This window comes from Monashia sp. HAY1-2A (assembly GCF_056755315.1).
Genome location: NZ_JBNDHY010000007.1, coordinates 1 through 56,520, shown reverse-complemented (window position 1 = coordinate 56,520; position 56,520 = coordinate 1). Strand labels below are relative to the sequence as shown.

At 72.6% G+C, this 56,520-nt stretch carries 50 protein-coding genes; 29 read left to right on the top strand and 21 right to left on the bottom strand.

What is annotated here, in order from left to right; translation table 11 throughout:
• From ACPYOM_RS02195 to ACPYOM_RS02185, 3 genes are all read left to right on the top strand, one after another.
• On the top strand, positions 1–628 hold a 628-nt coding region (locus ACPYOM_RS02195; protein WP_481344719.1), incomplete at its 5' end, for an ATP synthase beta subunit C-terminal domain-containing protein.
• Positions 629–649: 21 nt separating this feature from the next.
• Positions 650–2,368: a hypothetical protein gene (locus ACPYOM_RS02190; protein ID WP_481344718.1), complete on the top strand. Its 1,719-nt coding sequence runs from the start codon at positions 650–652 to the stop codon at positions 2,366–2,368.
• 101 nt (positions 2,369–2,469) lie between these two features.
• Positions 2,470–3,879 carry an NAD(P)/FAD-dependent oxidoreductase gene (locus tag ACPYOM_RS02185; protein WP_481339316.1) on the top strand — a complete coding sequence of 470 codons (1,410 nt, stop codon included), beginning with the start codon at positions 2,470–2,472 and terminating at the stop codon, positions 3,877–3,879.
• Between the two features lie 139 nt (positions 3,880–4,018).
• On the opposite strand, the gene ACPYOM_RS02180 is transcribed toward ACPYOM_RS02185, so the two are convergent.
• Complete coding sequence (locus ACPYOM_RS02180; RefSeq protein WP_481344717.1) at positions 4,019–4,456, bottom strand: DUF6918 family protein; 438 nt, start codon at positions 4,454–4,456, stop codon at positions 4,019–4,021.
• Positions 4,457–4,614: 158 nt separating this feature from the next.
• Between ACPYOM_RS02180 and ACPYOM_RS02175 the strand changes: the two genes are divergently transcribed.
• Together ACPYOM_RS02175 and ACPYOM_RS02170 are read left to right on the top strand one after the other, a co-directional pair.
• Positions 4,615–4,896: a F0F1 ATP synthase subunit epsilon gene (locus tag ACPYOM_RS02175; RefSeq protein WP_481339320.1), complete on the top strand. Its 282-nt coding sequence runs from the start codon at positions 4,615–4,617 to the stop codon at positions 4,894–4,896.
• A gap of 9 nt (positions 4,897–4,905) precedes the next feature.
• The gene (locus ACPYOM_RS02170; protein WP_481339322.1) at positions 4,906–5,343 is read left to right on the top strand and encodes a DUF2550 domain-containing protein; all 438 of its coding nucleotides are present in this window, start codon (positions 4,906–4,908) and stop codon (positions 5,341–5,343) included.
• Positions 5,344–5,351: 8 nt separating this feature from the next.
• On the opposite strand, the gene ACPYOM_RS02165 is transcribed toward ACPYOM_RS02170, so the two are convergent.
• The gene (locus ACPYOM_RS02165) at positions 5,352–5,993 is read right to left on the bottom strand and encodes a cob(I)yrinic acid a,c-diamide adenosyltransferase (RefSeq protein WP_481344716.1); all 642 of its coding nucleotides are present in this window, start codon (positions 5,991–5,993) and stop codon (positions 5,352–5,354) included.
• A 51-nt stretch (positions 5,994–6,044) separates the two neighbouring features.
• Between ACPYOM_RS02165 and murA the strand changes: the two genes are divergently transcribed.
• The 4 genes from murA to ACPYOM_RS02145 all read left to right on the top strand — a co-directional run bounded on the left by murA (position 6,045) and on the right by ACPYOM_RS02145 (position 10,372).
• Positions 6,045–7,328 (top strand): UDP-N-acetylglucosamine 1-carboxyvinyltransferase, encoded by a 1,284-nt coding sequence (gene murA, locus ACPYOM_RS02160; RefSeq protein WP_481344715.1) that lies wholly within the window; start codon positions 6,045–6,047, stop codon positions 7,326–7,328.
• 175 nt (positions 7,329–7,503) lie between these two features.
• A complete protein-coding gene (locus ACPYOM_RS02155; RefSeq protein WP_481339329.1) occupies positions 7,504–7,863 on the top strand; it encodes an STAS domain-containing protein in 360 nt (119 codons plus the stop codon).
• Between the two features lie 103 nt (positions 7,864–7,966).
• The gene (locus ACPYOM_RS02150; protein ID WP_481344721.1) at positions 7,967–9,985 is read left to right on the top strand and encodes a protein meaA; all 2,019 of its coding nucleotides are present in this window, start codon (positions 7,967–7,969) and stop codon (positions 9,983–9,985) included.
• A gap of 39 nt (positions 9,986–10,024) precedes the next feature.
• Positions 10,025–10,372: a hypothetical protein gene (locus ACPYOM_RS02145; protein ID WP_481339331.1), complete on the top strand. Its 348-nt coding sequence runs from the start codon at positions 10,025–10,027 to the stop codon at positions 10,370–10,372.
• 59 nt (positions 10,373–10,431) lie between these two features.
• Here the strand turns inward: ACPYOM_RS02145 and nucS are convergent, their stop codons facing one another.
• Positions 10,432–11,127, bottom strand: a complete 696-nt coding sequence (gene nucS, locus ACPYOM_RS02140; RefSeq protein ID WP_481344714.1) for an endonuclease NucS — start codon at positions 11,125–11,127, stop codon at positions 10,432–10,434.
• 90 nt (positions 11,128–11,217) lie between these two features.
• On the opposite strand from nucS, the gene ACPYOM_RS02135 reads away from it, so the two are divergent.
• Positions 11,218–12,996: a 3-hydroxyacyl-CoA dehydrogenase family protein gene (locus tag ACPYOM_RS02135; RefSeq protein ID WP_481344713.1), complete on the top strand. Its 1,779-nt coding sequence runs from the start codon at positions 11,218–11,220 to the stop codon at positions 12,994–12,996.
• Positions 12,997–13,012: 16 nt separating this feature from the next.
• Positions 13,013–13,321, top strand: coding sequence for a hypothetical protein (locus tag ACPYOM_RS02130; protein ID WP_481339337.1), 309 nt, complete (start codon positions 13,013–13,015; stop codon positions 13,319–13,321).
• Between the two features lie 57 nt (positions 13,322–13,378).
• Here the strand turns inward: ACPYOM_RS02130 and ACPYOM_RS02125 are convergent, their stop codons facing one another.
• Positions 13,379–13,951 carry a TetR/AcrR family transcriptional regulator gene (locus ACPYOM_RS02125; RefSeq protein ID WP_481344712.1) on the bottom strand — a complete coding sequence of 191 codons (573 nt, stop codon included), beginning with the start codon at positions 13,949–13,951 and terminating at the stop codon, positions 13,379–13,381.
• Positions 13,952–14,032: 81 nt separating this feature from the next.
• Between ACPYOM_RS02125 and ACPYOM_RS02120 the strand changes: the two genes are divergently transcribed.
• Positions 14,033–14,965: an NAD(P)-dependent oxidoreductase gene (locus ACPYOM_RS02120; RefSeq protein WP_481344711.1), complete on the top strand. Its 933-nt coding sequence runs from the start codon at positions 14,033–14,035 to the stop codon at positions 14,963–14,965.
• Positions 14,966–14,978: 13 nt separating this feature from the next.
• On the opposite strand, the gene ACPYOM_RS02115 is transcribed toward ACPYOM_RS02120, so the two are convergent.
• From ACPYOM_RS02115 to ACPYOM_RS02105, 3 genes are all read right to left on the bottom strand, one after another.
• Positions 14,979–15,485: a DinB family protein gene (locus ACPYOM_RS02115; RefSeq protein WP_481339343.1), complete on the bottom strand. Its 507-nt coding sequence runs from the start codon at positions 15,483–15,485 to the stop codon at positions 14,979–14,981.
• Positions 15,486–15,571: 86 nt separating this feature from the next.
• Positions 15,572–16,912 (bottom strand): crotonyl-CoA carboxylase/reductase, encoded by a 1,341-nt coding sequence (gene ccrA / locus ACPYOM_RS02110; protein ID WP_481344710.1) that lies wholly within the window; start codon positions 16,910–16,912, stop codon positions 15,572–15,574.
• Between the two features lie 160 nt (positions 16,913–17,072).
• On the bottom strand, positions 17,073–17,864 hold the full coding sequence (locus tag ACPYOM_RS02105; protein WP_481344709.1) for a polysaccharide deacetylase family protein: 792 nt from the start codon (positions 17,862–17,864) through the stop codon (positions 17,073–17,075).
• Between the two features lie 87 nt (positions 17,865–17,951).
• Here ACPYOM_RS02105 and ACPYOM_RS02100 point away from each other — a divergent pair, with 87 nt between their 5' ends.
• The gene (locus ACPYOM_RS02100) at positions 17,952–19,196 is read left to right on the top strand and encodes a glycoside hydrolase family 15 protein (protein ID WP_481344708.1); all 1,245 of its coding nucleotides are present in this window, start codon (positions 17,952–17,954) and stop codon (positions 19,194–19,196) included.
• Between the two features lie 3 nt (positions 19,197–19,199).
• Here ACPYOM_RS02100 and mce read toward each other — a convergent pair whose 3' ends face one another.
• Positions 19,200–19,637, bottom strand: a complete 438-nt coding sequence (gene mce / locus ACPYOM_RS02095) for a methylmalonyl-CoA epimerase (protein WP_481339355.1) — start codon at positions 19,635–19,637, stop codon at positions 19,200–19,202.
• A gap of 136 nt (positions 19,638–19,773) precedes the next feature.
• Between mce and ACPYOM_RS02090 the strand changes: the two genes are divergently transcribed.
• The 6 genes from ACPYOM_RS02090 (at position 19,774) to ACPYOM_RS02065 (ending at position 25,599) form a co-directional block, all read left to right on the top strand.
• On the top strand, positions 19,774–20,979 hold the full coding sequence (locus ACPYOM_RS02090) for an acetyl-CoA C-acetyltransferase (RefSeq protein WP_481339357.1): 1,206 nt from the start codon (positions 19,774–19,776) through the stop codon (positions 20,977–20,979).
• Positions 20,980–21,015: 36 nt separating this feature from the next.
• Positions 21,016–21,984: a methylmalonyl Co-A mutase-associated GTPase MeaB gene (gene meaB, locus ACPYOM_RS02085; protein ID WP_481344707.1), complete on the top strand. Its 969-nt coding sequence runs from the start codon at positions 21,016–21,018 to the stop codon at positions 21,982–21,984.
• Positions 21,985–22,066: 82 nt separating this feature from the next.
• Positions 22,067–23,071 carry an N-acetyltransferase family protein gene (locus ACPYOM_RS02080; protein WP_481344706.1) on the top strand — a complete coding sequence of 335 codons (1,005 nt, stop codon included), beginning with the start codon at positions 22,067–22,069 and terminating at the stop codon, positions 23,069–23,071.
• 35 nt (positions 23,072–23,106) lie between these two features.
• Positions 23,107–23,418 (top strand): thiamine-binding protein, encoded by a 312-nt coding sequence (locus ACPYOM_RS02075; protein ID WP_481339367.1) that lies wholly within the window; start codon positions 23,107–23,109, stop codon positions 23,416–23,418.
• Positions 23,419–23,647: 229 nt separating this feature from the next.
• The gene (locus ACPYOM_RS02070; RefSeq protein WP_481339369.1) at positions 23,648–24,640 is read left to right on the top strand and encodes a DUF8094 domain-containing protein; all 993 of its coding nucleotides are present in this window, start codon (positions 23,648–23,650) and stop codon (positions 24,638–24,640) included.
• Positions 24,641–24,654: 14 nt separating this feature from the next.
• Entirely contained in the window at positions 24,655–25,599 is a 945-nt protein-coding gene (locus tag ACPYOM_RS02065; RefSeq protein ID WP_481344705.1) for a co-chaperone YbbN, read from the top strand.
• Positions 25,600–25,608: 9 nt separating this feature from the next.
• On the opposite strand, the gene ACPYOM_RS02060 is transcribed toward ACPYOM_RS02065, so the two are convergent.
• Genes ACPYOM_RS02060 through ACPYOM_RS02035 form a run of 6 tightly spaced genes read right to left on the bottom strand, consistent with a single transcriptional unit; the run spans position 25,609 to position 35,439 of the window.
• A complete protein-coding gene (locus ACPYOM_RS02060) occupies positions 25,609–26,151 on the bottom strand; it encodes a hypothetical protein (protein WP_481339376.1) in 543 nt (180 codons plus the stop codon).
• Entirely contained in the window at positions 26,148–27,794 is a 1,647-nt protein-coding gene (pgm, locus tag ACPYOM_RS02055) for a phosphoglucomutase (alpha-D-glucose-1,6-bisphosphate-dependent) (RefSeq protein WP_481339379.1), read from the bottom strand. The genes ACPYOM_RS02060 and pgm overlap by 4 nt, the downstream gene beginning before the upstream one ends.
• Positions 27,791–30,109 (bottom strand): 1,4-alpha-glucan branching protein GlgB, encoded by a 2,319-nt coding sequence (gene glgB / locus ACPYOM_RS02050; RefSeq protein ID WP_481339383.1) that lies wholly within the window; start codon positions 30,107–30,109, stop codon positions 27,791–27,793. The genes pgm and glgB overlap by 4 nt, the downstream gene beginning before the upstream one ends.
• Positions 30,106–31,533: a maltokinase N-terminal cap-like domain-containing protein gene (locus tag ACPYOM_RS02045; protein ID WP_481344704.1), complete on the bottom strand. Its 1,428-nt coding sequence runs from the start codon at positions 31,531–31,533 to the stop codon at positions 30,106–30,108. The genes glgB and ACPYOM_RS02045 overlap by 4 nt, the downstream gene beginning before the upstream one ends.
• Entirely contained in the window at positions 31,533–33,239 is a 1,707-nt protein-coding gene (gene treS / locus ACPYOM_RS02040) for a maltose alpha-D-glucosyltransferase (RefSeq protein ID WP_481339390.1), read from the bottom strand. The genes ACPYOM_RS02045 and treS overlap by 1 nt, the downstream gene beginning before the upstream one ends.
• 4 nt (positions 33,240–33,243) lie before the next feature.
• On the bottom strand, positions 33,244–35,439 hold the full coding sequence (locus tag ACPYOM_RS02035) for an alpha-1,4-glucan--maltose-1-phosphate maltosyltransferase (protein WP_481344703.1): 2,196 nt from the start codon (positions 35,437–35,439) through the stop codon (positions 33,244–33,246).
• Positions 35,440–35,672: 233 nt separating this feature from the next.
• Between ACPYOM_RS02035 and glgP the strand changes: the two genes are divergently transcribed.
• On the top strand, positions 35,673–38,261 hold the full coding sequence (gene glgP / locus ACPYOM_RS02030) for an alpha-glucan family phosphorylase (protein ID WP_481339395.1): 2,589 nt from the start codon (positions 35,673–35,675) through the stop codon (positions 38,259–38,261).
• Positions 38,262–38,427: 166 nt separating this feature from the next.
• Here the strand turns inward: glgP and glgX are convergent, their stop codons facing one another.
• Entirely contained in the window at positions 38,428–40,569 is a 2,142-nt protein-coding gene (gene glgX, locus ACPYOM_RS02025) for a glycogen debranching protein GlgX (protein WP_481344702.1), read from the bottom strand.
• 92 nt (positions 40,570–40,661) lie between these two features.
• On the opposite strand from glgX, the gene ACPYOM_RS02020 reads away from it, so the two are divergent.
• The 5 genes from ACPYOM_RS02020 to ACPYOM_RS02000 all read left to right on the top strand — a co-directional run bounded on the left by ACPYOM_RS02020 (position 40,662) and on the right by ACPYOM_RS02000 (position 44,241).
• Entirely contained in the window at positions 40,662–41,165 is a 504-nt protein-coding gene (locus ACPYOM_RS02020; protein ID WP_481339399.1) for a type III secretion system chaperone family protein, read from the top strand.
• Positions 41,165–41,944 (top strand): enoyl-CoA hydratase/isomerase family protein, encoded by a 780-nt coding sequence (locus ACPYOM_RS02015; protein ID WP_481339401.1) that lies wholly within the window; start codon positions 41,165–41,167, stop codon positions 41,942–41,944. Before ACPYOM_RS02020 ends, ACPYOM_RS02015 begins: the two co-directional genes overlap by 1 nt.
• A gap of 7 nt (positions 41,945–41,951) precedes the next feature.
• The gene (locus tag ACPYOM_RS02010; protein ID WP_481344701.1) at positions 41,952–42,275 is read left to right on the top strand and encodes a hypothetical protein; all 324 of its coding nucleotides are present in this window, start codon (positions 41,952–41,954) and stop codon (positions 42,273–42,275) included.
• A gap of 168 nt (positions 42,276–42,443) precedes the next feature.
• Positions 42,444–43,247 carry an electron transfer flavoprotein subunit beta/FixA family protein gene (locus tag ACPYOM_RS02005; protein ID WP_481344700.1) on the top strand — a complete coding sequence of 268 codons (804 nt, stop codon included), beginning with the start codon at positions 42,444–42,446 and terminating at the stop codon, positions 43,245–43,247.
• Between the two features lie 34 nt (positions 43,248–43,281).
• A complete protein-coding gene (locus ACPYOM_RS02000; protein WP_481339407.1) occupies positions 43,282–44,241 on the top strand; it encodes an electron transfer flavoprotein subunit alpha/FixB family protein in 960 nt (319 codons plus the stop codon).
• Positions 44,242–44,332: 91 nt separating this feature from the next.
• Here ACPYOM_RS02000 and ACPYOM_RS01995 read toward each other — a convergent pair whose 3' ends face one another.
• Both ACPYOM_RS01995 and ACPYOM_RS01990 read right to left on the bottom strand, forming a co-directional pair.
• On the bottom strand, positions 44,333–44,821 hold the full coding sequence (locus ACPYOM_RS01995) for a hypothetical protein (protein WP_481339409.1): 489 nt from the start codon (positions 44,819–44,821) through the stop codon (positions 44,333–44,335).
• A 176-nt stretch (positions 44,822–44,997) separates the two neighbouring features.
• A complete protein-coding gene (locus tag ACPYOM_RS01990; protein ID WP_481344699.1) occupies positions 44,998–46,521 on the bottom strand; it encodes a S8 family serine peptidase in 1,524 nt (507 codons plus the stop codon).
• Positions 46,522–46,693: 172 nt separating this feature from the next.
• Between ACPYOM_RS01990 and ACPYOM_RS01985 the strand changes: the two genes are divergently transcribed.
• Entirely contained in the window at positions 46,694–47,881 is a 1,188-nt protein-coding gene (locus ACPYOM_RS01985; RefSeq protein WP_481344698.1) for a cysteine desulfurase family protein, read from the top strand.
• Entirely contained in the window at positions 47,878–48,984 is a 1,107-nt protein-coding gene (mnmA, locus tag ACPYOM_RS01980) for a tRNA 2-thiouridine(34) synthase MnmA (RefSeq protein ID WP_481339415.1), read from the top strand. The genes ACPYOM_RS01985 and mnmA overlap by 4 nt, the downstream gene beginning before the upstream one ends.
• A 13-nt stretch (positions 48,985–48,997) precedes the next feature.
• Here the strand turns inward: mnmA and ACPYOM_RS01975 are convergent, their stop codons facing one another.
• Positions 48,998–49,885, bottom strand: coding sequence for a GNAT family N-acetyltransferase (locus ACPYOM_RS01975; protein ID WP_481344720.1), 888 nt, complete (start codon positions 49,883–49,885; stop codon positions 48,998–49,000).
• A gap of 126 nt (positions 49,886–50,011) precedes the next feature.
• Between ACPYOM_RS01975 and ACPYOM_RS01970 the strand changes: the two genes are divergently transcribed.
• Positions 50,012–51,004 carry a uroporphyrinogen decarboxylase/cobalamine-independent methonine synthase family protein gene (locus ACPYOM_RS01970; RefSeq protein WP_481344697.1) on the top strand — a complete coding sequence of 331 codons (993 nt, stop codon included), beginning with the start codon at positions 50,012–50,014 and terminating at the stop codon, positions 51,002–51,004.
• A 17-nt stretch (positions 51,005–51,021) separates the two neighbouring features.
• Here ACPYOM_RS01970 and ACPYOM_RS01965 read toward each other — a convergent pair whose 3' ends face one another.
• Both ACPYOM_RS01965 and ACPYOM_RS01960 read right to left on the bottom strand, forming a co-directional pair.
• Complete coding sequence (locus tag ACPYOM_RS01965; RefSeq protein ID WP_481344696.1) at positions 51,022–52,254, bottom strand: L,D-transpeptidase; 1,233 nt, start codon at positions 52,252–52,254, stop codon at positions 51,022–51,024.
• 190 nt (positions 52,255–52,444) lie between these two features.
• Positions 52,445–53,944: a long-chain-fatty-acid--CoA ligase gene (locus tag ACPYOM_RS01960; protein WP_481344695.1), complete on the bottom strand. Its 1,500-nt coding sequence runs from the start codon at positions 53,942–53,944 to the stop codon at positions 52,445–52,447.
• A gap of 153 nt (positions 53,945–54,097) precedes the next feature.
• On the opposite strand from ACPYOM_RS01960, the gene ligA reads away from it, so the two are divergent.
• Positions 54,098–56,305, top strand: a complete 2,208-nt coding sequence (ligA, locus tag ACPYOM_RS01955; protein WP_481344694.1) for an NAD-dependent DNA ligase LigA — start codon at positions 54,098–54,100, stop codon at positions 56,303–56,305.
• Here ligA and ACPYOM_RS01950 read toward each other — a convergent pair.
• Positions 56,282–56,520: hypothetical protein (locus ACPYOM_RS01950; RefSeq protein ID WP_481344693.1), on the bottom strand; the 239-nt coding region annotated here is incomplete at its 5' end. The genes ligA and ACPYOM_RS01950 overlap by 24 nt on opposite strands.

Sequence of the window (56,520 nt, the reverse complement as noted above, 5' to 3'; positions counted from 1 at the left end):
GACCCTCCTCGGCCGCATGCCGTCCGCCGTGGGCTACCAGCCGAACCTCGCCGACGAGATGGGCACGCTCCAGGAGCGCATCACGTCCACGCGTGGCCACTCGATCACCTCGATGCAGGCGATCTACGTGCCGGCCGACGACTACACCGACCCCGCCCCGGCCACGACGTTCGCGCACCTCGACGCGACGACCGAGCTCTCGCGTGACATCGCGTCGATGGGTATCTACCCCGCCGTCGACCCGCTGTCCTCGACCTCGCGCATCCTGGACCCGCGGTACATCACGCAGGACCACTACAGCACCGCGGTGCGCATCAAGTCGATCCTCCAGCGCAACAAGGAGCTGCAGGACATCATCGCGATCCTCGGTATCGACGAGCTGTCCGAGGAGGACAAGATCCTCGTCAACCGCGCCCGTCGCATCCAGCGGTTCCTGTCGCAGAACACCTACGTCGCCAAGCAGTTCACCGGCATCGAGGGCTCGACCGTGCCGCTCGCCGACACGATCGAGGCCTTCACGAAGATCGCCGACGGCGAGTACGACCACGTCGCCGAGCAGGCGTTCTTCATGTGCGGTGGCCTCGACGACGTCGAGCGCCAGTGGGCGGAGATCCAGAAGAATCTCTGACTCCTGTGTCAGTCTGACCGCATGTCTCGTTCGACCCGAGGACGGGGAGGCGCCCACTGGGCCCTCCCCGTCCGACGTTGGGGGCCTGCCCTGTTCGCCGTCGTGCTGGCCGCGGCGGCGATCTGGCGTGCCCGGTACGGGGTCGACTTCTCCGACAGCTCGCACGCCGTCGAGCTGGCACTGCGCCTCGCCCAGGGTGACCTGCCCTTCCGCGACGAGCTGAACATCCAGGTCCTCGGCGCCTGGCCCGCCGTGCCGTTCGTCTGGCTGTGGACCCACACGGTGGGCATCGAGGGACTCGTGCTCGCCTCGCGGGTCTTCTACGTCCTGCTCGGACTCGGGTGCGGCGTCGCGTCGTGGCGGGCGGTGTCACCGCATCTCGGCCGTGGCACCGCCGCGGCCGCCATCGGCGTCGCGCTCATCCCCGCGGCCTACAACCAGCAGGTCGTCTCCTACAACACGACGCCGGCGATGGCCTACCTGCTCGCCGTGTGCGCCGGTGGGGCGGCCGTGACGCGGCGGTCGCTGCCGTGGGGGGTCGTCGCCGGGGCCGCGGTCGTGCTCGGCGCCCTCGCGCACCCGGTCACCGCGACGGCTGCGGCCGCGCTGCTCGTGGTGCTGCTCCTGCTCGCGCGCGGGAGGGGCCTGCTCGGGGTCGGGGCCGGTGTGGTGGGCACCGCACTAGTCGTCGTCGTCGTGGCGCTCGGCGTCTGGGGGCTGCCCAACATCCGCGAGACCCTCGTGTTCACCGACGACTACCAGGCGACGCGTGCGCCGCGGGAGACGCGCATCGGCCGCTGGCTGGGGTTCCTCGGCGGCGAGCTGGACCATCGTCTGGCGGTCACCGCTCTCGTCCTGGCCGTCCTGGCCGTGGTGTTCTCGGCCGTCCCGGTGCTGCGACGCCTCCGCGGTGTGCTCGTCGTGGCGGCCGTGGCGGCGGCGTGCGTCGAGGCCCTGCTGCGCGGGTCGTCGGGCGCGACGTACTCCGTCGTGTCCTGGCTCAGTGCGGTGCTCGCCACGGTGCTCCTCCTCGTGCTGCTGGCTCCGGCCGTGGCCGCGGCGGTGTCCCGGCGCGGGACGACGGCCCGCATCCTCGTGCTGGGGCTGGCCCCCACCGTGGTCGGCATGCCGTTCGTGGCGGGCTTCACCTCCTCGGCGCCGCTCTGGGGCGCCACCGGTGCCGTCATCGCGCCCGGCCTGTTCGCCGTGACCGTGGCGACGCTCGCGTGGATGTCGGAGCACGGACGCGTCGTCAAGGCGGCCCTCGCAGCGGTGCTCGTCGCGGGCCTGGCGACGGTGCACGCCGCGAACAGCTTCCGCGACGGGACCCCGGGCCCGCTCGTCGCGACCGTCGCCGACGGCGCCTACGCGGGCCTGCGCACGACGCCGGAGCGTCGCGCCGTCATCGAGGACAACGAGCTCGCGCTCAGTCTCTGCGCCCGGCCGGGCGACGGCGTCCTCGCCTACATCTACCCGGCCGCCTTCCTGCTCGGCGACGTGCGGTTCGCCACACCGATCACGTGGCTCGACTTCTTCGGCGAGAGCAACACCCACGTGCTCGCCTGGTACCAGCGGACCGGCCGCCTGCCGCAGTGCGTCGTCGCCGCCAGGTCGTACTGGCCCGGTTTCGGGCACGGCCGTTACGTGCGCGAGCCCGACCCCCTGCGCACGTGGGTGCAGGCCCACTACCGCCTCGTGACGCAGACCACGCAGATCGTCGTCCTCGAGCGTCGCACCTGACGAGACGCCGGGCATGTCGCGGGTACGAGCGGTGTTGACTTGAGTGGATTTCCCGTCAGCGCCGACGAGTTCAACCACCCTCGAGACGGAAGGACCCATCCGTGAGCACGTCCACCCCGCAGGCCCCGCGACATCGCGTCGTCGTCATCGGTTCGGGGTTCGGCGGACTCTTCGCCACCCAGCGCCTCAAGCGGGCCGACGTCGACGTGACGCTCGTGGCCCGCACGACGCACCACCTCTTCCAGCCCCTGCTGTACCAGGTCGCGACCGGCATCCTGTCCGAGGGCGAGATCGCGCCGTCGACGCGTGAGGTGCTGCGGCGTCAGGACAACGCGACGGTCCTGCTCGGCGACGTCACCTCCATCGACCTCGAGGCCCGCACGGTCACCCACACGACGGTCGGACGCGAGACGGTGACGCCGTACGACTCGCTCGTCGTGGCGGCCGGCGCAGGGCAGTCGTGGTTCGGCAAGGACGAGTTCGCGCGGCACGCGCCGGGCATGAAGTCGATCGACGACGCGCTCGAGCTGCGCGGGCGCATCTTCGGCTCCTTCGAGCTGGCCGAGCTGGCCTCGACGCCGGCCGAGATCGAGCGCCTCATGACCTTCGTCGTCGTCGGCGCCGGCCCGACCGGTGTCGAGATGGCCGGACAGATCGCCGAGCTCGCGCGCCGCACGCTGCGTCGCGACTTCCGGCGCATCGACCCGACGAAGGCCCGCGTCATCCTCCTCGACGCCGCCCCCGCGGTGCTCGCCTCGTTCGGTGAGAAGCTCGGGGACCGGGCCGTGCAGCGCCTGACGTCGATGGGTGTCGAGGTGCGTCTCGGGGCCAAGGTCGTCGGTGTCGACTCCACCGGCATCGAGGTCGAGCACGAGGACGGTTCTCGGGAGCGCATCGAGTCGGTCTGCAAGGTGTGGGCCGCCGGCGTCAGCGCCTCGCCGCTCGGGCAGCAGCTGGCCGACCAGACCGGTGCCGAGCTCGACCGCGCGGGCCGGATCGCCGTACGACCGGACCTCACCCTGCCCGGGCACCCCGAGGTCTTCGTCGTCGGCGACATGATGGCTCTCGACAACCTGCCGGGCGTCGCCCAGGTCGCCATCCAGGGCGGGCGCTACGCCGCCGACCAGATCACCCGGCGGCTCGAGGGCAAGGAGCCCAAGGGGCCGTTCGAGTACTTCGACAAGGGCTCGATGGCCACCATCTCGCGGTTCTCGGCGGTGGCCTCGGTCGGCAAGGCGCAGTTCAGCGGCTTCATCGCCTGGGTCCTGTGGCTGGCCGTCCACCTCGTCTACATCATCGGGTTCAAGCACCGCACGACAACCCTGCTGCACTGGGTCGTCAGCTTCCTCGGCCGGGGACGCTCCGAGCGCACCGTCACCGAGCAGCAGGTGTTCGCCCGGCAGGCGATCGCCGACCTCGGAGCCGACTTCAGGCCCGAGCTGCCACGCCTGGCCAAGGACCGACCGCACGAGCAGGTCGCGGCCGCCGAGGCAGCCGAGAGCTCCCGCTGAGCAGAGCGGCGAGGCCCCGACCGGTGGACCGGTCGGGGCCTCGAGCGCGCTCAGGGCGCCTCGGCGGCGCGTCGGCGGCGCGTCAGCCGCGGGTCATCCGCGCGTCAGCCGCGCGTCAGCCGGCGCGTTCAGGGGAGCGTCACGGGACGAGGCGCTCGACGGCCGCGCCGAGGCGGGGCAGGGCCGCGACCACGTGCTCCTTGGCCTTGCCCCGCAGCGTCCCGTAGACCTTCGCGGCGGCCGCGTGCGTCGTGCTCGCCGCCTTGGCGTCGGTGACGGCGAGGAGCGCGTCGGCCACGGCCTCCGGCTGGGCGGCCAGGTGCGCGCCGAAGGGCGTGTCGCCCTTGGTGGCCCAGAACGGGTCGAGGGCCGTGGCGAACTGGGGCAGCAGCCGGTCGGTGGCGCTGGGGACGAAGCTGCCGCCGAGCTTCTTGGCCGCGGCGTAGCCCGTCTTGACCGCGACGCCGCCGAAGCCCGACTTGTCGGCGACCTCGGCGTCGATGACGTCGGTGAGGGCCTCGACCGCCACGGGGCGGCGGGTCGGGTCGAGCAGGGCGTCGGACACAGCAGTGCTCATCAGGGGTGCTCCTCGGTGCAGGTCGTGGAGGTGGAGGTGTCGCTGCGAGGGTGGTGCCGCGCGAGGGACGGGTGCGCTCTCACGGGCCGACCTCGCGTACTGAGCATCCTTGCAGAGGCACTAAACTGCCAGGCACACCCCCACGATCCGGAGGAAACGTGAGTTCGCTCAAGGTTGAGATGGTCGCCGCCGACCGAAAGGTCTGGGAGGGCGAGGCCAAGTTCGTACGCGCCCGGTCCATCTCGGGCGAGCTGGGCATCCTGCCAGGCCACACGCCACTGCTCGGCGTCCTCGTCGAGGGTGAGGTGTCGATCGACTCCCTCGACGGCGAGCGCAGCACCGTCATGGTCGACGGCGGCTTCCTGTCCGTCGACTCCGACGTCGTCACCATCGTCGCCGAGCACGTCGACGCGTCCTCGCTCCAGACGTCGAGCCACTGAGGTCAGCGCGTGCCGTCCGTTCTCGTCTCCACCGAGATCGCGATCGGCACGCTGCTCGCCCTGGCGGTCGTCGTCCTCACGACGACCTACCTGCGCCGTCGCTACATCGCCCGTGGCCTGCAGCTGACCCTGTGCGGCCTGCGCCAGCCCGGCACGGCCAGCTGGCGCCTCGGTCTCATCCGGTTCGGTGACAACGCCCTCGAGTGGTTCACGCTCGGGGGCGTCTCCGTGCGCCCCAAGCGCCGCTGGGCGCGGCAGCGGCTGCGGATCGAGGCCCCCGTGCTGCTGACCGGCTCCGACTCGATCCCCCTCCTGCCGGACGCCAGCATGGTGCCCTGCACCGACGGCCAGGCCGGCTTCGAGCTCGCCCTGCAGGCCTCCGCCTACACCGCCCTGCGGTCGTGGCAGGAGGCCGCACCCCCGGGCTACAACGTCAACGTCGCCTGACCCCGGCCTCAGCGTCTGCCGCGGCGCTCGGGCTTGTCGACGCGGCCGCCCCCCGGCTGCCACAGGACGTCGCCGCCGATGGGCTTGTTGGCGACGCGGGCGAGGATGAAGAGCAGGTCGGACAGGCGGTTGAGGTAGGTGGCGGTCAGCACGTTGACCCCGCCGACGCCACGGGCCTCGCCCTCGCCGCCCGGCTCCACCCCGTGCGCCTCGACGGCCGCCCAGGCCGAACGCTCGGCCCGCCGGGTCACGGTCGTGGCCAGGTGCAGGTGGGCCGACCCCGGTGTGCCTCCCGGCAGGATGAACGAGCGCAGCTTCTCGACCTGGGTCAGGTAGTGGTCGCAGTCGGCCTCGAGGTCGTCGATCCACGGCTGCTCGACGCGCAGCGGCGGGTACTCGTAGGCCGCCCGCAGCGGCGTCGACAGGTCGGCCCCGACGTCGAACAGCTCGTTCTGGACCCGGCGCAGCGTCGCGACGACCTCCTCCGGCAGGTCGCCGCAGGCCAGGGCGACGCCGATCGCGGCGTTGGCCTCGTTCGCGTCGGCATAGGCGTGCAGGCGAGGGTCGTTCTTGCTCGTCCGTGAGAAGTCGCCGAGGCTCGTCGTGCCGTCGTCGCCCGTCCGGGTGTAGATCCGCGTCAGGTTGACCATGGGGCCACTCTCTCACCGGGCGGCTGGGCCCACCCGGATAGGGTGCGGTGCGTGAGAGAGCGTTTCCGTGTCGTCGGCGGGGCCCGTCTCGTCGGCGAGGTCACCGTCCTGGGCGCGAAGAACAGCGCCCTCAAGCTCATGGCGGTCGCGCTGCTCGCCGAGGGACGCACGACCCTGACCAACGTCCCGGCCATCGCCGACGTGACGATCATGGCCGAGCTGCTCCGGCGGCTCGGGGTCGAGGTCGACTACGCGCCGGAGCGGAACCGGGTCGTCCTCGACGTGCCCGCCTCGATCGGCCACCGGGCCGACTACGAGCTCGTCCGGGCGCTGCGGGCCTCGATCTCGGTGCTCGGCCCGCTCGTGGCCCGCACGGGTCAGGCCGACGTGGCCGTCCCGGGCGGGGACGCCATCGGCTCGCGCGGCCTGGACCTGCATGCGGCGGCCCTGGAGTCCCTCGGCGCACGGGTCCACGTGACGCACGGCTACCTCGTGGCCGAGGCGCCCGACGGCCTGCGCGGCGCGGAGATCCGCCTCGACTTCCCGAGCGTCGGCGCCACCGAGAACGCGCTGACGGCGTCGGTCCTCGCGCGGGGCACGACGACGATCGACAACGTGGCCAAGGAGCCCGAGATCGTCGACATCGCCGAGATGCTCGTCTCGATGGGGGCCCACATCGAGGGGGCCGGCACGTCCCGCATCGTCGTGCACGGCGTCGACCGGCTCGCGGCCACCGAGCACGCCGTCGTGCCCGACCGCATCGCTGCGGGCACGTGGGCCTTCGCGGCCGCCACGACGCGCGGTGACGTCGAGGTCGTCGGGGGAGTGGCCGAGCACCTGCGCGTCCCGCTCGGCTCGCTCGCCGACGCCGGATGCCTCGTCGAGACGACCGACCGCGGCTTCCGGGTGGCCGTGGAGGCGGACCGACCGCGGGCCTTCGACGTCGCGACGCTGCCCTACCCGGGCTTCCCGACCGACCTGCAGCCGTTCGCGCTCGCCTACAACGTCGTGGCCGACGGCTCGGCGATGGTGACCGAGAACCTCTTCGAGGCCCGGTTCCGCACCGTCCAGGAGCTCGCACGACTGGGCGCGGAGGCGCAGATCGACGGCCACCACGTCATGACCCACGGCGTCCCGCTCCTGTCGGGGGCGCCGGTGGAGAGCAGCGACATCAGGTCCGGTGCGGCCCTCGTCATCGCCGGGCTCGTCGCCGAGGGCGACACGCTCGTCAGCGGCGTCCACCACATCGACCGGGGCTACCCGCGGTTCGAGGTGGCCCTGCGTGCCCTCGGTGCCGACGTCACCCGGGAGCCGGACGACGCACCGTTCGAGTGAGACCCCGGGCGGTTCGCCGGACCTGCCCGGGTTCGTCCCTCGGGGGAGGAACCCGGACGTACCCACCTGCACGTCACGGACGTATTTTCTTGACCACTTCTTGACTCCTCAGGGCAACGTTTTCGGTACCGGGGCCGTCATCATGGTGACGGCAGCCGCGTTGAGAGGGGTCACGATGGCGCTGAACACCCAACGGAGGGCACCGGTCCGAGTAGTCGACGGGCCGGACGGGCACGACGTGATCATCGAGGGGCGACTCGACATCCACACCGTGCCCGACATCCGCGACGCCATCCACGCGATCATCCCCCAGGGGCGCGGCGACATCCGCCTGCACCTGGCCGACGCCGAGATCGGCGACGCCACCGGCCTCGGCGTCCTCGTCCACCTGCACCGGCGGGCCACCCGCGCCGAGCGTCGACTCCTGCTCGTCGACCCGAGCGACCGCACGACGCGGCTCGTGCGCGGGTGCCGGCTCGACCGCATCCTCGCGCCGCGTCACGCCTCGTCCACTGTGGCGCCTCTCACCGCCTGAGCGTCTCCCCGGCGCGAGGGGCCGCCGCTACCGTCGAGCCATGTCCTCGACGGAGAGCGCCCCGCCCGCACCCACCCGGCCGCAGCGCGACCGGCCCTGGGTCATGCGCACGTACGCCGGGCACTCGAGCGCGGCCGCCAGCAACGCGCTCTACCGCCGCAACCTCGACAAGGGCCAGACGGGCCTGTCGGTGGCCTTCGACCTGCCGACGCAGACAGGGTACGACCCCGACCACCCGCTCGCCCGCGGCGAGGTCGGCAAGGTCGGGGTGCCGGTCAGCCACATCGGGGACATGGCGGCCCTCTTCGAGGGCATCCCGCTGCGGGCGATGAACACGTCGATGACGATCAACGCGACGGCGATGTGGCTGCTCGCGCTCTACCAGGTGGCGGCCGAGCGGCAGGCGCAGGAGGCGGACGAGGACCCGACCGAGTGGGTCCATGCCCTCGCCGGCACGACGCAGAACGACATCATCAAGGAGTACCTCTCGCGGGGGACCTACGTCTTCCCGCCGGGACCCTCGCTCCGCCTCATCACCGACCTCGTCGCGTACACGGTGCGCGAGATCCCCAAGTGGAACCCCATCAACATCTGCAGCTACCACCTGCAGGAGGCCGGCGCGACCCCCGTCCAGGAGATCGCCTTCGCGATGTCCACCGCCGTCGCCGTGCTCGACGCGGTGCGCGACTCGGGGCAGGTTCCGGCAGAGGAGTTCTCAGCGGTCGTCGCGCGAATCTCCTTCTTCGTCAACGCCGGCGTGCGGTTCGTCGAGGAGATGTGCAAGATGCGCGCCTTCGTCCGGCTGTGGGACGAGCTGACCACCGAGCGGTACGGCGTCGCCGACGAGAAGGCCCGACGCTTCCGGTACGGCGTCCAGGTCAACAGCCTCGGGCTGACCGAGGTGCAGCCGGAGAACAACGTCCAGCGGATCGTCCTCGAGATGCTCGCCGTGACCCTGAGCAGGGACGCCCGCGCCCGTGCCATCCAGCTGCCGGCGTGGAACGAGGCGCTCGGCCTGCCGCGGCCGTGGGACCAGCAGTGGAGCCTGCGCATGCAGCAGGTCCTCGCCTTCGAGTCCGACCTGCTCGAGTACGACGACCTGTTCACCGGCTCCGTCGTCGTCGAGCGCAAGGTGGACGAGCTCGTCGAGGGGGCGAGGGCCGAGATGGCCCGCATCGAGGGGATGGGCGGGGCCGTGGCCGCCGTCGAGTCCGGCTACATGAAGTCGGCCCTCGTCGCGTCGCACGCCGAGCGGCGTCGCCGCATCGAGGCGGGCGAGGAGGTCATCGTCGGCCTCAACCGCTTCGAGACGACAGAGCCCAACCCCCTCACGGCCGACCTGGGCACTGCGATCCAGACCGTCGACGCGTCCGTCGAGCAGGCGGCCGCCGACGCCGTGCGCACGTGGCGCGAGCAGCGTGACGCGGACACCGACGCCGCAGCCCGTGCCGTTGCGGCGCTGGAACGGCTTCGCGCCGACGCAGCGTCGGGCGTCAACCTCATGCCGGCCTCTCTCGAGTGTGCCCGCGCGGGGGTGACGACCGGTGAGTGGGCCGGCGCCCTGCGCGAGGAGTTCGGCGAGTACCGCGCTCCCACGGGCGTGTCCGGCTCCGTCGGCGTCGGTGGCGCCGAGCCGGGTGACGACCTTGCGCGCGTGCGGCGGCTCGTGGCCCGCACCGGTGAGGAGCTCGGCGAGCGGCTGCGGCTCCTCGTCGGCAAGCCGGGTCTCGACGGGCACAGCAACGGCGCCGAGCAGGTCGCCGTCCGCGCCCGCGACGCCGGCTTCGAGGTCGTGTACCAGGGCATCCGACTGACGCCCGAGCAGATCGTCGCCGCCGCGGTGGCCGAGGACGTGCACCTCGTCGGCCTGTCGATCCTCTCCGGCTCGCACATGGAGCTCGTGCCGGAGGTGCTGCGAGGCCTGCGCGAGGCGGGTGCCGGGGACGTGCCCGTCGTCGTCGGCGGCATCATCCCCGAGGCCGACGCCGCCGCACTGCGCTCGGCAGGGGTGGCGATGGTCTTCACTCCCAAGGACTTCGGGCTCAACGACATCATGGGCGAGATGGTCGGCGTCATCCGTGAGGCGCGCGGCCTGACCGCCGTCGAGGTCGCCCCCGCCTGACGCCCTGACCGTGGCCCCCACCTGGCGTAGCGTCAGGGCATGAGCGACCTGCAGTGTGCCGCCCGGATCGTCGTGGTCAACCCGCCCGGCCTGGCCGACGTCGGCTGGCTCGCCTCGGCGATCCACCTCGAGAAGGTCCAGGCGGTCTACGCCGCCGACGACGTGCCCGACACCGGCCCGGTGGAGTCGCTGGCCGACGACCTCGGCGTCCCCTCCCACCTGGCCCACGGCGACCTGTCCGACGGCTCCGAGGGCTTCAACGCGCTCGTCGACGTGCACCGCGGCGAGACCGTCGTCGTCGTGCGCGGGGGAGCGGACCCCGACCCGCTCCTGCTGCTCGTCGACGCCGACGGCGTGGCTCGCCAGCGGCTCGAGGGTCTGACGTGACACCGCTCGGTGCCGGCGGGCGAGGGCCGGCCGTCGGCAGCGTGGCGACGGTCGGCGACCTAGAAGAGGCGTGACTCGGCGTCGTCGATGCCCCTCAGAGCGTCGTAGTCGAGGACGACGCAGCGGATGCCGCGGTCCTCGGCGAGGGTGCGTGCCTGGGGCTTGATCTGCTGGGCGGCGAAGACCCCCGTGACGGGCGCCAGGTGCGGGTCGCGGTTCATCAGCTCGAGGTAGCGGGTCAGCTGCTCGACGCCGTCGATCTCGCCGCGTCGCTTGATCTCCACGGCGACGCTGGCGCCGCGGTCGTCCTTGGCGAGGATGTCGACGGGGCCGATCGCGGTCATGTACTCGCGGCGCACGAGCGAGAACCCGTGGCCGAGCGTGTGGATGTGCTCGGCGAGCAGGCGCTGCAGGTGCGCCTCGACACCGTCCTTGACGAGCCCGGGATCGACGCCGAGCTCGTGGGCGCTGTCGTGGAGCACCTCGTGGATGACCACGGTCAGGCGGTCCTCGGACCTGGCGTGCTGCACCCGCCACACCGCGACGACGCCGTCGGCGGCCTGTGACTCGTCGGGCTCGACCTCGGCCATGGTGCACGGCGGCGACATCCAGTTGAGCGGCTTGTAGGACCCGCCGTCGCTGTGGACGAGGACCGAGCCGTCGGCCTTGACGACGAGCAGCCGGGTCGCGAGCGGCAGGTGGGCCGTCAGACGGCCGTCGTAGTCGACGCTGCAGCGGGCAATGACGAGACGCACCCGGTCACCCTAGGGCAGGACGACCGGCGTGGGCAGCGTCACCCCCGCGGTGGGTGTGGGTGTCCGTGCGGCTCTGGGAGACTTCGACCCATGGCTCGTGAGTTCACCAAGGTGGGTGTCATCGGACTCGGCACCATGGGCGCCGGCATCGTCGAGGTCTTCGCCCGCAACGGCATCGACGTCGTCGCGGTCGAGGTCACCGACGAGGCGGTCGAGAAGGGCCGTGGCGTCCTCCAGCACTCGACCGACCGGGCCGTGGCGCGCGGCAAGCTCACCGAGGCCGAGCAGGCCGCCCTCGTCGGCCGGGTCCACTTCTCCGCCGACATGGCCGACCTCAAGGAGTGCCAGCTCGTCGTCGAGGCCGTGCCCGAGAAGCTCGAGCTGAAGAAGGAGATCTTCTCCCGCCTCGACACGATCGTCGCCGACGACGCCATCCTGGCGACGAACACCAGCTCGCTGCCGGTCACCGAGATCGCGGTGGCGACGATCAACCCCAAGCGCGTCGTCGGCATGCACTTCTTCAACCCGGCGCCGGTGCTCCAGTTCGTCGAGGTCATCAAGACCGTCATCACGAGCGACGAGACCTTCGCCGACGTCAAGGCGCTCGCCGAGCGGCTCGGCAAGAAGCCGGTCGTCGTCGGGGACAAGGCGGGGTTCATCGCCAACGCGCTGCTGTTCGGCTACCTCAACCACGCGGTGGCGATGTTCGAGAGCCGGTACGCCTCGCGCGAGGACATCGACGCCGCGATGAAGCTCGGCTGCGGCTACCCGATGGGCCCGCTCGCGCTCATGGACCTCATCGGCCTCGACACCGCCTACGAGATCCTCGACACGATGTACAAGCAGGGTCGCGACCGCCTCCACGCGCCGAGCCCGATCATCAAGCAGATGGTCACGGCCGGGCTCAGGGGCCGCAAGAGCGGGCGCGGGTTCTACACCTACGCCGAGCCGGGCAGCTCGCAGGTCGTCGACGACGCCCTGACGCCGGCGCCGGCCGAGACCTCCACGGCCGCGACGCGTCCGGTCCGCACGGTCGGCGTCGTCGGCTCGGGCACCATGGCCACCGGCATGGTCGAGGTCTTCGCCAAGGCGGGCCTGGACGTGACCTACGTCGCCCGGTCCGGGGCCAAGGTGGATGCCGTCCGTGCCGCGGTCGAGCGCAGCCTCGAGAAGGGCGTGCAGCGCGGGAAGCTCACCGAGGACGAGCGTGACGCCGCCCTCGGGCGCCTCCGGGGCACGACGCGGCTGGAGGACCTCGCCGACGTCGACCTCGTCGTCGAGGCCGTCGTCGAGGACCTCACCGTCAAGCGCGCCCTGTTCGAGAACCTCGACGAGATCTGCCGCCCCGGCGCGATCCTCGCCACGACGACGAGCTCGCTGCCCGTCGTCGAGTGCGCCGCCGCGACGACCCGCCCGCAGGACGTCGTCGGGATGCACTTCTTCAACCCGGCCCAGGTCATGCGGCTCGTCGAGGTGGTGCACACGGTGTCGACGGCCGACGACGTCGTGGCGACCGTGCAGCAGCTGTGCCGCAGCATCGGCAAGCACCCCGTCACCTGCGGCGACCGCGCCGGCTTCATCGTCAACGCGCTGCTGTTCCCCTACCTCAACGACGCCGTGAAGATGCTCGAGGCCAACTACTCGACCGCCGACGACATCGACACCGCGATGAAGACCGGCTGCGGGCTGCCGATGGGCCCGTTCGAGCTGCTCGACGTCGTCGGCCTCGACGTCTCGCTCGCCATCGAGCGCGAGCTCTACCTCGAGTTCCGCGAGCGCGGCTACGCCCCGGCGCCGCTGCTCGAGCACCTTGTCACGGCCGGCTACCTCGGCCGCAAGACGGGTCGCGGGTTCCGCACGTACGCCTGAGACCTACGCTGGGTCCATGCCCTCGCGCCGTCGCCCCAGCAAGCACACGCGCGAGCACGTGCCGCTCGACGTGACGCGCATCCAGGGCGGGTCGACGCGGGAGGAGTCCTACGCCGGTGGCCGGTGGACCGTGCGGTCGGTGAGCGGGGCGTCGGCGACGCGTCCGTACCTGTGCCCGGGGTGCCAGCAGGACATCCCGCCGGGGGTGCCCCACGTCGTCGCGTGGCCGGCCGACGGCGTCGGCGGGGTCGGTGACCGTCGACACTGGCACACGGGCTGCTGGCAGCGTCGCGACGCGCGGCCCTCCGGGAACGCCTACCGCTGAGCATCTCGGCTCGACGGGCCGGCCCTCACCGTCGACCACCGGACGAGTCGAAGGGGCTCAGGCGTCGAGGACCGGGGCGAGCTCCCGGGCCACGACCCGCAGGGGAGCGGTGTCGCGCTGGGCGCGGGCCAGCAGGATCGCGCCCTCGAGCGCGCAGAGCATGAGGGTCGACAGGGCCTCGGCCCGACGCCGAGGGCGGCCCAGGTCGACGAGGGCGGCGGTCAGGGGGGCAGCCCAGGTCTCCAGGGCCGCCTGGGCGGAGCGGCGGACACGATCGTTGGTGTCCGCGCAGTCGACGACCGCCCCCGCCACGGGGCAGCCGCGTTCGAAGTCCCGGGCCGCGAGGTCGGCGACCCAGTCGTCGACGACGGCCCGGAACAGGCGGCTCGGCGTCGGGCGCCGCAGCCGCCCGACGTGGTACTCGACGCGGGTGGCGGCCCAGGCACCGGACCACTGCAGCGCCTCCGCGAGGAGCTGGTCCTTGCCGCCGGGGAAGTAGTGCTGGAGCGAGCCTCGCGGCGCTCCGGCGTCGGCGACGACCTGGCGCAGCCCGGTGGCCGTCACCCCGGCTCGGCGTAGGTGCTGTGCCGCCTCGTAGACGATCCGCTCGCGTGGCGCCGGCTGGTGCATGGGTCCTCCTGAGAGACGGCATCGTACGCCGCAACTATGACGCGTGTCATGATGTCGGCACCTACTATGACAGGTGTCATAATGAACGAGCCGGGAGGCGCCATGCAGCGGATCGGGTTCATCGGACTGGGAATCATGGGCAGGCCCATGGCGACGAACCTCCTGCGCGCGGGCCTGCCGCTGGTGGTGTGGAACCGCTCGCCGCGCCCTGCAGCGGAGCTGGCCGCCCTCGGCGCCGTCGTGTGCGAGTCGCCGGCCGCGGTCTTCGCCAGGAGCGAGGTCGTGCTGCTCATGCTCGCGAACGAGGAGGCTGTCGACGAGGTGCTGCGGCGCGGCACCCCGGCGTTCGACGCCGCGGTCGCCGACCGCACCCTCGTGCACCTCGGCACCACCTCCCCGCAGTTCTCCGCGGCCCTCGCCCGGGACGTCGAGCGTGCCGGAGGACGGTACGTCGAGGCGCCCGTCTCGGGCTCTCGCGTGCCGGCCGAGCGTGGCGAGCTCGTCGGGCTCGTCGCCGGAAAGGACGACGCCGTCGAGCAGGTCGAGCCGCTCCTGCGCCACCTGTGCCGCGCGGTTCTGCGCTGCGGCCCGGTGCCGAAGGGCTTGGGCACCAAGCTCGCCGTCAACCTCTACCTGTGCACGATGGTGGCCGGGCTCGCGGAGGCCCACCACCTCGCGGCGGCGATGGGTCTCGAGCTCGCGGCGTTCCGCCGGGCGCTCGATCTCGGCCCCATGGCGAGCGACGTGTCGACCCTCAAGCTCGCCAAGCTCGCCGACCGGGACTTCGAGGCCCAGGCGGCGGTCCGTGACGTCCACACCAACACCCGGCTCGTCGCCGAGGCGGCTCGTGCGGTGGGTGCGGTGAGCCCGCTGCTCGACGTCACCCGCGAGCTCTTCCGCGAGACCGAGGAGTCGGGCGCGGGAGCGCTGGACATGGCAGCCGTCGTCACCGCGCTCGAGGCGAGGGACGGGATCGGCCCCGCCTGCGGCGCCTCTCGCCCGAAGGAGACCTGATCCCGGGGGTGCCTCAGCCCGGCGGCCGGCTCACGAGCACCTGCTCGCGCAGGATGTCCGCGTGCCCGCAGTGCTGCGCGAGCTCGCGCAGGACGTGGAGGTGGACCCACCGCAGCGGCAGCGGCCCGAGCCGGTAGCCCGTGAGGACGTCGTCGAGACCGAGGTGTGCCGTGGCGCGCGCCGACGCCTCGCACGCCTTCCGGTGGGCCTGCACGACCGAGGCCACCGAGTCGTCGTCGCTGAGCAGGAAGGAGTCCTCCGACCGCTCCGGGATGCCGATCTCGGCGCGGGTGCGTCCGGTCAGGGCGTGGTCGAACCACACCTTCTCGACGTACGTCGCGTGCTTGACGAGGCCGAGCAGCGTCGTGGCCGACGGCACGAGCGAGCGCCTCGCCTCCTGCTCGCTCAGGCCCGTGAGCGTCTCGCGCAGGGCCGTGCGGTGCTCGTCGAGGAACCGCTCGCTCTGCTCCCGGGCCGGCGCGTCGATGACCTCGCGGACGAACGTCGTGGGCAGCGTCATGGCCCGAGCCTGCCACGTGACGGCACGCGAGGGGGCCGGTCCACCCCTGCGGTGGACCGGCCCCCTCGTGCGGGGACCGATGCGGCTTACTGGTTGCGGAAGCGGTTGATGGCCTCCTCGAAGCCGGCGCGCTTGTCGGGGTTCGTGACGCCGAGCCCGGCCTGCGGGGCGAGCGTCAGGACACCGACCTTGCCCTGGTGGGCGTTCTGGTGCACGTCGAGGGCAGCCTGCCCCACCTCGTCGAGCGCGTACGTCTTGCTCAGCGTCGGGTGGATGAGCCCGCGGTTGACCAGCTCGTTGGCCTCCCACGCCTCGCGGTAGTTGGCGAAGTGCGAGGAGACGATGCGCTTGAGGTTCATCCACAGGTAGCGGTTGTCGTACTCGTGCATGTAGCCCGACGTCGAGGCGCACGTGACGATGGTGCCGCCCTTGCGAGCCACGTAGACGCTGGCGCCGAAGGTCTCGCGGCCCGGGTGCTCGAAGACGATGTCGACGTCGTAGCCGCCGGTCAGCTCGCGGATGCGCTTGCCGAGGCGCTGCCACTCCTTCGGGTTCTGCTCGGTTCCGTCCTCGTTCCAGAACCGGTAGCCCTCGGCCGAGCGGTCGATGATGAGCTCGGCGCCCATGGCGCGGCAGATCTGCGCCTTCTCCGGCGAGGACACGACGCAGATCGGGGTGGCGCCACCGGCGAGGGCCATCTGCGTGGCGTAGGAGCCGAGACCGCCCGACGCGCCCCAGATGAGGACGCGGTCTCCGAGCTTCATGGCAGCGCCGTGCTTGGAGATCAGCTGCCGGTAGGCGGTCGAGTTGACGAGCCCCGGTGAGGCGGCCTCCTCCCACGTCAGGTGGTCCGGCTTCGGCATGAGCTGGTTGGCCTTGACGACGGCGAGCTCGGCGAGGCCTCCGAAGTTCGTCTCGAAGCCCCAGATCCGCTGCTGCGGGTCCATCATCGTGTCGTCGTGACCCTCGGCGTCCTCGAGCTCGACCGACAGGCAGTGGGCCACGACCTCGGTCCCGGGCTTCCACTTGGTGACGCCGGGGCCGACCCGGAGGACGACGCCGGCCAGGTCGGAGCCGACGACGTGGTAGGGCAGGTCGTGCCGCCGCGCGTACTCCGACGTCCGCCCGTAGCGCTCGAGGAAACCGAACGTCGAGACCGGCTCGAAGATCGAGGTCCACACCGTGTTGTAGTTGATGGCGCTGGCCATGACGGCGACGAGGGCCTCGCCGGGGGCGAGCTCGGGGACCGGCACCTCGTCGATGTGCAGGGACTTGCGGGGGTCCTTGTCGCGGGTGGCGATCCCCTCGAACATGCCGACCTCGTCCTTGTGGACGGTCGCCCCCCGATAGGCCTGCGGGATCTCGAGGGCCGCGTAGGTCTCCCGGGTGCGGTCGCCGGAGAGGATGGCGTCGCGGATGGCCTGCATGTCAAAGGTCCTTACGTCGCAGCGTCATTGGTCACCTGGTTGCACAAGGTCCTGCTCGCCGTCGCCGGCTCGTGACCCGACGGTAGCCACGGTGCCGGAAGGCGGCGTCCCGGGTGAGACGCCCACCACAGGTGACCTGGGTCACGGGTCGCGCGGCCACTCACGCCTCGGCCCCGCCGAGCAGCGTCGAGACGGTGACGAGCTCGTAGCCGTCCGCGCGCAGGCGTTCGACGATCCGGGGCAGCCGCTCGATGGTGATGAGGCGGTCGGACGAGCCGGTGTCGTGGGCCAGCACGATGCTCCCGGGCCGCACGAGGGACGCGAGGTCCTCGACGATGCCGTCGGGGTGGGCGGCGACGAGGTCCTCGCGGGCCTGCGCCGACCACAGTACGGTCGTCAGCCCGAGCTCGGCCGCCGCGAGCACGGCCGCACCGCCGAGGTGGCCGTACGGCGGCCGGAAGAGCGTCGGCGCGACGCCCCACGCCGCCTGCATCGCCTCGCTCGTGCGGCGGATCTCGTCCCGGCACCGGTCGTAGCCGAGCCGGGCGAGGTCCCGGTGCTCGTAGGTGTGGTTGGCCAGCTCGTGGCGGCCCACGCTCGACCGGTGGACGACCGCGTGGTCGCGCACGTTGCGCCCGAGGCAGAAGAACGTCGCGGGCGCGTCGGCGGCCTCGAGCGCGGCGAGCACCTTCGGGGTCCAGTCGGGGTGCGGTCCGTCGTCGAAGGTGAGGGCGACGCGTCGCGCGGTCGGGTCCCCGCTCCACACGACGCTGCCGGACGCGACCCCCGGGGCGCCGCGGTCCGGGCGGACGCCGCTCGCGGGGCTGCCGTAGAACGGCAGGGGCGTGTTCTCGGCCAGCCGGTCGGTGACGGTCCGGGCCGACACCGCCCCCACCGCGCCGACCGCCACGCCGGCCCCGCCGGTGATCGCCCGCCGCCGCGAGATGTCCATGGCCGGATGCTACGGCGGCCGGATGCGAACCCGGCGTGGCGCCGTCGCGGCTCTGGCACACTGACGCCGCCACGAGAGGGGGCGGTGATGCGGCGGGTCGCGACGACGGCTGCGGCGGCGACGGCGGCCGCGGTGCTCTCGCTCGGCCTCGTGCTGCCCCAGGTCGTCCACCCGGAACCGCTGCCGACGCTGCGCAACGGGGCCGACTGGCGGGACCGGCCGCCCTTCGTCCCGGCCTCGCTGGGCAGCCGCCTCCTGCGCCCCGTGGAGGACGCCGCCTGGCTGGCGCGGGGCGGGGCGCCGCTCGAGCCGAGCCGGCGCCGTCTCGTCGCCGGTGCGCTCGCCGACCTGCACGGGCTGACCCGCGACACCGGGGCCGTGGCCGCCGGGCCCGACGCGCCGTGGGCCTACGCCTGGCCCCGCGACAGCGCCTTCGTCGCGGCGGCGTACGCCGTGTCCGGGCACGAGGACGACGCATGGCGGGTGTGGCGCTTCCTCGCCCGTGTCCAGCGCCGGGACGGAGGCTTCGAGGCGCGCTACCGGCTCGACGGCTCGGGACCGCCCGACGACCGACCGCCCCAGACCGACGGTGCCGGCTGGGTCCTCTGGGGCCTCGACGCCACCCGTACCGGCACGGGCGCCCGCGTGCTGCCGGCCGACCTGCGAGCCCTGCGGGACCGAGCCGTGCGCTTCGCCCTCGACCAGACAGCCGACGGCCACCGCCTGCCCGAGCCCACGCCCGACTACTGGGAGGTGCCCGAGGGGCGTGTCACCCTCGGTACCGCCGCGCCGCTGGCTGCAGGTCTCGAGGCCGCGGCCAGGAGCCTTGCTGCAGAAGGCAGCTCGACGGCTGCGGCCCGGTGCTCAGCGGCCGCCGCGCGGCTCCGTGCGCTCGTGCGCTCGACGTTCGGCCCGACCTATGAGCGGCACGGCTCCTCCGGCGGTCTCGACGCCGCCGTGGCGATGCTCATGCCGCCGTTCGCCACGCTCGACGACGCCGCCGCCGTGCGCGCCTGGGAGCGCTACCCGGTCCTCGCGCTGCGTGAGGCCGGCGGGCTGGCACCGGGTGCGGGCTGGAAGTCCGACGGGGTGTCGTGGACCCCGGAGACCGCGCTCGTCGCGTACACGGCAGCCGCGTCCGGACGCGTCGAGCTGGCCGAGCGCTGGCTGGGCTGGCTGGAGGGCCACTGCACCGCATGGGGCAGCCTGCCGGAGAAGGTGCTCCCCGACGGGCGGCCGGCGGGGCCGGCACCGCTGGCCTGGACCGCCGCGCTCGTCGTCCTCACCGAGCACGAGCTCGAGAGCCGGCAGGCCGTCCTCCCCGCCGGCTGAGCGTCAGTGCGCGCCCGCGGGCTCGACGAGCTCGACGAGCACGCCGCCGGCATCCTTGGGGTGGATGAAGTTCACCCTGCTGTCGCTCGTGCCGCGCCTCGGGGCGTCGTAGAGCAGACGCAGCCCGCGCTCGCGCAGCGTCGTGCACACGGCGTCGATGTCGCTGACGCGGTAGGCCAGCTGCTGGATGCCCGGGCCGCTGCGGTCGAGGAACCTCGCGATCGTCGACTCCGGCGACAGGGGCGCCAGCAGCTGGATGCAGGACCCGGAGTCGCCGACGCCCATCATCGCCTCGCGAACGCCCTGCTCCTCGTTCGTCTCCTCGTGGAGCATCGTCATGCCGTACGTGTCGCGGTAGAACGCGATGGCGGCGTCGAGGTCGGGCACCGCGATGCCGACGTGGTCGATGTGCGTGAACAGGGGACCGGTCAACGTGCTCATGGCGACCAACGTAGGACCCGGTCCCACGGGGCAGAAGCGACGGCACGTGTGCGCTTGGTCATGCCCGGCGGGGGTGCCCGGATGCCGAGACTAGAGTGATGAGGACATCCCCGATGACGTTGGAGAGGCTCTTCCCATGACTTCTGACCGTCCCACCTCGGTGATCGTCGCCGGAGCCCGGACCCCGATGGGCCGGCTGCTCGGGTCGCTCAAGGACTTCTCCGGGGCCGACCTCGGCGGCATCGCGATCAAGGGCGCGCTGGAGAAGTCGGGCGTCGCGCCCGAGCAGGTCGAGTACGTCATCATGGGCCAGGTGCTCCAGGCCGGTGCCGGCCAGATCCCGGCCCGCCAGGCCGCGCACGCCGCGGGCATCCCGCTGACCGTGCCGGCCCTGACGATCAACAAGGTCTGCCTCTCGGGCATCAACGCCATCGCCATGGCCGACCAGCTGATCCGGGCGGGAGAGTTCGACGTCGTCGTGGCCGGCGGCCAGGAGTCGATGACGAACGCCCCGCACCTCATGACGAAGTCGCGCGAGGGCTACAAGTACGGCGACGTGACGGTGCGTGACCACATGGCCCACGACGGCCTGTGGGACGCCTTCACCGACCAGGCGATGGGAGCCCTGACCGAGCAGGCCAACACCGGCGCCCAGGCCTTCACGCGCGAGGAGCAGGACGAGTTCTCGGCGCGCAGCCACCAGCTGGCAGCCAAGGCCTGGAAGGACGGCGTCTTCGACGACGAGGTCGTCGCCGTGTCGATCCCGCAGCGCAAGGGCGACCCGGTCGAGTTCAAGAACGACGAGGGCATCCGGGCCGACACCACGGCGGCCTCGCTGTCCGGCCTGCGTCCGGCGTTCGCCAAGGACGGCACCATCACGGCGGGCTCGGCGTCGCAGATCTCCGACGGCGCCGCGGCGGTCGTCGTCATGAGCCGCACGAAGGCCGAGGAGCTCGGCCTGTCGTGGGTCGCGGAGATCGGGGCCCACGGCGTCGTCGCCGGCCCGGACTCGACGCTCCAGCAGCAGCCGGCGCGCGCCATCGCCAAGGCCTGCGAGAAGGAGGGCATCACGCCCGCCGACCTCGACCTCGTCGAGATCAACGAGGCGTTCGCCGCCGTCGGTCTGGCCTCGGCCAAGGAGCTCGGCATCGACGTCGAGAAGGTCAACGTCAACGGCGGCGCCATCGCGCTCGGCCACCCCATCGGCATGTCGGGGGCCCGCATCGCTCTGCACCTCGCGCTCGAGCTCCGGCGCCGCGGCGGCGGGGTCGGCGCGGCCGCGCTGTGCGGTGGTGGCGGGCAGGGCGACGCCCTCATCGTCCGCGTGCCGAAGACCGCCTGACGCGTCCGCGTCGCGACGAGCCGAGCCGCGCCACCCGTGAGTCCGCGCCGCACCGTCGACGTCCCCGCCCTGGTCGACTCGGCCCGGGCGGGGTCCCCGCGCGCCGTCGCGCGCCTCATCTCGCTCGTCGAGGACCGCCACGAGGCGCTGCGCGAGGTGATGGCCGCGCTCGCGCCGCGCTCCGGCAGCGCCTGGGTGATCGGCCTCACCGGTTCGCCCGGCGTCGGGAAGTCGACGACGACGACGGCGCTCGTCGGGGCGTTCCGCGAACGCGGCCTACGGGTCGGTGTCCTCGCCGTCGACCCGAGCTCGCCGTTCTCCGGGGGCGCCCTGCTCGGCGACCGCGTCCGGATGCAGGACCACGCCCTCGACCCGGAGGTCTACATCCGCTCGATGGCCTCGCGCGGCCACCTCGGCGGCCTGTCGTGGGCGACGCCCCAGGCCATCCGCGTGCTCGACGCCGCCGGCTGCGACGTCGTGCTCGTCGAGACGGTCGGGGTCGGCCAGTCGGAGGTCGAGATCGCCGGCCTGGCCGACACGTCGGTCGTGCTCCTCGCACCGGGCATGGGCGACGGCATCCAGGCCGCGAAGGCCGGCATCCTCGAGATCGGCGACGTCTTCGTCGTCAACAAGGCCGACCGCGACGGCGCCGACGCGACCGTTCGCGACCTGCGCCACATGATCTCCCTCGGCGACCGGACGGAGCCCGGGCTGTGGCGACCCCCCGTCGTCAAGACCGTCGCCGCGCAGGGGACCGGCGTGGACGAGGTCATGGAGGCGCTCGACAAGCACCGCGCCTTCGTCGAGGAGAACGGGGAGCTCGCGCGTCGTCGCGAGCGACGCGCGGCCGACGAGGTCCAGGCGATCGCCCTCGCCGACCTCCGTTCGCGCTTCGCCCAGCTCGGTGGGCGGGCGGACCTCGCATCGCTGGCACAGGAGGTCGTGGCCGGGCGGCTCGACCCCTACGCGGCGGCGGACCGGCTCGTCGCCCACCTCGACGACTGAGGCCGGTCTCCGCGGTCTCCGCGGTCTCCGCGCCGCGGTAATTGCGTTGTGGGCGCCCGCCCCACGGTGTCACCGTCGAGGCATGGACATCATCCCGCTCGACCGCGACGACGACGTCGTGGTCAAGGAGCTGTACGGCATCGCCTCGCGCGTCGATGCCGTGTCGCGCGTGCACCCCGTGCGGCGCACGCCCGAGGAGTTCGCCAAGTGGCTGCGCTTCGACTTCCCGGGCGAGCGTACGGAGGGCGCCGTGGCCGTCGTCGACGGCTCCCCGGTCGGGTGGTCGCAGCTGTACTTCCCCGAGCGCGAGAACCTCGACAAGTGCTGGGCCGAGCTGCGCGTCGACCCCGAGCACCGTCGCGCCGGTCACGGCGGTGCTCTGCTCGCGTGGAGCGAGGAGCGGGCGCGCGCCGGTGACCGCGCCATGCTCCTGGCCGAGGTGTTCGTGCCCGAGGGCCGTGACGACCACCCCGACCGCGCCTTCGCGGAGAAGCGTGGCTACCACGTCGCGAGCACCGAGATCGTCCGGTGCCTGTCGCTGCCCGTCGATGCCGAGGTCATGGACCGCGAGCGCGACCGTGCCGCCACAGCCATGGGCGAGGCGTACGAGGTGCGCGTCTACACCGGCGGCGTGCCGCAGGAGCTGCGCCAGGGCGTGTGCGACGCGTCGAACCGGCTCATCCTCGACGCGCCCACCGGCGACGTCGACTTCGAGCCGGAGTCGCAGACGGTCGAGGACTACCAGACGATGCTCGAGCACCACGCCAGTGTCGGCGACACCCTCCTGACCGCCGTCGCCGTCCACCGGGACACCGGTGCCGTCGCCGCCTACACCGACCTCAACGTGCCGCCGTCGGACCCGGACGTCGTCCACCAGTGGGGCACGCTCGTGCTCCCGGAGCACCGCGGCCACCGGCTGGGCACGGCGGTCAAGGTCGCCAACCTCGACCTGCTCGCCGAGCAGTTCCCGCAGCGCACGCGCGTGCAGACGATGAACGACGAGCAGAACCCGTGGATGGTCCGGATCAACGTCGACCTCGGCTTCCGCATCACCGAGAAGGCCCACTCGATGCGCAAGGACCTCTGAGCGCAGGCCGTGACGCGGCGGCATACGGTGGGCGCATGCTGATCGCCTTCTCCGTCGCACCCACCGTCGCCGCCGACGACACCGGTTCGGTGAGCGACGCCGTCGCCTCGGCCGTCCGCGTCGTCCGCGAGTCCGGGCTGCCGCACCGCACCGACGCGATGTTCACGACGGTCGAGGGGGAGTGGGACGAGTGCATGGCCGTCGTCAAGCGCTGCTGCGACGTCATCGCCGAGGTCTCGCCGCGCGTCGGGCTCGTCCTCAAGGCCGACATCCGGCCCGGGTTCACCGGTGAGCTCGACGGCAAGCTCGAACGGCTCGAGGAAGCCATCGACCGCCAGGACGGCTGACCCACGGGCAGCTCCCGGCCGGTAGTGCCGACCGGGGTGCCCCGAGTGTCCGGCTATGTCCGCGGGCGCGTCGGACTCGATTTGTGGTGACGCGCCGACTCGTGCGTAACTTGACGGTGGCCGCGCCCGTGTCGGCCGTCCGACGTCCCGTGGCTGCCCGAGCGGCCCGGGGCCTCGGCGGCCCGTGTCGGTCACCGTCCGGTCCTCCCGAGTCCCGAAAGGTCTCTCCATGCCACGCCCCGCGACCCGTCGCCGCGTCCTGGCCGCCGCCCTCGCCTCCGTCGCGATGCTGTCCGCGTGCACCGGAAACGCCGACGACGGCAGCGACGGGACCGGTGCCTCCGAGACCCCCGCGGTCTCGGTCGACACCGCCGGGTCGACCGTGTCGAGCGCCGTGTCGGCCGTCGCCACCTCGATGCTCGACGGCTCTCCCGCGGGTGCGGCCGCGCGCGAGAAGGCGTGGACCGGCGCCGCCCTCGAGTCGGCGAACGCCTTCGCCAAGACGCTCGGCGGCCGGACCGCGGCAGAGAAGGCCGAGGCCGAGCTGTCGACGACGGGGGCCAAGGTGCTCGGCGTCTCCCGGCAGGGCGACAAGCCGGTCCAGATCCTGGCCCAGACGACGCTGAAGAAGACCGGTGCGGCGGTGCTCGTCCTCCTCGTCGCCGACAGCCGGAGCGGGCCGTTCAAGGCCGCGGCGGTCACCCCGATGCTGCCCGACGCCAAGCTGGACGCGCTCGACCCGACGACCGACGGCTCGGCGGCCGTCGCCGCCGGCAAGGGCCTGGTCGCCGCGCCCGACGACGTCGTCGCCGCCTTCGCCTCCTCGGTGCAGTTCCCGGACCCGGTGGCCTCCAAGCTGCTCGCCGACGACCCGCTGACCGAGCAGCTGCGCCAGTCGGCCCGGGCCCAGGCCCAGGCGCTGAACAACCAGGGCTCCTTCACCCAGAAGCACGAGCCCAAGGGGGTCATCGGCGGGCTGCGCCTCAAGGACGGCCAGGGCGCGATCGTGTTCGCCCACCTCGTGCGCCACGACGCCATCGCGATGCGCACGCCGATGAAGCTCAAGCCGGCCAAGGACCTCACCCTCCTGACCGGCATCAAGCAGATCACCACCGAGGCCGACCTGACCTCGAACGAGATCGTCGCCTTCGTCATCCCTGCCTCCGGCCAGGCCCGCGTCGTGGCCTCCTCGGACCAGCTCGTCGACGGCACGGGCCGGTGAGGCAGGATTGATCCATGAGCCAGCAGCCATTCACCGCAGCAGCACTGCGCGGTGCCGTCGACCTCTCGTCGCTCAAGCGTCCGGCCCCGCCGGCTGGCCCCGGCTCCGCCGCGGCCGCCACCTCGACGGACGCTGCCGGCGTCGTCGTCGAGGGCACTGACGCGGCGGTCCGCGACATCGTCGGGGCGAGCGCCCGCTTCCCCGTCGTCATGGTCCTGTGGTCGCCCCGGCTGCAGGAGTCGGCCGACTTCGTCGCGACGTTCGCGGCGGTGGCCCGGCGCTACGCCGGGCGTTTCCAGCTCGTCACCGTCGACGTCGACGCCAACCCCGGCATCCTGCAGGCCTTCCAGGTGCAGGCCGTCCCGGTGAGCTTCGCGTTCGTCCAGGGCCAGCCCGTGCCGCTCTTCGAGGGTGTGCAGCCCGAGGCCCAGGTCACCGCCGTCGTGGACCAGGTGCTCGCCCTCGCGGCGCAGCACGGCGTCACCGGCACGGTGCCGGGCGCCGGGGAGGCCCCGGTCGAGCAGGACGCCGTCGAGGAGCAACCGCTGCCGCCCCTGCACCAGAAGGCGTTCGACGCCATCGAGGCCGACGACCTTGACACTGCGGCCGAGGCCTACCGCGAGGCGCTGGCGCAGAGCCCCGCCGACACCGACGCCAAGATCGGCCTCGCCCAGGTCGGACTGCTCCAGCGCACCCGGGGTGCCGACCTGCAGGAGGCGCGCGCCGCCGCGGCCGCGGCCCCGACCGACGTCGACGCCCAGATCCTCGTTGCCGACCTCGACGTCCTCGGCGGCCACGTCGAGGACGCGTTCGCGCGCCTCGTCGACACGGTGCGGGTCACGGCCGACGCCGACCGCAACCGGGTCCGCGAGCACCTCGTCGAGCTCTTCGAGCTCGTCGGCACCTCCGACGAGCGCGTCGCGCGGGCCCGCAAGGCCCTGATGAGCGCCCTGTTCTGAGTCGGCTGCTCAGTCCGTCGGAGCGGTCCGGACGAGCGACTCACCGAGCCGCTCGACCACCTCGGCCGACGTGCCGGCCAGGGCCTCGGCGTCCCCGGTCTCGGGCGGCGTCGTGACCCAGAGGCCCCAGCCCGGCGTGGCGGGGTCGATGCCGGCGCCGACGACCACGAGGTGCACCGGCTCCGGCGCAGCCAGGTCGAGGTAGTCCTCGAGGAGGTCGCCCTCCACACGGTCGGCGACGACGACGTCGTAGCCCTCGATGAGGTAGGTCTCGGCGACCGCGAGCCCGGCCGACCACCGGAGCAGCCGGCGGCGCACGTGGGCGAGGTCGCCACCCGCCGGGACCGGTTCGGCCCAGGCCCCGCCGACGAGCATGGCGTCGAGCACCCGGCCCTCGACGACGACGGCCCCGCCGAGCCGTTCCCCGACAGCACGGGCCAGGCGACCGAGGCCTGACGCGTCCGCCCCGGTCACGAGGACGAGGCGACCGTGAACCTCACCGGCGCCGTCCCCGCCCGCGGGGCCGGCACCGGGCGATCCGGCATCGGTCATCCGCCGAGCGCCGCCGACACGACGTCGCGGGCCTCGGCCTGCACCTGGGCGAGGTGCTCTGCGCCCTTGAAGGACTCGGCGTAGATCTTGTAGACGTCCTCGGTGCCGGACGGGCGGGCGGCGAACCACGCGCTCTCGGTGGTCACCTTGAGCCCGCCGATCTTCGCGTCGTTGCCCGGCGCCGAGGTGAGCTTGCCGGTGATCGACTCTCCCGCAAGTGACTGCGCGGTGACGTCGTCGGGCGACAGCGCCGCCAGCTTGGCCTTCTGCTCCCGGTCGGCCGGGGCGTCGATGCGGGCGTAGGCCGGCGAACCGAAGCGCTCGGTCAGGTCGGCGTAGTGCTGGCTCGGCGTGCGGCCCGTGACGGCGAGGATCTCCGAGGCCAGCAGGGCCAGGAGGATGCCGTCCTTGTCGGTGGACCACACGCTGCCGTCGGTGCGCAGGAAGCTCGCGCCGGCCGACTCCTCCCCGCCGAACCCCACGGAGCCGTCGAGCAGGCCCGGCACGAACCACTTGAAGCCGACCGGCACCTCGAGCAGGGTGCGGCCGAGCTCGCCGGCCACGCGGTCGATCATCGAGGAGGACACGAGCGTCTTGCCGATGGCGGTGCCCTCGCCCCAGCCCGGCCGCGCGCCGCCGTAGAGGTAGCGGATCGCCACGGCGAGGTAGTGGTTGGGGTTCATCAGCCCGGCGTCCGGGGTGACGATGCCGTGGCGGTCGGCGTCGGCGTCGTTGCCCGTCGAGATGTCGTAGTCGTCCTTGGCGCCGATGAGCGAGGCCATCGCCGAGGGCGAGCTGCAGTCCATGCGGATCTTGCCGTCCCAGTCGAGCGTCATGAACGCCCACTGCGGGTCGACGCGCGGGTTGACGACGGTGAGGTCGAGGCCGTGCCGCTCGGCGATCTCGCCCCAGTAGGCCACCGACGCGCCACCGAGCGGGTCGGCGCCGATGCGGACGCCGGCCTCTCGGATGCGGTCGAGGTCGAGCACCGACGGGAGGTCGTCGACGTACGTGCCGAGGAAGTCGTAGGCGCCGGCCTCGGCACGGGCCTTCTCGAACGACACGCGCTTCACGCCGGACAGGCCCCCGCGGATGAGGTCGTTGGCACGCCGTGCGATGACCGAGGTGGCGTCGGTGTCGGCCGGTCCGCCGTGCGGAGGGTTGTACTTGAAGCCGCCGTCGGCCGGCGGGTTGTGCGACGGCGTGACGACGATGCCGTCGGCGAGACCGCTTGCGCCCGAAGCCTTTCCCCGGTTGGCCCTGAGGATCGCGTGGGAGACGGCGGGGGTGGGGGTGTAGCCGTCACGGTCGTCGACGAGCACCGTCACCCCGTTGGCGACGAGCACCTCGAGTGCCGAGCGCCACGCCGGCTCGGACAGGCCGTGGGTGTCGCGGCCGATGAAGAGCGGGCCGTCGAAACCCTGCGAGGAGCGGTAGTCGACGATGGCCTGCGTCGTGGCGAGGATGTGGTCCTCGTTGAAGGCGGTGCGCAGGCTGGAGCCGCGATGGCCGGACGTGCCGAACGCGACCTGCTGGTCGGGGTCGTCGACGTCGGGGTGGCCGTCGTAGTACGCGGCGACGAGCGCCTCGACGTCGACGAGGTCCTCGGGGCGGGCCGGCTGGCCCGCGCGCGGGTGGTTCATGAGGGGTCTCCGTTCGTCGTCGGGCGGTCGGCGTCCGGCTGGCCGCCGGCCGGAAGGGACTGGGCGGACGCCTCGCCCGCGCCACCGGTCGCAGCGGCCCCGACGGCCGGTTCCTGCACCGGCACGAGCCACACGGTGGAGAACCGGGGCACCGTGATCGCCGCCGAGAAAGGCTGGGAGTTCCACGGCTCGGCCGCGGCCTCGATGACCATGCCGGCGCTGCTCGGGGCGTCGGGGTGGTAGCCGGCGGTGTCGAGGACGACCTCCCAGCGCCCGCCGCGCGGCAGTCCGAGGCGGTAGTAGGGCTGCGTCTCGCCGCTGAAGTTCATGACGCACGCGACGGCGGGCGCGTCGGTGGCGCGGTCACCACGGCCGAACCGCAGCCACGAGAACGTGTTGTGGTCGGCGTCGTCGGCCTCGAGCCACTCGAACCCGGACGGGTCGTTGTCGAGCTCCCAGAGGGCACGGTGGTGCCGGTAGATGCCGTTGAGGTCCTTGACGAGGTTGTGCACGCGGTAGTGCAGCGGCTGCTCGAGCAGCCACCAGTCGAGGCTGCGGCCCTCCGACCACTCCGACTCCTGGCCGAACTCGCAGCCCATGAAGAGCAGCTGCTTGCCCGGGTGGCACCAGAGGTAGGCGAGGAAGGCACGCAGCGTCGCCACCTGCTCCTCGCGGGTGCCGCGCGACTTGCGCAGCAGCGAGCCCTTGCCGTGCACGACCTCGTCGTGGCTGATCGGCAGGACGAAGTTCTCGTCGAAGGCGTACATGAGGGAGAACGTCAGCTTGCCGTGCTCGTACTTGCGGTAGATCGGGTCCTGACCGAGGTACTTGAGCGAGTCGTTCATCCAGCCCATGTTCCACTTGAAGCCGAACCCGAGGCCGCCCTGGTCGGTCGCGCGGGTCACCCCCGGCCACGTCGTCGACTCCTCGGCGACGGTGACGATGCCGCCCTCGCGCTTGTACGCCGTGGCGTTGGTCTCCTTGAGCAGCTCGACGGCCTCGAGGTTCTCGCGGCCGCCGTCCTTGTTCGGCACCCACTGGCCCTCGCCGCGGGCGTAGTCGAGGTAGAGCATCGAGGCGACGCCGTCGACGCGCACACCGTCGGCGTGGAACTCCTCGAGCCAGTACAGGGCGTTGGCGACGAGGAAGTTGCGCACCTCGGGCCGGCCGTAGTCGAAGATGTTCGAGCCCCACTCCGGGTGCCAGCCGCGACGCGGGTCGGGGTGCTCGTAGAGCGGCAGACCGTCGAAGCGGGCCAGCGCCCACTCGTCGGTGGCGAAGTGCCCGGGAACCCAGTCGAGGATGACGCCGATGCCGGCCTTGTGCAGCTCGTCGACGAGGTGGCGGAACTCGTCGGGCGTGCCCCACCGCGAGCTGGGGGCGTAGTAGCCGGTGACGTGGTAGCCCCACGAGGGCACGTAAGGGTGCTCCATGACGGGCAGGAACTCGACGTGGGTGAACCCGAGGTCGCGCACGTAGTTGACGAGGTGCTCGGCCAGGCCGCGGTAGCCCAGCCCCTGGCGCCACGAGCCGAGGTGCACCTCGTAGACGCTCATCGGACCCTCGTGCGCGTTGCGGTGCCGCCGCTGCTCCATCCACTCGCCGTCGCCCCAGCTGTAGTGCGACTCGGTGACGATGGCCGCCTGCTTCGGCGCCACCTCGGTCATCCGGGCCATGGGGTCGCTCTTGAGCCGGACGAGCTCGTCGGGTCCCCGGACGGCGAACTGGTAGTTCATGCCCTCCTGGGCGCCGGGGATGAACAGCTCCCAGATGCCGCTCTGGCCCAGCGCGCGCATCGGGTGGGTGCGACGGTCCCAGCCGTTGAAGTCACCGATGACGTGGACCGCCTTGGCCCGCGGGGCCCACAGCGCGAACGACACGCCCCAGACCTCGCCGAGCGGGCCGGAGTACCGGCGCACGTGCGCGCCGAGGACCTTCCACAGCTGCTCGTGTCGCCCCTCTCCGACGAGGTGCCGGTCGACCTCGCCGAGGGTCGGGGCGAACCGGTACGGGTCGTCCTGCTCGTGCTCGACGCCGTCGCCGTACTCGACGAGCAGGCGGTAGTCGTGGGTCGTGCCGAAGTCGGGCGAGGTCATCGACCAGATGCCGTCGCGGACGTGCTGCAGCTCGACGTGGTCACCGGAGTCGAGCCGGGCGCGGACCCGGGTGGCGAAGGGGCGGAACGCCGTGATGGTGAGGCCCCCGGGCCCCATGTGGTGGCCCAGGAGGTCGTGCGGCTGGCCGTTGCGGGCCTGGAGGAACGCATCGATCGCCTGGTGGTCGAGGGTCGGGGTGCCGGTCGGGTGGTCGGTCACGAAGTGGCCTCCTCGCTGGTGAGCCGCTCGACGGCGTCGAGCGGGATGGGTAGCCACGAGGGGCGGTTGCGCGCCTCGTAGACCACCTCGTAGAGAGCCTTGTCGAGCTCGAGGGCCCGGACGAGCGTCGTGGCGTCGGGGCTCGGCTCGCCCGCCACCGACGCGTACCCCTCGAGGAAGGCGCTGCGACAGGCGGCCGCCCACGCCGTGGCGTCGACGGGGGCCTCGGCCAGCGCCACCGAGCCGGCGGCGTAGTCGAACGAGCGCAGCATGCCGGCGACGTCACGCTGGGTGAGGTCGGGCGCGACTCGCTCGGAGAGGGGGCGCAGCGGCTCGCCCTCGAAGTCGAGGGCCACCCAGCCGCGCTCGGGGACGTCGAGCACCTGCCCGAGGTGGTAGTCGCCGTGGATGCGTTGGAGCGCAGGCCACTCCACGTCGCGCACCGACTCGGCCACCCGACCGACGGCATCGGCGCGGGTCGAGAGGTCGGGCACGAGGGACGCCGCCGCGGCGTAGCGCTGCCGCATGGAGGCGACGAGCGCGGCGCGTGCCTCGGGCGTCGCCTCGGTCGTGCCGAGCGCGTGCGCGAGCGCGGCGTGGATCTGCGCGGTGACCACCCCGAGCTCGCGGGCCCGCGCCGTGAAGTCGGTGCCGGCCGCGGCGGCCACGAGGGCGACGCGCCACGCGTCCTCGACGCCGGGGATGAACTCCTGGGCGAAGGCGAGGTGGCCGTGCTCGACGCCGTCGCCCGCCGGAGCGTCCCACGCTCCGTGCAGGTTGCCGAACGCGCGGGGCACCCGGTCCGAGCCCTCCCGGGTCAGCGCGGACTGGACGACGACGTCGGGGTTGTCGCCGTCCTGGACCGTGCGGAACACCTTGACGATGAGGGGCTCGGCCGGCCCACCTCCGTCGGCGGTCATCCGGCAGATGATCGACGTGTTCGACTGCTCGCCGGTGAGGACCTTGGACGACTCGACGCTGCCGGCGACGTGCCCGGTCGCCGACCCGGTGGCTCGGGCGTTGCTGCCGACCGACGCCTGCGCGTCGTCGGACACGTCCGCGCGGAGGATGGTGCGCACGAGCTCGGACACGTACACCGGGTCGTGCGGGCCGTCGTACACCCACCGGGTGCCGAGCACGCTGTGCTCCATCGTGCCGAGGAGGGCGTGCTCGGCGCCCTCCAACGGCGCACCGCGGTAGGTGAGCGGAACCTGGTAGACGACGGGCGGCGAGGCGGCGTCGTCGGACAGCAGGAGCGTCTCCACGCCGACCGCGCCCGCCGGGTCCTCGAAGCGGAAGCCGCCGACCCGGCGCAGCTGCGGCACGTGGCCCTTGCCGTGGTACCAGCGCTGGCGCGGCATCCACGCGGTGACCATCTCGGTCTTGGTCGGGGTGATCGTGGCCCCCTTGTGGACGACGGCCATCAGCGGTAGTCCTCCTGTCCGCGCAGCTGGAGCCAGAAGAAGTCGCGCGAGCCGAGGGTCAGCGTCACGCGTCCGTCGGCGGCCACCCAGGGGAACCCGCTGCCGCCGAAGAGGTCGACGAGCGCCCGCCCCGAGAGCTGCTCGGGCAGCTGGATCGTCGCGGCCTGCGGGCGGCTGCTCAGGTTGTTGACGCAGAGGATGGCCTCGGCCGGGTCGTCGCCCTCGGCGTCCATCGAGCGGGTGAAGGCGAGGATGTGGTCGTTGTCGGCCGGGACGACGGTGAAGTCGCCGAGGCCGAAGACGGGGTGGCGGCTGCGCACCTGCAGCATCCCGCGCACCCAGTGCAGCAGCGAGGACGACGAGGCCATCTGCGCCTCGACGTTGACGTTGTTGTAGTGGTACACGAGGCTGCTGATGACCGGCAGGTAGAGCTTGCCGGGATCGACCGTCGAGAACCCGGCGTTGCGGTCCGGCGTCCACTGCATCGGCGTGCGGACGGCGTCCCGGTCGTTGAGCCAGATGTTGTCGCCCATGCCGATCTCGTCGCCGTAGTAGAGGCACGGCGATCCCGGCAGCGAGAGCACGAGGGCGTGGATGAGCTCGATCTCGGGGCGGCTGTTGTCGAGCAGCGGCGCGAGGCGGCGCCGGATGCCGATGTTGGCGCGCATCCGTGGGTCGGGCGCGTACCAGCCGTACATCGCCGCGCGCTCCTCGGGCGTCACCATCTCGAGCGTCAGCTCGTCGTGGTTGCGCAGGAAGGTGCCCCACTGGGTGCCCGAGGGGATCGCCGGGGTGTCGGCGAGGACGTCGATGATCGGCTGGGCCTTCTCCTCGCGCAGCGAGTAGTAGAGCCGCGGCATGACGGGGAAGTGGAAGCACATCTGGCACTCGGGCGCCTCGTCGGTGCCGAAGTAGTCGACGACCTCGGCCGGCGGCTGGTTGGCCTCGGCGAGGAGGATGCGCCCGGGGTACTCGGTGTCGACCATCGCGCGCAGCCGGGCCAGGAACTCGTGCGTCCGCGGCAGGTTCTCGCAGTTCGTGCCCTCCTCCTCGTAGAGGTAGGGAACGGCGTCGAGCCGGAAGCCGTCGATGCCGAGGTCCATCCAGAAGCGGACGACGTCGAACATCGCCTCCTGGACGGCCTCGTTCTCGAAGTTGAGGTCCGGCTGGTGGCTGAAGAAGCGGTGCCAGAAGAACTGCCGGCGCACCGGGTCGAAGGTCCAGTTCGACACCTCGGTGTCGACGAAGATGATGCGGGCGTCGTCGTAGCCCTCGTCGGTGTCGGACCAGACGTAGAAGTCGCCGTAGGGCCCGTCCGGCTCGGCCCGGCTCGCCTGGAACCACGGGTGCTGGTCGCTCGTGTGGTTCATGACGAGGTCGGTGACGATGCGGATGCCGCGGGCGTGCGCCTGGGACACGAGCTCGGTGAACTCCGGCAGGGTGCCGAACTCGGGCAGCACCGCCTTGTAGTCGGAGATGTCGTAGCCGCCGTCGCGCAGGGGGGAGGCGTAGAACGGCGGCAGCCACAGGCAGTCCACGCCGAGCCACTGGAGGTAGTCGAGCCGGCCGATGAGGCCGGTGAAGTCGCCCGCGCCGACGCCCTTGCTGTCGGCGAAGGCGCGCACGAGCACCTCGTAGAAGACCGCTTTGCGAAACCACTGGGGGTCGTGCTTCAGCCCCGGCTGGGAGAGGTTGAGTCCCTGCATGCGGTCAATGGCTCCTCACGCTGATGATGTGGACGGGTTCGGAGTCGGGGCCGAGGCGGACCCAGTTGTCCTGCCGCCACTGCCAGGTCTGGTTGGTGATGTGGTCGTGCGCGTCGAAGGTCGACCACGTCGCCATACCCATCGCCTCGAGGTCGAGGTGCACCCACGTCTCACGGGTGGCGTGCGGGTCGAGGTTGGCGACCACGAGGACGGTGTCGCGCTCGCCGGTCGCGCGGTCGACCCGGGTCTTGCTGAAGACGAGGACGTTGTCGTCCTCGGCCGAGTGGAAGTGCAGGTTGCGCAGCCACCGCAGCGCGGGGTGCCAGCCGCGGATCTCGTTCAGACGCTTGAGGTACCACGCGAGGGACCGGTCCTCGAGCGGGCCGCCGGGCTCGTAGAGGTACCACTGGCGGTCCTTGTACTCGTACTTCTCGTTGTCGATCTGCTCCTCGGCGCCGGGCCGGGCGACGTGCTCCATCAGCTCGTACCCGGCGTAGATGCCGTACGTCGGCACCATCGTCGCGGCGAGCGCCGCCCGCAGCTTCCATGCCGTGGGCCCGCCGTACTGCATGTACGGCGTGAGGATGTCGTGCGTCGTGGGCCAGAACGACGGGCGCATGTACGCGGCGCCCGTGGCGTCGGAGGCCAGCTCGCGGCCGTACTCCTCGAGCTCCCACCGCTGGTTGCGCCACGCGTAGTACGTGTAGCTCTGCTGGAAGCCGGCCTTGGCCAGCTCGTGCATCATGGCCGGCTTCGTGAACGCCTCGGAGAGCCAGATCGTCTCGGGGTACCGCTCGGCGACGTCGGCGATGAGCCACTGCCAGAACCGGACCGGCTTGGTGTGCGGGTTGTCGACGCGGAAGATCCGCACGCCGTGGTCGAGCCAGACCTGGATGACGCGCCGCACCTCGGCGTACGCCGAGGCGGGGTCGTTGTCGAAGTTCAGGGGGTAGATGTCCTGGTACTTCTTCGGCGGGTTCTCGGCGTAGGCGATGGTGCCGTCGGCCCGCGTCGTGAACAGCTCGGGGTGGGTCTGCACCCACGGGTGGTCCGGCGAGGCCTGCAGCGCGATGTCGAGCGCCACCTCGAGGCCGACGCGGCGGGCCTCGGCGACGAAGGCGTCGAAGTCCTCGAAGGTGCCGAGGTCGGGATGGATGGCGTCGTGGCCGCCGTCGGGCGAGCCGATGGCATAAGGGGATCCGGGGTCGCCGGGTTCGGCGGCGAGGCTGTTGTTGCGGCCCTTGCGCGCCGTCGTGCCGATGGGGTGGATGGGGGTCAGGTACACGACGTCGAAGCCCATGTCGGCGATCGCGGGCAGCCGCTCGGCGGCCGTGCGGAACGTGCCCGACACCCACTCACCGGTCTCCGGGTCGCGGCGTGCCCCCTCCGAGCGGGGGAAGATCTCGTACCACGCGCCGAAGAGCGCGAGCTCGCGTTCGACATGGAGGTGGTAGGTCGGCGAGGGGGAGACGAGCTCGCGCAGCGGCATGATCGCCGCCAGTCCCCGGATCTCCGGGGACGTGGCCGCGCCGAAGCGGTGGGCCGCGGGGCGGCGGGTGTCGGCGAGGGCGAGTGCGCCCCGGTCGATGTCCGACGCGTCGACGCCCTGGCCGCGGACCGCCTCGGCGAAGCGCTCGAGCACCTGGACGCCCTCGGCGCACATGAGGTCCTCGTCGACGCCGGCGGCGATCTTGATGCCGGCGTCGTGGACCCACGTCGCGTACGGGTCGGACCACCCCTCGACGCGGTAGGTCCACCAGCCCTCGCGGCCGGCCACGACGGTCGCGGACCACTCGGACGTGCCGGGGTTGTCGCAGTGCATCGCGAAGTAGTGGTCGTGACCGTCGGGGTCGGTGAGCACGGCGGTGGCGTTGACGGCGTCGTGGCCCTCGCGGAACACCTTCGCGCGCACGACGAACTCCTCGCCGACCACCGACTTGGCCGGGCGCGTGCCGCCGTCGACGAGGGGACGCACGTCGCTGACCGGGATGCGGCCGATGGGCCGGGCCTGCCCGGGATAGCCCTCGACGGTCGGGGCCTCGCTCGCCGGGTGCTCGGGCGCCAGGTGGGACGCGCCCGCTGCGGTCTCGTCGACGAAGGCCGCGTCCGCCGAGGGGTGGGAGTCGTCGGGCGCAGGTGCCGGGGCGGCGGCCGCCGCCTGGGGAGGCGTCGCCGGGGCGTCGCGGGACACGGTGGTCACGGACGTCGGATCGGGGCGGCTCGCGGGCGAGACCTGCGAGCGCGGTCGTGCGGGCCTGCTGGAACGGGACTTCTTCGCTGAGCCACTCACGGGATCGACCGTATCGAAGTTGGCGCAATCCCGACACGGGCGCTGCGCGGGCGTGGCGCACCGGCCCTGCTCCCGTCCACTGGGTGAAACCCGGCTGCAAGCGTTGCAAGAAGGCGTCAGTGCGACCCCTATGCTGACTCCTCGTGAAGGCCATCCGTCGCTTCAGCGTCCGCACCGTCCTACCCACCCGGATCGAGGGGCTCGGCGTTCTCGCCAGCAACCTCCGGTGGTCCTGGCACCCGCCGACGCGTGATCTCTTCGAGAGCATCAGCCCCCGCAAGTGGGCCCAGGCGGGCGAGGACCCCGTCAAGCTCCTGTCCCGTCTGTCCGCCGACGAGCTCGCATCGCTCGCGGCCGACGACGACTTCGTCGGCAGCGTCGTCGCCGCCAACGCCGACCTCGAGTCCTACCTGACCGACGAGCGCTGGTACCAGCGCTGGAGCCGCGAGCAGGAGGCCGCCGGCCGCGCGGCCCCCGCGGCGGTCGCCTACTTCAGCCCCGAGTTCGGCATCACCGCAGTGCTGCCGCAGTACTCCGGTGGCCTCGGCATCCTCGCCGGCGACCACCTCAAGACCGCCTCCGACCTCGGCGTCCCCATCGTCGGCGTCGGCCTCTTCTACAAGACCGGCTACTTCAAGCAGGCCCTCGACCGCGAGGGCTGGCAGGTGGAGTCCTACCCGGTGCTCGACCCCGACGGGCTGCCGCTGTCGCTGCTGCGCGAGGACGACGGCACGCCGGCCGTCGTCACCGTCGACCTCCCGGCCGGTCGCGTCCTCAACGCCCACGTGTGGAAGGCGCAGGTGGGCCGGGTCCCGCTGCTGCTGCTCGACTCCGACGTGCCGGGCAACGACGAGCAGACGCGTCGGGTCACCGAGTCGCTCTACGGCGGGGGCGGCGACACCCGCCTCGAGCAGGAGCTGCTGCTCGGCATCGGCGGCGTCCGTGCGCTGCGCCTGTGGTCGCGACTCTCGGGCGCGCCCGCCCCGGAGGTCTACCACACGAACGAGGGCCACGCCGGTTTCCTCGGCGTCGAGCGCATCACCGAGCTCGTCCGCGACCACGGCCTCACCTTCGACGAGGCCCTCGAGGCGGTCCGCTCGGCCACGGTGTTCACGACGCACACGCCCGTGCCGGCCGGCATCGACCGCTTCGACGCCGCGAAGATCAACCTCTTCTTCGGCGGCCCCAACGCCATTCCCGGCGTGCCGGTCGAGCGCCTCCTGGCCCTCGGTGCCGAGGACTACGAGGGCGGCCAGCCCGGCATCTTCAACATGGCCGTCATGGGCCTGCGCCTCGCCCAGCGCGCCAACGGCGTCTCGCAGCTGCACGGCGTCGTGAGCCGGGAGATGTTCGACGGCCTGTGGCCGGGCTTCGACGACGACGAGGTGCCGATCACGAGCATCACCAACGGCGTCCACGCACCGACGTGGGTCGACCGCTCGGTGTACGACGTCGCGCTCAAGCACCTCGGGACCTCCGACATCGCCGGCGAGAACGCGTGGGAACGCATCGACGAGGTGCCGGCCGACGCGGTCTGGTCGACGAAGCGCGAGATGCGCGAGAAGCTCGTCAACGACGCCCGGCGCCGCGTCCGCTCCTCCTGGCGCAAGCGCGGCTCCACCGAGCTCGAGCTCGGCTGGGTCGACGACGTCCTCGACCCCGACGTCCTGACGATCGGCTTCGCCCGGCGCGTCCCGACGTACAAGCGCCTCACCCTGATGCTGCGTGACCCGGAGCGTCTCAAGCGACTGCTCCTGCACCCGGAGCGCCCGGTGCAGCTCGTCATCGCCGGCAAGTCGCACCCTGCCGACGAGACCGGCAAGCGCCTCATCCAGGAGATGGTCCGCTTCGCCGACGACCCCGAGGTGCGCCACCGCATCGTCTTCCTGCCGAACTACGACATCGCCATGGCCCAGCACCTCTACCCGGGCTGCGACGTCTGGCTCAACAACCCGCTGCGGCCGTTCGAGGCCTGTGGCACATCGGGCATGAAGGCGGCCCTCAACGGCGGCCTCAACCTGTCCATCCTCGACGGCTGGTGGGACGAGTGGTTCGACGGCCGCAACGGCTGGGCCATCCCGACCGCCGACGGCGTCGAGGACCCCGACCGCCGCGACGACATCGAGGCGGCCGCGCTCTACGACCTCATCGAGCACGACGTCGCGCCGAAGTTCTACGACCGGGGCGCCGACGGCCTGCCCAACGGCTGGATCTCGATGATGACCCACACGCTCAAGACGCTCGGGCCCAAGGTCCTGGCCAGCCGCATGGTGGAGGACTACGTCACCACCCTCTACGGCCCCGCCGCCGGTGCCGGCCGGGCCCTCAACGGGCCCCAGTTCGCCGGGGCCAAGGAGCTGGCCGCCTACAAGGCGTCGGTCCGGGCGGCCTGGCCGAACGTCAAGGTCGAGCACCTCGAGACGTCGGGGCTGTCCGACTCGCCGGAGATCGGCGACACCCTCGACCTGCGCGCCTACGTCGACCTGGGCGGTCTGCGCGCGGACGACGTCGAGGTCCAGCTCGTGCACGGCCACGTCAACGAGGCCGACGAGCTGTGGGGTGTCGAGACCACACCGCTGTCCTTCGTCGAGGGCTACGAGAACGGCCGCGCCCAGTTCGCCGGGTCGCAGCCGCTGCGCCGCACCGGCTCGTTCGGCTACAGCGTGCGGGTCGTCCCGAGGCACCCGGCGCTCGCGTCGTCGGCCGAGCTGGGCCTGGCCCGGACCGCCTGAGTCGCCACCGCCTGAGCCGTCCTTCCACCCTCGACCGCAGAGCCCGGACCCCGCGCGGGGCCCGGGCTCTGCCGCGTCAGGGTCCGAGCGGCGGCGAGCGGGACCGGCGGGCTCAGCGGGCTCAGCGGGCTCAGCGGGCTCAGCGGGCTCAGCGGGCTCAGCGGGCTCAGCGGGCGGCGACGGCGCGCCAGACGCGCATCGACGCCGGCCCCACCGGCAGGGTCGTGCCCGCGGCCACGGCGGGGCACGGGTCGGCGGGTCGGGCGTCCGTGCTGTCCCAGACCAGCTCGTAGGCGGCGATGCCGGGGGCGGCGGGCAGCGTCACGTCGACGCCCGACGCCGACCCGTTGAGGATGACGAGGACCGACTGCTGGTCCAGCCACCGGCCGTCGTAGAGCGCCTGGAGGACGTGCACGGCCGGACCGTCCCAGCGGTGGCCCATCGGGGCGCCGTCGCTGCCGAACCAGGCCAGGTCGGTCGAGCCGTCGGTGTGGACCGGGCGCCCCGTGAAGAACGAGCGCTGCCGCAGCACCGGGTGCTCTCGCCGCAGGCGCACGAGATGGCGCGTCGTGGCGAGGAGGTCCTCCTGCCACGGCTCGAGGTCCCAGTCGGTCCAGCTGATCTCGTTGTCCTGCGAGTACGGGTTGTTGTTGCCGCGCTGGCTGCGGCCCAGCTCGTCGCCCGCGGTGAGCATCGGTACGCCCGTGGACAGCAGGAGCGTCCCGAGCAGGTTGCGCATCGTGCGGCGACGGGCCTCGAGGACGTGCTCGTCGTCGGTGCGGCCCTCCACACCGTGGTTCCAGGACCGGTTGTCGTCCGACCCGTCGGTGCCGCCGTGCCCGTTGACCCCGTTGTGCTTCGCGTCGTACGCGGTGAGGTCGTGCAGCGTGAAGCCGTCGTGGGCGGTGACGAAGTTGACCGACGCGATGGTGCCGCGGTCGTGCCTGTCGAAGAGGTCCTGCGAGCCGGCCAGGCGCGTCGCGAGCTCACGGACGCCGTGGCCGCTGCCGCTCGCTGACGCCGCGAGGTCCCGTAGCCAGAACGTGCGTACGGTGTCGCGGTAGCGGTCGTTCCACTCCGAGAACGGCGGTGGGAACTGGCCGGTGCGCCAGCCGTGGATGCCGAGGTCCCACGGTTCCGCGACGAGCTTGGCGCGCGAGAGGACCGGGTCGGTGCGCAGCGCGACGAGGAACGGGTGGTCACGGTCGAAGGTGTCGTCCTTGCCGCGGCCGAGCGCGACCGCGAGGTCGAACCGGAAGCCGTCGACGTGGCACTCCTGCACCCAGTAGCGCAGGGAGTCCAGGACCATGCGCGCCACGACCGGGTGGGCGAGGTCGAGGGTGTTGCCGCAGCCCGTGACGTCGATGTCGCGGCCGCGGCTGTCGAGCCGGTAGTAGGCCCGCTGGTCCAGGCCACGCCACGACAGGGTCATGCCCTCGCGCGACTTCTCCGCCGTGTGGTTGTACACGACGTCGAGCAGCACCTCGATGCCGGCGGCGTGCAGGGCGCGGACCATGCCCTTGAACTCGTCGAGCACACCCTGCGGGTCGGTGACCGATGCGTACGCCGCGTGCGGCGCGAAGAACCCGAGGGTGTTGTAGCCCCAGTGGTTGGCCAGGCCGCGCAGGACGAGCTCGGGCTCGTGGGTGAAGGCGTGCACCGGCAGCAGCTCGACCGCGGTCACACCGAGGCCGGTCAGGTGCTCGACGTACGCCGGGTGCGCGAGCCCCGCGTAGGTGCCGCGCAGGTGCGGCGGCACCCCGGGGTGCAGCCGCGTCGCGCCCTTGACGTGCACCTCGTAGATGAGCGACTCGGTCAAGGACGTCCGGGGGAGCTCGTCGTCCCCCCAGTCGAACCCGTCGTCGACGACGACGCACCGCGGCATGAACGGCGCCGAGTCCCGGGCGTCGCGGACGGCGATGTCGCCGCGCAGGTCGGCCCCGACGCGGTGGCCCCAGAGCGCCGGGTCGAGCCGGAGGTCGCCCTCGAGCGCGCGCGCGTACGGGTCGAGGACGAGCTTGGCCGGGTTGTGCAGGAGCGACCTCTCGGGGTCCCACTCGCCGTCGACGCGGAAGGCGTAGCGCTGCCCCTTCCCGACGCCGGGGACGGTGTCGAACCACGTGCCGTGCGCCCGGTGCCGCAGGGCGACCCGGCGCTCGGTCTCGGTGCCGTCCGCGTCACGGTCGAACAGGCACACCTCGACGCCACCCGCGTGCCCCGCGTAGACGGAGAAGACGGCCCCCTCGGGGGTCAGGTGCACCCCCGGCTCTGGCGGCAGGTCCGGCGTGGTGGGCGGCGGCGGGCACATGGGGCCAAGCGTATGGCGGCGCGACGGGCGGGGGTGCCGGCCGCCCACGGGCCGTCTCGCGTCCGCCGAGGCGATCGGTCTACGGTGGGCGCATGACCGACCCGACCTCCCTGCCCAACTTCATGCCGAGCTCCCCGGAGGGCGTCCCGAACGGGGCCCCGGCGTCCGACACCCCGGTCCGCGACCGCGTCGTCGCGGTCCTCAAGGGTCTCGGGATCGAGGCGAGCATCGACGGCGACGGCGACATCGAGTTCGCGATCGTCGACAACGAGGGCACGAGCACGACGCTGTTCGCCCGCGTCGCGGAGGGCGACCTCGCCGTCGTCCGCTTCTTCGGCCAGTGGCAGCTCGCCGAGCCCGTCTCGCCCGACCGCAACGAGCGCCTCGCCCGGTGCAACGACCTCACGATGCAGCTCAACATCGTCAAGCTCTCGCTCGTGCAGGAGAGCCTCGTCGTCTCGGCCGAGCACGTCATCACGCCGAACGCCGACCTCGACATCCTCGTGCCGCTCTCGGTCAACCACATCCTGCAGAGCGTCGGCTTCTTCTTCCAGTCCTGGCTGCCGACGGACGCCGTGTCGCCGGGCGAGGCCTGATGGGCGAGCTCGTCCGGCTCGAGGTCGAGGACGGCATCGGCACGATCCGCCTCGACCGGCCGAAGATGAACGCCCTCAACATCCAGGTCCAGGAGGAGATCCGGGCCGCCGCGGGTGAGGCCGCCGAGCGCCCCGACGTCAAGGCCGTCATCGTCTACGGCGGCGAGCGCGTCTTCGCGGCCGGGGCCGACATCAAGGAGATGCAGGCCATGTCGTACACCGACATGGTCGACCGCTCGGCGCCGCTCTCCTCCTCGATCACCGCGGTCGCCCGCATCCCGAAGCCCGTCATCGCGGCGGTCACCGGGTACGCGCTCGGCGGCGGCTGCGAGCTCGCGCTCGCGTGCGACTTCCGCGTCGTGGCCGACGACGCGAAGCTCGGCCAACCCGAGATCCTCCTCGGCATCATCCCGGGCGCCGGTGGGACGCAACGACTTTCGCGGCTCGTGGGCGCCTCTCGTGCGAAGGAGATCATCCTGTCCGGCCGGTTCGTCGACGCGCAGGAGGCCCTCGCCATCGGCCTGGCCGACCGCGTGGTGCCGGCGGCCGACGTGTACACCGCGGCGCGTGAGTGGGCGGCCACCTTCGTCGGTGGGCCGACGTACGCCGTCCGCGCGGCCAAGGAGGCCATCGACCGGGGCCTCGAGGTGGACCTCGAGACCGGCCTGGAGATCGAGCGGATGCTCTTCGCCGGGCTCTTCGGCACGCGTGACCGCGAGATCGGCATGACCTCGTTCGTCGAGCAGGGTCCGGGCAAGGCGCAGTTCGAAGGCCGGTGACCCACCGGTGCCACAGCCGCTGGACGTCCTCGTGTTCTACGCGCCCGTCGGGTCGACCGAGGACGTCCTCGCGGCCCTCTTCGCCGCTGGCGCGGGGGCCGTGGGGGACTACACGGAGTGCGCCTGGTACGTCGAGGGCACGGGGCAGTTCCGGCCGGGCCCCGGCGCCGTACCGGCGATCGGTGCGGTCGGCCACCTCGAGACGCTGCGCGAGCACCGCGTCGAGGTCACCTTCCCGCGTGACCGGCGGGCCGCCGTCGTCGCGGCGTTGCGCGCCGCCCACCCGTACGAGGAGCCGGCCTTCCACGTCGTCGAGACGGGCGCCGTCTGAGCGGCGCACCGCCGTCCGGCGCAGGCCGGTGGGGTGCCGTGTTGGCCGGCGGGTGGTGAGTGTCACGCCCGCCGCGTGGTGAGTAAGCGGTTGCTCAGTGAGAGGATGACGCCAGTGCCGGAGCGACTCCGGCAGCTCCATCCACGCAACGGAAGAGGACGTTCACCCATGAACATCGTCGTCTGTGTCAAGTACGTGCCGGACGCGCAGGCCGAGCGCACGTTCGACGCATCGGACAGCACGACCGACCGTGAGAACGTCGACGGTCTGTTGTCCGAGCTGGACGAGTACGCCGTCGAGGAGGCGCTCAAGATCGTCGAGGCGGGTGAGGGCGAGGTGACCGTGGTGACCGTGGGCCCGGACCGGGCCGCCGACGCCGTCAAGAAGGCGCTGCAGATGGGCGCCGACAAGGGCGTGCACGTCAACGACGCGGCGATCCACGGCTCCGACGCGGCGGCGACGTCGCTGGTGCTGGCCGAGGCGGTCAGGAAGCTCGGCGAGGTCGACCTGGTCGTGACCGGGATGGCCAGCACGGACGGCACGATGGGCGTGGTCCCGACGATGCTGGCCGAGCGGCTCGGGCTGCCGGCGGTGACGTACGCGTCCGAGCTGAGCGTCGAGGGCCGCGGCACGGGCGGCACCGGTGGCACGGTCACGGCCCGCCGCGACGGGGATGCCTCGACGCAGACGATCACGGCCACGCTGCCGGCGTTGGTGTCGGTGACCGACCAGATCAACGAGCCCCGCTACCCCTCGTTCAAGGGGATCATGGCGGCCAAGAAGAAGCCGGTCGAGCAGTGGACGCTGGCCGACCTGGGCATCGACCCGGCGCGGGTGGGGCTGGAGGCGGCCTGGACCCGGGTCGAGTCGTTCGCCGCGCGGCCGCCGCGTACCCAGGGCCAGATCGTCACCGACGAGGGCGACGGCGGCAGCAAGCTGGCCGCGTTCCTGTCCGAGCGCAAGTTCGTCTGACCGACCCCCAGCCACAGAAGGGAACCCACGAACCATGGCTGAAGTTCTCGTGCTCGTCGACCACGTCGAGGGCAAGGTTCGCAAGACGACCTCGGAGCTGTTGACGATCGCGCGTCGTCTCGGTGAGCCGTCGGCGGTCTTCGTCGGGGCCGGCTTCGACGCGGCCCGGGAGACGCTGGCCCGCTACGGCGCGGAGAAGGTGTACCGGGTCGAGGCGCCGGAGGTGCTCGAGCACCTGGTCGTGCCGCAGGCCGAGCTGCTGGCGCAGCTGGTCGGCAAGCTGACCCCGGCGGCGGTGCTGGTGCCCTCCTCGCCGGAGGGCAAGGAGATCGCGGCCCGGGTGGCGATCAGGACCGAGTCGGGCCTGGTCACCGACGCCGTGGACGTGCAGGCCGCCGACGGTGGCGGGGTGGTGACGACGCAGTCGGTGTTCGCCGGGTCGTACACGGTCACCGCGACGGTGACGCAGGGCACGCCGATCGTCGCGGTGAAGCCGAACTCGGCCACGCCCGAGGAGGCCCCGGCGGCCGCGGCCGACGAGGTGCTCGACTTCACCCCGTCCGAGGCCGCCAAGGGAGCCCGGATCACCGAGTCCAAGCCGAAGCAGGCCACCGGCCGTCCGGAGCTGACCGAGGCCGCGATCGTGGTGTCCGGTGGCCGCGGCACCGGGGGTGACTTCTCCCCGGTCGAGGACTTCGCCGACAGCCTCGGCGCGGCCGTCGGCGCGTCCCGCGCGGCGGTCGATGCCGGCTGGTACCCGCACACCAGCCAGGTCGGGCAGACCGGCAAGCAGGTCAGCCCGCAGCTGTACGTCGCGTGCGGGATCTCCGGGGCGATCCAGCACCGGGCCGGGATGCAGACCTCCAAGACCATCGTGGCGGTCAACAAGGACAACGAGGCCCCGATCTTCGAGCTGGTCGACTTCGGCGTCGTCGGGGACCTGTTCACCGTGCTGCCCCAGGCCACCGAGGCGATCAAGGCCGCCAAGGGCTGACCACCGGCGCACCGAGGACGAGGGCCCCCGACCGTGCGGTCGGGGGCCCTCGTCGTCGCGGCGGATACCGCCGGGCAGGAGAAGCCTGGGCTCAGGCGACGGCCTCCCCGGGGCCCTGCTCGTCACGCACCACCCGCGAGGACGTGCGGGCCCAGCTCGAGAGCCGCTCCCGGTTCGCGACGTACCGCCGCCCGCCGGAGCCGAACGCCCACCACGGGGCCTGCAGGGCCTCGCACGGAAGCCTCGTCAGCCGCTCCGACCCGCGCCGGAACTCGACGCGTCCGGTGCTCGACACCCGACGCACGAGCCGCCGCTCGACGGTCGTCGAAGAGAGCATGTTGTGGACCCGCAGCTCGTCCCGGCGCAGGTCGACGCGAGCCCGCCACGCGCGCACCGCGAGGACCAGCGCCGACGTGAGGCACACGGCGAGGGCCGCCGGCGCGGGCACCGCCGGGAGGTACCGCTCGAGCAGCCGGGCCACGAAGTAGCCGATGACCGGGCAGGCGAGCGCCGTCACGACGCGGTGCCAGGTCGGGGCCTGCAGCGTGCTGCCTCCGGTGTCCTCGTGCGAGCCACCCATGCCGCCGATGATAGGCGGCGAGCCCGCGGGCGCCCGAGCGCCGGCCCCCGACGGTCGTCGCGGAACCACCGGGCCACGGAGCCCCCCGGGGTGGGGTCGGGGGGCTCCGCGGCGTCCGGGGTGGGCGAGTCGCCCGGGCGGGCCGTCTCAGCCACAGGTCGGGCAGGCCAGCCGCCTCAGCGCGTCAGGGCCGCCACCGCCGCGACGACGTCGACGAGCCCGTGGCCCTTGTCGAACGAGGTCGTGCCGCTGCCCTCGGCGTCCGGCTCGTACGCGGCACCGTCGGTGTACTTGTACGCCGACGACTCGAGCGCGGCCTCGACCTGGGCGGGCGTGGCTGCCGGGTCGGCCTGGAACAGCTGCGCGACGATGCCGGAGATGTGTGGCGTGGCCATCGACGTGCCGCTGATGGTGTTGTAGTCGCCGCCGTCGCGCGGGTCGCCGCCGGAGGTGCAGATCGGAAGGTAGATCCGGCACGAGGACGTGATCCCCTCGCCCGGTGCGGAGATGTCGGGGTAGCTCGACAGCTGTCCGCGCTTGCCGCGGGAGCTGAAGGTGCTGACCGTGCCGTCACGGGTGCCGGAGTCGTGGTCGTTGTAGGAGGCGACCGAGAGGATCCCCGGGGTGGGGTCCTGTCCGGGCGGGTTGGACAGGTTGGCCGAGCCGTCGCCGCCGTCGTTGCCGTTGGCCCAGACGGTGACCACGCCCTCCCGGACGAGGGCCCGCTGGAGCTTGACCGTCGCGGAGTTCGGGTCGAGCTCGCCGCCGCCGGACGGTCCGTACGAGTTGCTGGTGACCTTGATCGGGGGGCAGGTGCTCGCGGGGACGCCCGCACCGCACGGGGCCGCGTGGTGCTCCAGCACCCAGTTGAGGGCGGAGTCGGCGCCGACGATGAACAGGACCGCGCCGGTGCTCAGGCTGACGAGGCTCGCGCCCGGCGCCGCGCCGTGCATCCTCGTCCCGTCCGACAGGGTGACGTCGCGGCCGGCGACGATGCCGTTGACGTGCATGCCGTGGCCGCCGACCGAGAGCAGGTCGGTGTCGAGGCTGCCGGCGTCGACCGGCTGGCACGGCAGGACCTCGAGCGGGTCGCACACCACCTTGAGGTTCTTGACGACGGCCGAGCTGCCGTCCGGGTTGCGCAGGAACGGGTGGCTGGGGTCGACGCCGGAGTCGATGACCGCGACGCTGACTCCCGAACCGTCGAGGGGCCTGCCGTTCGCGCCGGTCAGGGTGGCGCGCGCCTCCGAGCCGCGCGTCGCCGTGTTCGACGTCGACAGGTACAGGCTGATCGGCTCGTTGCCCTCGACGTAGGTGACGCCGGGCGCGGCGCGCACGGCCGCGATCTGCGCCGGCAGGCCTGCGGCGACGACGACCCCGATCTTGTCGAAGCTCTCACGGACGGCGAGGCCGGAGGCCGTCGCGGCGCGGCGGGCGGTGGCGACGTCGGAACCGTGGACGAGGACCGTCGTCGGCCGCAGGCTCGACAGGCTGGGCCACTGCCGGGCGAGCCAGGGGGACAGCGGAGCGAGGCCCGTCGTGCCCGTCGCGGCGCCGAGCGTGGACAGGCCTGCGGTGGCCTCGGACGCGCCGGAGGCGCCCGCGGAGCCGGCGCCGGCCAGCCCGGTGGCGACGAGGGCGAGCGTGCCGACGCCTGCGGCGACGGCGGTGCGGAGGCGGGTTCTGGTCGTGCCGAGCATGGTTCCCTCTCTGCCGGGGCCGACGCCCACGGTGGCGGCGACCTGTCCCGTCAACGAGACGTCGGTGGCGCAGGTTACGGTCGGTAGCCGCGTCGTGGGCGCGTCGTGGGCGCGTCGTGGGCGCGTCGTGGGCGCGGGCGGGCGGGGGAGCGGCACGCCCTAGAATCGTGCGGTGACCGCGTACCTGGACCATGCCGCGACGACGCCGATGCTGCCGGCGGCGCTCGACGCGATGACCCGCCAGCTCGCGGTCGTGGGCAACCCGTCCTCCCTGCACCGCACGGGTCGTGAGGCGCGGCGGGCTGTCGAGGAGTCCAGGGAACGCATCGCCCGGGCGCTCGGGGCGCGGCCCTCGGAGGTCGTCTTCACCTCCGGCGGCACCGAGTCGGACAACCTCGCGCTCAAGGGCACCTTCTGGGCCCGGCGGGACGCCGACCCCGCACGCGTCCGACTGCTCGTCGGGGTCACCGAGCACCACGCGGTCCTCGACTGCGTCGACTTCCTCGTCGCGCACGAGGGCGCCAAGGTGACCTGGCTCGAGTGCACGCCCGAGGGGTTCGTCGAGCCGGCCACGCTGCGCCGCGCCGTCGAACAGGACCCGGGGTCCGTCGCGCTCGTGTCGGTCATGTGGGCCAACAACGAGGTCGGCACCGTCCAGGACGTCCCGGCGCTGGCCGCCGTCGCCCGCGAGTTCGGCATCCCGTTCCACACCGACGCGGTCCAGGCGGCGGGGCACGTGCCGGTCGACTTCGCCGCGAGCGGGGCCGACCTCATGTCGGTGACGGCGCACAAGCTCGGTGGCCCGATCGGCGTCGGGGCCCTGGTCGTGCGGCGCGATGCCACGCTCGTGCCGTTGACGCACGGCGGCGGGCAGGAGCGGCAGGTCCGCTCGGGCACCCTCGATGCCCCGGCCATCGTCGGCTTCGCCACGGCACTGACCGCCGCGGTCGAGTCGATGGACGCCGAGGCGCAGCGGCTCGTGGCCCTGCGCGACGCCATCCTCGAGCGCGCCATGGAGGTGGCCCCCGACGTCCGGCCGACCGGTTTCTGGGAGCCCGGTGACTCCTCCCGGCGCCTGCCGGGGAACGCGCACCTGCTCGTGCCCGGCTGTGACGGCGACTCGCTGCTCTACCTGCTCGACGCCGCGGGCGTCGCCTGCTCGACCGGGTCGGCGTGCCAGGCCGGGGTGCCGCAGCCGAGCCACGTCCTGCTCGCCATGGGCATCGAGGAGTCCGACGCTCGCGGTGCGCTGCGCCTGACCCTCGGACACACCTCGACCGAGGCCGACGTCGACGCGTTCCTCGCCGCCCTGCCGGCGGCGCTGGACCGGGCCCGGAGGGCTCGCGAGGCGACGTCATGAGGGTCGTCGCGGCGATGAGCGGCGGCGTCGACTCGGCCGTCGCCGCCGCCCGCATGCTCGATGCGGGACACGAGGTCGTCGGCGTGCACCTGGCGCTGAGCCAGAGCGCCGCGACGCTGCGGGAGTCCGCGCGCGGCTGCTGCACCATCGAGGACGCGGGTGACGCGCGCCGGGTCGCCGACGTGCTCGGCATCCCGTTCTACGTGTGGGACATGGCCGAGCGGTTCCGGCGCGACGTCGTCGACGACTTCCGCGCCGAGTACGCCGCGGGGCGCACGCCCAACCCGTGCCTGCGCTGCAACGAGCGCATCAAGTTCGCGGCACTGCTCGACAAGGCGCTGGCGCTCGGGTTCGACGCCGTGGCGACCGGTCACTACGCCCGGATCGTCGAGGTGCCGGACGCTGCGGGCGGGACGCGCCGCGAGCTGCACCGGGCCGTCGACGCGGCCAAGGACCAGAGCTACGTCCTCGGCGTGCTCGAGGCCGACCAGCTGGCGCGCTCCTTCTTCCCGCTCGGTGACACGACGAAGCCGGACATCCGTCGTGAGGCGGCCGAGCGGGGGTTCTACGTCGCGAACAAGCCGGACAGCCACGACATCTGCTTCATCGCCGACGGCGACACCCGTGGGTGGCTGACGCGCGAGCTCGGCGAGGCGCCCGGCGAGATCGTGGACACCTCCGGTGCCGTCGTCGGCGAGCACCGGGGGGCGTTCGCGTACACCGTCGGCCAGCGTCGCGGCCTGGCGCTCGGGCGGCCGGCGGCCGACGGGCAGCCCCGCTACGTCGTGGAGGTGCGTCCGGAGAGCAACCGGGTCGTCGTCGGCACGGCCGACCTGCTCGGCGTCAACGCGATGAGCGGTCGGCACGCACGCTGGTGCGGCCCCGCGCCGCACGGCGTCGTCCGCGTCGGCGCGCAGGTGCGCGCCCACGGCGAGGAGCACCGGGCCATCGCGTGGGCGGAGGGTGACACCGTCGAGGTGCGCCTCGACGAGCGCATCCGTGGGGTCGCACCGGGGCAGTCGGTCGTGCTCTACGACGGTTCCCGGGTCATCGGGTCGGCGACCATCGCCTCCTCGCGCCTCGAGCGCGAGCCGGTCGGCTGACCTCGCGTGCCGGTCAGTGCACCGACCGGGACCACGTGAGCACCCGCGCGGTCGGGGCGAACCCGATCGCCTCGTAGATGCGACGCGGCCCCGGGTGGTCGTCGTCGCCGCGCGGCGTCACCTGTGCGACGCGGCCGCCGACGTCGCGCAGGGCGTGCAGGGCCGCCAGCGTCACGGCGCCGGCCAGGCCGCGGCCGCGGTGTGCCGGGACGCAGCCGACGGGCTCCACGAGGCCGGCGCCGGTCTCGGGGTCCAGCCACACGAGGGCCGAGGCCACCATCGCCCCCGCCGCGTCGACGGCGACCCAGTCGAGGTCGGGACGGTAGGGCCAGGTGCGCATGAGCTGGGCATAGGCGAGCGCGTCCACCCGGGATGGCGCGTCGTCCGACCACGACGCGGCGTGCACGGCCGCGCGCGCGGCCGCCTCCTCCGGGCCGACCGCCCGGAACGCGTACCCCCGGACCCTGGGCACCGGCAACAGGTCGGCGAGGTCGAGCGTGTGGTGGGTGAGGAACGGCGCGCCCGGCTGCGGCTCGAACCCGGCGTCGCCGAGCGCGGCCTCGACCGCCGCGTCGCCCTCGACCGCCATGGCCGACTGCTCGTCCGCGTCGCTCCACTCCTCGAACCAGTCGAGGACCTCAGCGGCGACCTCCGGACGGGCCGGGTCGACCTGCAGCTCGAGCCAGTCGGGGCTCTCGGCCCAGCCGAAGGCCACCGTGCGCTCGCCCTCGGCCCAGACCGCCAGGGCCTCTCCCTCGCCGAGGGCCTGCACGTCGACGGGTTCGGAGTACCGGTTCCAGGCCAGCTGCCCCGGGTGGAACCGGCTCGTCGGCGTCCACGTGCGGGAGCACAGGTCCTGCATCGCGCGCAGGTCGCTCGGGCCGGCGAAGTCGCGTCGCATCACCCGGGCCACGCTAGCGCCGGTCGCCGGCCGGGGAGCGGCGGGGGGACCGGCGGGCAGTGGCGCGCGCGGCGCTGGTCGGCAGGCCGATGCGGTGACGCGGACGCGTCCGCCTAGGCTGGCGCAGTGACCCTCGCTTCCGGCATCGGCTCCTGGCCCGGCACGTCGGTCCGCGACGCGCTCCTTCAGGTGCGAGAGCTCCTCGACGGCCAGCTGCCCTACCTGCCCGAGCTGCCCGCGCGGGGCCCGGGCGCGGACATGGTCGGGCGCACCGCCGGGATGCTGGTCGAGCTTCCCGTCGACCTCCAGCCGGCAGGGTGGCGCCTCGTCGACCGGCCGGGCCGCGACGCCGGGCGCACCGCCGCGTTCCTGCGCGAGGACCTCGACGAGCTCGCCGAGGCCTTCGACGGCCACACCGGCCCCCTCAAGGTGCAGGTCGTCGGGCCGTGGACCCTCGCGGCGTCGCTCTGGCTGCCGCGCGGTGAGCGGGCCGTCGTCGACGACGGGGCCTGCCGCGACATCGTGGAGTCCCTCGCCGAGGGGCTGCGGGTGCACGTCGAGGCGGTCCGGCGACTCGTACCCGGTGCCGAGCTCGTCGTCCAGGTCGACGAACCGTCCCTGCCCACCGTCCTCGCCGGGCGTCTGCCCACCGTCTCGGGCTTCGGCCGGCTGCCCTCGCTCGACCCGCAGGTGGCCGAGGACGGTCTGCGCACGGTCCTCGAGGCGGCAGCGGCGGTGGCCGGCGGCCGCACCGTCGTCCACTGCTGCGCCGTCGACCCGCCGCTGCCCCTCCTGCGGGCCGCGGGTGCCGCGAGCCTGTCGCTCGACACGAGCCTGCTCGGCCCGCGCGGGTGGGAGGGCGTCGCCGTCGCGGTCGAGGACGGCGTGCGGCTGCACGCGGGTGCGGTCCCGACCGACGGCTCCCGGCTGCGGGTCGCCGAGGTCACCGACCGTGTCGAGTCCGCGTGGCGGCGCGTCGGGCTACCGGTCGCCGACCTGGCCGACGTCGTCGTCAGCCCCGCGTGCGGGCTCGCCGGCGCAGCGCCGGACCTGGCCCGCCGCATCCAGCGGGCCGCCGTCGACGCGTCGCGCGAGCTGGCCGAACGCGCCGCCGGCTGACCGGAGGCGTCAGGACCTCAGAGGGCCGAGCCCTTGAGCCAGGTGCTCCAGCTGAGGTTCCAGTCGGCGTAGCCGTTGCCCATCGTCATGCCACGGTTGGTCCCCGTGGTCTCGACGACGTCACCGATGATCGTGTGCTCGTACATCCACTTGCCGTTGGCGTCGCTCATGCCGGTGCAGCCGTGGCTGACGTTGCGCTCGCCCTGGTCGGCGACCGACCACGGGGCGGTGTGGAGGAACTCGCCGGAGTTCGTGACGCGCATCGCGTACTTGACGGGGGTGTCGGCGTAGTAGTTGGGGTCGTCCTTCTTCAGGCCGATGGTCTCGGCGCGCATCGTGATGTTGGTCTGCTTGTCCATGATGACCTTGACACCCGACCGCGTCGTGAAGCCGGGGCGGCCGCCGGTGACGGGGATCCGCTTGGTCCACCGGCCGTTGATGTAGACGTCCATCTGGTCGGTCTTGAGGTTGACCTTGGCCACGAGGGCGCGACCGATGGTGAAGTCGGACGTGCGCGACATCTGGCCGAAGCGGTCGTTGCCCGCGGGGACACCGTTGAGGTCGGCCTCGACATGGACCTTCGTACCGGGCTTCCAGTACGTCTTCGGCCGCCAGTGCACCTCGGTCGAGCTGAGCCAGTACCACGAGCCGGACTGCGCCGGCTGCGTCGTGACCTTCATGTGCTTCTCGAAGCTGGCCTTGTCGGTGACGGGCAGGTCGAAGCGGACGACGACGGGCATGCCGATGCCAACCGTGCCGCCGTCACGGGGGGAGACCGCGACGTAGACCTGGTCGTCCAGGGAGAGGTCGGCCGTGCGGAACGTGCGGGTGACCTCGGTCGTCTGGCCGTCGGCGTCCTTGGCCTCGAGCTTGAGCGTGTACTTGACGCCGGGCTCGAGCAGGTCGCCCGCGGTCCACGTACCACCCGACAGGGTGCCGTCGACGGAGATGCGGTTGCCCTTCTTGCTCTTGTACGACAGGGTCGCCCCGGTCAGCGTGCCCTTCTGGGCGGAAGCCTCGACGCGGGTGTCGACGGCGACGTCGGTGGCGTCGTCGTCAGGTGTGGTCGTGAAGACGACGGCCTCGGTGGTCGGGCTGGGCGCGGCGTCGCTCGTCCGGCCCGGGGCCGAGGTTCCGGAGGCAGCCGGATTGGTGTTGTCCGCCGTGGCCGAGGCGTTGCAGGCGGTGACGCCGAGCATGGCGAGGACCGCCAGGCCCGAGACGACGGCGGAACGGACGTTCGACTTCACGCGTGTGTACCCCTTGAGACGGTGCCGGCGTCCCCGGGGCGGAACGGGGACGGCACGTCGATAGTGACCCGCGACCAGTGTCGCCGAAACGGGGCGATACTCCAAAACGTGTGGCGAGTCCAGCGCCCGCGTGTCGCGAACGGCTCGGGAGGGCCGCTCCTGCGACGCGGCGGGTCCGCGGCAGGACCGCTCAGGCGGGGGTCTGCGGACGCACCTCGCGCCGGAGGATCTTGCCCGTCGGCCCCTTCGGCAGCTCGGGCAGCAGCCACAGCCGGCGCGGGTACTTGTATGCCGCGAGCCGCTCCTTGACGTACGCCTGCACGTCGTCGAGCGTCGCCGTCGACCCGGGACGCAGCACGACGGCGGCTCCGACCTCCTCGCCCATGAGGTCGTCCGGTACGCCGACGACGGCCGCCTCGAGCACGTCGGGGTGGGTGTACAGCACCTCCTCGACCTCGCGCGGGTAGACGTTGAGGCCGCCGCGGATGATGAGGTCCTTCTTGCGGTCGACGATCGTGAAGTAGCCCTCGTCGTCGACGGTCGCGAGGTCACCGGAGCGGAACCAGCCGTCGGGGATCGCCTCGGCCGTCGCGTCGGGCCGGTTCCAGTAGCCCTTCATGATGTTCTCGCCCCGGATCGCGATCTCGCCGATCTCGCCTGCCGGCGTGTCGTTGCCCTCGATGTCGACGAGCTTCATCTCGCACCCGGGGATGGCGCGGCCGATGGTGCCGGGCTTCGTCGGCTTGTCGGGCATGTTGAACGAGGCGACCGGGGAGGTCTCCGACAGCCCGTAGCCCTCGAGGATCCGGCAGCCGAACCTCTTCTCGAAGCTGCGCATCACCTCGGCCGGCATGGCGGACCCGCCGGACACGCAGGTGCGCAGGCTCGAGGTGTCCGCACGGTCGGCGTCGGGGTGGTTGAGGATCGCGGCGTACATCGTGGGCACGCCCTGGAAGATCGTCACGCGGTCGCGGCCGATGACCTCGATCGCCTTGGCCGGGTCGAACCGGGGGATGAGGGTGAGGGTGCAGCCGCGCTGGACCGCGGTGTTGAGCCCGCACGTCAGCCCGAACACGTGGAACAGGGGCAGGCAGCCCATGATGACGTCGTCCTCGGTCATCTGCATGACGTCGCTCGCGGACACCTCGGCGTTGCGGTGCAGGTTGAAGTGGGTCAGCTCGGCGCCCTTCGGCTTGCCCGTCGTGCCGCTGGTGTAGAGGATCACCGCCGTGTCGTCGTCGGCGCGGTCCACCGGGTCGGTCAGCGGCGGCGCTGCCTCCAGCTGGCCCTCGGCCGGGCCCATCGGACCGCACAGGACGACGCGGGTGCCGGTCTCGGCGGCCGCCTTGCCCGCCTCCTCGGCGAAGTCGGGCCAGACGAGGCTGAGCCCGGCACCGCTGTCCTCGTAGTAGTACTGGATCTCGCCGGCCTTGAGGAGCGGGTTCATCGGCACGACGACGCCGCCGGCGAGAAGGGTCCCGTAGAACGCGACGGGGTAGGCCGGCACGTTCGGCAGGATGAGGCTGACGCGGTCGCCGGGTTCGAGTCCTGCGGCACGCAGCTGCCCGGCCACCTGACCGGCTGCCGCGAGCAGCGCCGACCATGTCACCTCGAGCTGGTCGAGCTTGATCCCCGTCTTGTCGGGAAGCCGACCGGCGGTGGCGACGAGGGCGGCGGCGAGGTTGGTCATCGGTGCTCCTTTGCAGCGCAGGCGTGCCGCCATTGTTACCCGCCGGTCCGTCGCTGAACAGGGCTTCGGCTGGGCTGTGGGCGTCGTCTCGTGCGCAGCCCCCTGGCGTGCCATGACCCCTGGCGTGTCGCACCCGGCTGGCAGGATGGGCGGGTGAGCGACACCACCGGAAAGACCGCCGGCTCGACGCCGGTCACCGACGACGTCCCCACCACGATCCACCAGGAGTGGACCGAGCTCGCCGAGGAGGCGTCCGCCGCCCAGTTCGCCTACCACGTCAAGGACGCGCCGACGATCAGCGACGGCGAGTACGACTCGATCATGCGGCGCCTCAACGCGATCGAGGACGAGTACCCGTCGCTGCGGACGCCCGAGAGCCCGACCCAGAACGTCGGCGGTGCCGCGTTCGCCACGGGGTTCGAGACCGTCGACCACCTCGAGCGGATGCTCAGCCTGGACAACGCGTTCTCCTTCGAGGAGCTGCGGGCCTGGGCCGAGCGCGTCGAGCGGGAGGTCGGCACCGGCGCCCACTTCCTCACCGAGCTCAAGATCGACGGGCTGGCCGTCAACCTGCTCTACGAGGGCGGACGGCTGACCCGGGCGCTGACCCGCGGTGACGGGCGCACCGGCGAGGACGTCACGAACAACGTACGCACCATCGCCACGATCCCCGAGCGACTCTCGGGCGACGCCGTCCCCGACCTCGTCGAGGTGCGCGGCGAGGTGTTCTTCCCGGTCCTCGCCTTCGCCGACCTCAACGCGGCCCTCGTCGAGGCGGGCAAGGCGCCGTTCGCCAACCCGCGCAACGCCGCCGCCGGCTCGCTGCGGCAGAAGGACCCCAAGGTCACCGCCTCGCGGCCACTGCGGATGCTCGTCCACGGCATCGGGGCACGCCGGGGGTTCGACGTGTCCCGGCAGAGCGAGGCGTACGAGCGCATGCGCTCGTGGGGCCTGCCGACGTCCGACCAGGTGCGGGTGCTGCCCGACGTCGACGCCGTGGAGGAGTTCGTCACCTACCACGGCGAGCACCGCCACGACGGCCTCCACGAGATCGACGGCATCGTCGTCAAGGTCGACGAGGTCCCCCTCCAGCGCCAGCTCGGGTCCACCTCGCGGGCACCACGGTGGGCCATCGCCTTCAAGTACCCGCCGGAGGAGGTCAACACCAAGCTGCTCGACATCCGCGTCAACGTCGGGCGCACGGGCCGGGTGACTCCCTACGGCGTCATGGAGCCGGTCGTCGTGGCGGGCTCCACCGTCGAGCAGGCGACCCTCCACAACATGCACGAGGTCAGGCGCAAGGGTGTCCTCATCGGAGACACCGTCGTGCTGCGCAAGGCCGGCGACGTCATCCCCGAGATCGTCGGACCCGTCGTCGACCTGCGCGACGGGTCCGAGCGCGAGTTCGTCATGCCGACGCACTGCCCCTCCTGCGGCACCGTGCTCGCGCCCGAGAAGGAGGGGGACAAGGACATCCGCTGCCCCAACTCCCGCGCCTGCCCGAGCCAGCTGCGCGAGCGGGTCTTCGGTCTGGCCTCGCGTGGCGGCCTCGACATCGAGGCCCTCGGCTGGGAGGCCTCGATCGCGCTGACCGACCCCGAGTTCGACCGGCCCGACGAGGCGGACGCCGAGGGCGTCCCGCGCTCCGAGCCGGTGCTGCCCGGCGAGGCGGGCCTGTTCGACCTGAGGCCCGAGGACCTGCGCGACGTCACCGTCTGGCGACGGCGCAAGGTCAAGGGCGTGCCCGGGCCGTGGCAGAAGGAGCTGTACTTCTTCACCAAGCCCACCGCGAAGGTGCCGTCGAAACCGCGCGCCAACACCGAGGTGCTCTTCGCCGAGCTCGAGAAGGCCAAGACGCAGCCGCTGTGGCGGGTGCTCGTCGCGCTGTCCATCCGCCACGTCGGACCCACCGCCGCCCGCGCGCTCGCCTCGCACTTCCGGTCGATGGACGCCATCCGCGCGGCTGCGCGCGAGGAGCTGGCAGAGGTCGAGGGCGTCGGCGGTGTCATCGCGGACGCCGTCATCGACTGGTTCGCGGTGGACTGGCACCGCGAGATCGTCGAGCGCTGGGCCGCAGCAGGGGTGCGCATGCGGGACGAGGTGGACGCCTCGGCCCCGCGGACGCTCGAGGGCAAGACGGTCGTCGTCACCGGCTCGCTCGAGGGGTTCTCCCGGGACGAGACCAAGGAGGCGATCATCAGCCGCGGCGGCAAGGCGGCCGGCTCGGTCTCGAAGAAGACCGACTTCGTCGTCGTCGGCGCCAACGCCGGGTCGAAGGCCGCCAAGGCCGAGGAGCTCGGCCTACCGGTCCTCGACGAGGACGGGTTCCGACGGCTCCTAGAGACGGGCTCGCCCGACTGACCAGGCCTCGGCCTCGCTGCCCACGGCACGGTTCTCGAAGGCGGGTTGCTCGGGTGAAGCTGGGGCCATGAACGGCGCAATCGACTTGTCGCTCAACGACGTTCGGATGTGCACAGCTCTGGTCCGCAAGGCCCCGCTGGCGGGGGGGGGGGGGGGGGGGGGGGGGGGGGGGGGGGGGGGGGGGGGGGGGGGGGGGGGGGGGGGGGGGGGGGGGG

Excerpts from the sequence above, each read along its gene's own strand:
- ACPYOM_RS02135 (WP_481344713.1), top strand. The coding sequence starts at position 11,218 with ATGGCTCGTGAGTTCACCAAGGTGGGTGTCATCGGACTCGGCACCATG.
- ACPYOM_RS02090 (WP_481339357.1), top strand. The coding sequence starts at position 19,774 with ATGACTTCTGACCGTCCCACCTCGGTGATCGTCGCCGGAGCCCGGACC.
- ACPYOM_RS02065 (WP_481344705.1), top strand. The coding sequence starts at position 24,655 with ATGAGCCAGCAGCCATTCACCGCAGCAGCACTGCGCGGTGCCGTCGAC.
- ACPYOM_RS02180 (WP_481344717.1), bottom strand. The coding sequence starts at position 4,456 with ATGAGCACTGCTGTGTCCGACGCCCTGCTCGACCCGACCCGCCGCCCC.
- ACPYOM_RS02165 (WP_481344716.1), bottom strand. The coding sequence starts at position 5,993 with ATGGTCAACCTGACGCGGATCTACACCCGGACGGGCGACGACGGCACG.
- ACPYOM_RS02130 (WP_481339337.1), top strand. The coding sequence starts at position 13,013 with ATGCCCTCGCGCCGTCGCCCCAGCAAGCACACGCGCGAGCACGTGCCG.
- treS (WP_481339390.1), bottom strand. The coding sequence starts at position 33,239 with ATGCAGGGACTCAACCTCTCCCAGCCGGGGCTGAAGCACGACCCCCAG.
- ACPYOM_RS02080 (WP_481344706.1), top strand. The coding sequence starts at position 22,067 with ATGGACATCATCCCGCTCGACCGCGACGACGACGTCGTGGTCAAGGAG.
- ACPYOM_RS01975 (WP_481344720.1), bottom strand. The coding sequence starts at position 49,885 with ATGCGACGCGACTTCGCCGGCCCGAGCGACCTGCGCGCGATGCAGGAC.
- ACPYOM_RS02005 (WP_481344700.1), top strand. The coding sequence starts at position 42,444 with ATGAACATCGTCGTCTGTGTCAAGTACGTGCCGGACGCGCAGGCCGAG.
- ACPYOM_RS02120 (WP_481344711.1), top strand. The coding sequence starts at position 14,033 with ATGAACGAGCCGGGAGGCGCCATGCAGCGGATCGGGTTCATCGGACTG.
- ACPYOM_RS02000 (WP_481339407.1), top strand. The coding sequence starts at position 43,282 with ATGGCTGAAGTTCTCGTGCTCGTCGACCACGTCGAGGGCAAGGTTCGC.
- ccrA (WP_481344710.1), bottom strand. The coding sequence starts at position 16,912 with ATGCAGGCCATCCGCGACGCCATCCTCTCCGGCGACCGCACCCGGGAG.
- ACPYOM_RS02070 (WP_481339369.1), top strand. The coding sequence starts at position 23,648 with ATGCCACGCCCCGCGACCCGTCGCCGCGTCCTGGCCGCCGCCCTCGCC.
- glgX (WP_481344702.1), bottom strand. The coding sequence starts at position 40,569 with ATGTGCCCGCCGCCGCCCACCACGCCGGACCTGCCGCCAGAGCCGGGG.
- ACPYOM_RS02020 (WP_481339399.1), top strand. The coding sequence starts at position 40,662 with ATGACCGACCCGACCTCCCTGCCCAACTTCATGCCGAGCTCCCCGGAG.
- ACPYOM_RS02190 (WP_481344718.1), top strand. The coding sequence starts at position 650 with ATGTCTCGTTCGACCCGAGGACGGGGAGGCGCCCACTGGGCCCTCCCC.
- pgm (WP_481339379.1), bottom strand. The coding sequence starts at position 27,794 with ATGAACCACCCGCGCGCGGGCCAGCCGGCCCGCCCCGAGGACCTCGTC.
- ACPYOM_RS02105 (WP_481344709.1), bottom strand. The coding sequence starts at position 17,864 with ATGGACATCTCGCGGCGGCGGGCGATCACCGGCGGGGCCGGCGTGGCG.
- ACPYOM_RS02015 (WP_481339401.1), top strand. The coding sequence starts at position 41,165 with ATGGGCGAGCTCGTCCGGCTCGAGGTCGAGGACGGCATCGGCACGATC.
- ACPYOM_RS01960 (WP_481344695.1), bottom strand. The coding sequence starts at position 53,944 with ATGACCAACCTCGCCGCCGCCCTCGTCGCCACCGCCGGTCGGCTTCCC.
- ACPYOM_RS02150 (WP_481344721.1), top strand. The coding sequence starts at position 7,967 with ATGCGCACGTACGCCGGGCACTCGAGCGCGGCCGCCAGCAACGCGCTC.
- ACPYOM_RS02100 (WP_481344708.1), top strand. The coding sequence starts at position 17,952 with ATGCGGCGGGTCGCGACGACGGCTGCGGCGGCGACGGCGGCCGCGGTG.
- ACPYOM_RS01990 (WP_481344699.1), bottom strand. The coding sequence starts at position 46,521 with ATGCTCGGCACGACCAGAACCCGCCTCCGCACCGCCGTCGCCGCAGGC.
- ACPYOM_RS01995 (WP_481339409.1), bottom strand. The coding sequence starts at position 44,821 with ATGGGTGGCTCGCACGAGGACACCGGAGGCAGCACGCTGCAGGCCCCG.
- ACPYOM_RS02125 (WP_481344712.1), bottom strand. The coding sequence starts at position 13,951 with ATGCACCAGCCGGCGCCACGCGAGCGGATCGTCTACGAGGCGGCACAG.
- ACPYOM_RS02060 (WP_481339376.1), bottom strand. The coding sequence starts at position 26,151 with ATGACCGATGCCGGATCGCCCGGTGCCGGCCCCGCGGGCGGGGACGGC.
- mce (WP_481339355.1), bottom strand. The coding sequence starts at position 19,637 with ATGAGCACGTTGACCGGTCCCCTGTTCACGCACATCGACCACGTCGGC.
- ACPYOM_RS02115 (WP_481339343.1), bottom strand. The coding sequence starts at position 15,485 with ATGACGCTGCCCACGACGTTCGTCCGCGAGGTCATCGACGCGCCGGCC.
- mnmA (WP_481339415.1), top strand. The coding sequence starts at position 47,878 with ATGAGGGTCGTCGCGGCGATGAGCGGCGGCGTCGACTCGGCCGTCGCC.
- ACPYOM_RS02155 (WP_481339329.1), top strand. The coding sequence starts at position 7,504 with ATGGCGCTGAACACCCAACGGAGGGCACCGGTCCGAGTAGTCGACGGG.
- ACPYOM_RS02145 (WP_481339331.1), top strand. The coding sequence starts at position 10,025 with ATGAGCGACCTGCAGTGTGCCGCCCGGATCGTCGTGGTCAACCCGCCC.
- ACPYOM_RS02045 (WP_481344704.1), bottom strand. The coding sequence starts at position 31,533 with ATGGCCGTCGTCCACAAGGGGGCCACGATCACCCCGACCAAGACCGAG.
- ACPYOM_RS02075 (WP_481339367.1), top strand. The coding sequence starts at position 23,107 with ATGCTGATCGCCTTCTCCGTCGCACCCACCGTCGCCGCCGACGACACC.